The organism is Labrys sp. (in: a-proteobacteria) (assembly GCF_047605565.1).
Taxonomy (GTDB): Bacteria; Pseudomonadota; Alphaproteobacteria; order Rhizobiales; family Labraceae; genus Labrys; species Labrys neptuniae.
On the sequence record NZ_JASGFM010000020.1, the window covers coordinates 1 to 57,671 of the forward strand.

General features: G+C 64.3%; 49 protein-coding genes (1 of these 49 running past the window's edge). 21 read left to right on the plus strand and 28 right to left on the minus strand.

Annotated elements, in window-relative coordinates; translation table 11 throughout:
* Positions 1-1,825, plus strand: a 1,825-nt coding sequence (pepN, locus tag QM672_RS18125; RefSeq protein ID WP_415084238.1) for an aminopeptidase N, incomplete at its 5' end; no start/stop codon positions are given.
* A gap of 361 nt (positions 1,826-2,186) precedes the next feature.
* On the plus strand, positions 2,187-4,478 hold the full coding sequence (locus QM672_RS18130) for a PAS domain-containing sensor histidine kinase (RefSeq protein WP_415084240.1): 2,292 nt from the start codon (positions 2,187-2,189) through the stop codon (positions 4,476-4,478).
* Positions 4,479-4,523: 45 nt separating this feature from the next.
* Here the strand turns inward: QM672_RS18130 and QM672_RS18135 are convergent, their stop codons facing one another.
* The 6 genes from QM672_RS18135 to QM672_RS18160 form a co-directional block, all read right to left on the minus strand.
* Entirely contained in the window at positions 4,524-4,742 is a 219-nt protein-coding gene (locus QM672_RS18135) for a hypothetical protein (protein WP_394310087.1), read from the minus strand.
* Entirely contained in the window at positions 4,739-5,044 is a 306-nt protein-coding gene (gene clpS / locus QM672_RS18140; RefSeq protein WP_311933349.1) for an ATP-dependent Clp protease adapter ClpS, read from the minus strand. Before clpS ends, QM672_RS18135 begins: the two co-directional genes overlap by 4 nt.
* 130 nt (positions 5,045-5,174) lie before the next feature.
* On the minus strand, positions 5,175-8,072 hold the full coding sequence (locus QM672_RS18145) for a bifunctional [glutamine synthetase] adenylyltransferase/[glutamine synthetase]-adenylyl-L-tyrosine phosphorylase (protein ID WP_415084243.1): 2,898 nt from the start codon (positions 8,070-8,072) through the stop codon (positions 5,175-5,177).
* 137 nt (positions 8,073-8,209) lie between these two features.
* Positions 8,210-9,658: an ATP-binding protein gene (locus tag QM672_RS18150; protein WP_367624045.1), complete on the minus strand. Its 1,449-nt coding sequence runs from the start codon at positions 9,656-9,658 to the stop codon at positions 8,210-8,212.
* A 72-nt stretch (positions 9,659-9,730) separates the two neighbouring features.
* Positions 9,731-10,411 carry a response regulator transcription factor gene (locus QM672_RS18155; RefSeq protein WP_311933352.1) on the minus strand — a complete coding sequence of 227 codons (681 nt, stop codon included), beginning with the start codon at positions 10,409-10,411 and terminating at the stop codon, positions 9,731-9,733.
* 244 nt (positions 10,412-10,655) lie between these two features.
* Entirely contained in the window at positions 10,656-12,191 is a 1,536-nt protein-coding gene (locus QM672_RS18160) for a Do family serine endopeptidase (protein ID WP_367624046.1), read from the minus strand.
* A 370-nt stretch (positions 12,192-12,561) separates the two neighbouring features.
* On the opposite strand from QM672_RS18160, the gene QM672_RS18165 reads away from it, so the two are divergent.
* The 5 genes from QM672_RS18165 (at position 12,562) to QM672_RS18185 (ending at position 18,630) form a co-directional block, all read left to right on the plus strand.
* Entirely contained in the window at positions 12,562-13,092 is a 531-nt protein-coding gene (locus QM672_RS18165) for an RNA polymerase sigma factor (RefSeq protein ID WP_415084246.1), read from the plus strand.
* 36 nt (positions 13,093-13,128) lie between these two features.
* Positions 13,129-14,094 (plus strand): FecR family protein, encoded by a 966-nt coding sequence (locus QM672_RS18170; protein WP_415084248.1) that lies wholly within the window; start codon positions 13,129-13,131, stop codon positions 14,092-14,094.
* Between the two features lie 181 nt (positions 14,095-14,275).
* Positions 14,276-16,966: a TonB-dependent receptor domain-containing protein gene (locus QM672_RS18175; RefSeq protein WP_415084250.1), complete on the plus strand. Its 2,691-nt coding sequence runs from the start codon at positions 14,276-14,278 to the stop codon at positions 16,964-16,966.
* An 85-nt stretch (positions 16,967-17,051) separates the two neighbouring features.
* On the plus strand, positions 17,052-17,939 hold the full coding sequence (locus tag QM672_RS18180) for an energy transducer TonB (protein WP_311933357.1): 888 nt from the start codon (positions 17,052-17,054) through the stop codon (positions 17,937-17,939).
* A gap of 181 nt (positions 17,940-18,120) precedes the next feature.
* Positions 18,121-18,630 carry a Dps family protein gene (locus tag QM672_RS18185; RefSeq protein WP_068296793.1) on the plus strand — a complete coding sequence of 170 codons (510 nt, stop codon included), beginning with the start codon at positions 18,121-18,123 and terminating at the stop codon, positions 18,628-18,630.
* 110 nt (positions 18,631-18,740) lie between these two features.
* Here QM672_RS18185 and QM672_RS18190 read toward each other — a convergent pair whose 3' ends face one another.
* From QM672_RS18190 to QM672_RS18225, 8 genes are all read right to left on the minus strand, one after another.
* Positions 18,741-19,199, minus strand: a complete 459-nt coding sequence (locus tag QM672_RS18190; protein ID WP_311933358.1) for a cytochrome c-type biogenesis protein CcmH — start codon at positions 19,197-19,199, stop codon at positions 18,741-18,743.
* A 3-nt stretch (positions 19,200-19,202) separates the two neighbouring features.
* Entirely contained in the window at positions 19,203-21,188 is a 1,986-nt protein-coding gene (locus QM672_RS18195; protein WP_311933359.1) for a heme lyase CcmF/NrfE family subunit, read from the minus strand.
* Positions 21,185-21,640, minus strand: coding sequence for a cytochrome c maturation protein CcmE (gene ccmE, locus QM672_RS18200; RefSeq protein ID WP_311933360.1), 456 nt, complete (start codon positions 21,638-21,640; stop codon positions 21,185-21,187). The genes QM672_RS18195 and ccmE overlap by 4 nt, the downstream gene beginning before the upstream one ends.
* Positions 21,637-22,779 (minus strand): c-type cytochrome biogenesis protein CcmI, encoded by a 1,143-nt coding sequence (gene ccmI / locus QM672_RS18205; RefSeq protein WP_415084253.1) that lies wholly within the window; start codon positions 22,777-22,779, stop codon positions 21,637-21,639. Before ccmI ends, ccmE begins: the two co-directional genes overlap by 4 nt.
* 221 nt (positions 22,780-23,000) lie before the next feature.
* Positions 23,001-23,399, minus strand: coding sequence for a hypothetical protein (locus QM672_RS18210; RefSeq protein WP_311933362.1), 399 nt, complete (start codon positions 23,397-23,399; stop codon positions 23,001-23,003).
* Positions 23,400-23,634: 235 nt separating this feature from the next.
* Positions 23,635-25,059, minus strand: coding sequence for an ATP-binding protein (locus QM672_RS18215; protein WP_415084255.1), 1,425 nt, complete (start codon positions 25,057-25,059; stop codon positions 23,635-23,637).
* Positions 25,056-25,730: a response regulator transcription factor gene (locus tag QM672_RS18220; RefSeq protein WP_068296769.1), complete on the minus strand. Its 675-nt coding sequence runs from the start codon at positions 25,728-25,730 to the stop codon at positions 25,056-25,058. Before QM672_RS18220 ends, QM672_RS18215 begins: the two co-directional genes overlap by 4 nt.
* 10 nt (positions 25,731-25,740) lie before the next feature.
* Entirely contained in the window at positions 25,741-26,025 is a 285-nt protein-coding gene (locus tag QM672_RS18225) for a hypothetical protein (protein WP_311933365.1), read from the minus strand.
* 187 nt (positions 26,026-26,212) lie between these two features.
* Between QM672_RS18225 and QM672_RS18230 the strand changes: the two genes are divergently transcribed.
* Together QM672_RS18230 and QM672_RS18235 are read left to right on the plus strand one after the other, a co-directional pair.
* Positions 26,213-27,079, plus strand: coding sequence for a S1 family peptidase (locus QM672_RS18230; protein WP_415084258.1), 867 nt, complete (start codon positions 26,213-26,215; stop codon positions 27,077-27,079).
* A gap of 118 nt (positions 27,080-27,197) precedes the next feature.
* The gene (locus QM672_RS18235) at positions 27,198-27,986 is read left to right on the plus strand and encodes a S1 family peptidase (protein WP_415084260.1); all 789 of its coding nucleotides are present in this window, start codon (positions 27,198-27,200) and stop codon (positions 27,984-27,986) included.
* A gap of 792 nt (positions 27,987-28,778) precedes the next feature.
* Here QM672_RS18235 and QM672_RS18240 read toward each other — a convergent pair.
* The gene (locus QM672_RS18240) at positions 28,779-29,270 is read right to left on the minus strand and encodes a YcgN family cysteine cluster protein (RefSeq protein ID WP_367624056.1); all 492 of its coding nucleotides are present in this window, start codon (positions 29,268-29,270) and stop codon (positions 28,779-28,781) included.
* 60 nt (positions 29,271-29,330) lie between these two features.
* A complete protein-coding gene (locus QM672_RS18245) occupies positions 29,331-29,786 on the minus strand; it encodes a VOC family protein (protein WP_415084262.1) in 456 nt (151 codons plus the stop codon).
* 262 nt (positions 29,787-30,048) lie between these two features.
* On the opposite strand from QM672_RS18245, the gene QM672_RS18250 reads away from it, so the two are divergent.
* From QM672_RS18250 to QM672_RS18260, 3 genes are read left to right on the plus strand one after another with little or no spacing between them, the layout of a single operon-like run.
* A complete protein-coding gene (locus QM672_RS18250; RefSeq protein ID WP_367624058.1) occupies positions 30,049-32,178 on the plus strand; it encodes a transglycosylase domain-containing protein in 2,130 nt (709 codons plus the stop codon).
* The gene (locus tag QM672_RS18255) at positions 32,175-32,786 is read left to right on the plus strand and encodes a DUF1214 domain-containing protein (protein WP_311933371.1); all 612 of its coding nucleotides are present in this window, start codon (positions 32,175-32,177) and stop codon (positions 32,784-32,786) included. Before QM672_RS18250 ends, QM672_RS18255 begins: the two co-directional genes overlap by 4 nt.
* On the plus strand, positions 32,783-33,310 hold the full coding sequence (locus QM672_RS18260) for a DUF1254 domain-containing protein (protein ID WP_311933372.1): 528 nt from the start codon (positions 32,783-32,785) through the stop codon (positions 33,308-33,310). The genes QM672_RS18255 and QM672_RS18260 overlap by 4 nt, the downstream gene beginning before the upstream one ends.
* Positions 33,311-33,366: 56 nt before the next feature.
* On the opposite strand, the gene QM672_RS18265 is transcribed toward QM672_RS18260, so the two are convergent.
* The 5 genes from QM672_RS18265 to QM672_RS18285 form a co-directional block, all read right to left on the minus strand.
* Positions 33,367-34,272 carry an ADP-ribosylglycohydrolase family protein gene (locus tag QM672_RS18265; RefSeq protein WP_415084265.1) on the minus strand — a complete coding sequence of 302 codons (906 nt, stop codon included), beginning with the start codon at positions 34,270-34,272 and terminating at the stop codon, positions 33,367-33,369.
* On the minus strand, positions 34,269-34,460 hold the full coding sequence (locus QM672_RS18270) for a hypothetical protein (RefSeq protein WP_311933374.1): 192 nt from the start codon (positions 34,458-34,460) through the stop codon (positions 34,269-34,271). The genes QM672_RS18265 and QM672_RS18270 overlap by 4 nt, the downstream gene beginning before the upstream one ends.
* A gap of 343 nt (positions 34,461-34,803) precedes the next feature.
* Positions 34,804-35,154, minus strand: a complete 351-nt coding sequence (locus QM672_RS18275; RefSeq protein ID WP_311933375.1) for a DUF1491 family protein — start codon at positions 35,152-35,154, stop codon at positions 34,804-34,806.
* Positions 35,151-35,936, minus strand: coding sequence for a peptidoglycan-binding domain-containing protein (locus QM672_RS18280; protein WP_415084267.1), 786 nt, complete (start codon positions 35,934-35,936; stop codon positions 35,151-35,153). The genes QM672_RS18275 and QM672_RS18280 overlap by 4 nt, the downstream gene beginning before the upstream one ends.
* The gene (locus QM672_RS18285) at positions 35,929-37,677 is read right to left on the minus strand and encodes a PAS domain-containing sensor histidine kinase (protein WP_367624062.1); all 1,749 of its coding nucleotides are present in this window, start codon (positions 37,675-37,677) and stop codon (positions 35,929-35,931) included. Before QM672_RS18285 ends, QM672_RS18280 begins: the two co-directional genes overlap by 8 nt.
* A gap of 353 nt (positions 37,678-38,030) precedes the next feature.
* Between QM672_RS18285 and QM672_RS18290 the strand changes: the two genes are divergently transcribed.
* Complete coding sequence (locus QM672_RS18290) at positions 38,031-38,333, plus strand: hypothetical protein (protein ID WP_415084269.1); 303 nt, start codon at positions 38,031-38,033, stop codon at positions 38,331-38,333.
* Positions 38,334-38,374: 41 nt separating this feature from the next.
* The gene (locus QM672_RS18295) at positions 38,375-38,794 is read left to right on the plus strand and encodes a SufE family protein (protein WP_311933379.1); all 420 of its coding nucleotides are present in this window, start codon (positions 38,375-38,377) and stop codon (positions 38,792-38,794) included.
* A 126-nt stretch (positions 38,795-38,920) separates the two neighbouring features.
* Here the strand turns inward: QM672_RS18295 and QM672_RS18300 are convergent, their stop codons facing one another.
* Complete coding sequence (locus QM672_RS18300) at positions 38,921-39,340, minus strand: MucR family transcriptional regulator (protein ID WP_068288823.1); 420 nt, start codon at positions 39,338-39,340, stop codon at positions 38,921-38,923.
* Positions 39,341-39,996: 656 nt separating this feature from the next.
* On the opposite strand from QM672_RS18300, the gene msrB reads away from it, so the two are divergent.
* The 4 genes from msrB to murJ all read left to right on the plus strand — a co-directional run bounded on the left by msrB (position 39,997) and on the right by murJ (position 45,617).
* Positions 39,997-40,404, plus strand: coding sequence for a peptide-methionine (R)-S-oxide reductase MsrB (gene msrB, locus QM672_RS18305; protein ID WP_311933380.1), 408 nt, complete (start codon positions 39,997-39,999; stop codon positions 40,402-40,404).
* Between the two features lies 1 nt (position 40,405).
* Complete coding sequence (locus tag QM672_RS18310) at positions 40,406-42,526, plus strand: S9 family peptidase (protein ID WP_311933381.1); 2,121 nt, start codon at positions 40,406-40,408, stop codon at positions 42,524-42,526.
* 259 nt (positions 42,527-42,785) lie between these two features.
* Positions 42,786-43,385 carry a superoxide dismutase gene (locus QM672_RS18315; protein WP_311933382.1) on the plus strand — a complete coding sequence of 200 codons (600 nt, stop codon included), beginning with the start codon at positions 42,786-42,788 and terminating at the stop codon, positions 43,383-43,385.
* A 702-nt stretch (positions 43,386-44,087) separates the two neighbouring features.
* Positions 44,088-45,617, plus strand: coding sequence for a murein biosynthesis integral membrane protein MurJ (gene murJ / locus QM672_RS18320; RefSeq protein WP_311933383.1), 1,530 nt, complete (start codon positions 44,088-44,090; stop codon positions 45,615-45,617).
* On the opposite strand, the gene QM672_RS18325 is transcribed toward murJ, so the two are convergent.
* The 4 genes from QM672_RS18325 to QM672_RS18340 form a co-directional block, all read right to left on the minus strand.
* The gene (locus QM672_RS18325) at positions 45,595-46,635 is read right to left on the minus strand and encodes a zinc-dependent alcohol dehydrogenase family protein (protein WP_394310144.1); all 1,041 of its coding nucleotides are present in this window, start codon (positions 46,633-46,635) and stop codon (positions 45,595-45,597) included. The genes murJ and QM672_RS18325 overlap by 23 nt on opposite strands.
* A gap of 66 nt (positions 46,636-46,701) precedes the next feature.
* Complete coding sequence (locus tag QM672_RS18330) at positions 46,702-48,087, minus strand: M20/M25/M40 family metallo-hydrolase (RefSeq protein ID WP_367624065.1); 1,386 nt, start codon at positions 48,085-48,087, stop codon at positions 46,702-46,704.
* Positions 48,088-48,227: 140 nt separating this feature from the next.
* Entirely contained in the window at positions 48,228-48,686 is a 459-nt protein-coding gene (locus QM672_RS18335) for a two-component system response regulator (protein WP_156771527.1), read from the minus strand.
* A gap of 196 nt (positions 48,687-48,882) precedes the next feature.
* Positions 48,883-50,385, minus strand: coding sequence for a helicase HerA-like domain-containing protein (locus tag QM672_RS18340; protein WP_415084274.1), 1,503 nt, complete (start codon positions 50,383-50,385; stop codon positions 48,883-48,885).
* Between the two features lie 201 nt (positions 50,386-50,586).
* Here QM672_RS18340 and QM672_RS18345 point away from each other — a divergent pair, with 201 nt between their 5' ends.
* From QM672_RS18345 to scpA, 3 genes are read left to right on the plus strand one after another with little or no spacing between them, the layout of a single operon-like run.
* Complete coding sequence (locus tag QM672_RS18345) at positions 50,587-50,979, plus strand: DUF2780 domain-containing protein (RefSeq protein ID WP_068288794.1); 393 nt, start codon at positions 50,587-50,589, stop codon at positions 50,977-50,979.
* Positions 50,980-50,982: 3 nt separating this feature from the next.
* Positions 50,983-52,335: a methylmalonyl-CoA mutase family protein gene (locus QM672_RS18350; protein WP_415084277.1), complete on the plus strand. Its 1,353-nt coding sequence runs from the start codon at positions 50,983-50,985 to the stop codon at positions 52,333-52,335.
* Positions 52,332-54,491, plus strand: coding sequence for a methylmalonyl-CoA mutase (gene scpA, locus QM672_RS18355; protein WP_415084279.1), 2,160 nt, complete (start codon positions 52,332-52,334; stop codon positions 54,489-54,491). Before QM672_RS18350 ends, scpA begins: the two co-directional genes overlap by 4 nt.
* A 127-nt stretch (positions 54,492-54,618) precedes the next feature.
* Here the strand turns inward: scpA and QM672_RS18360 are convergent, their stop codons facing one another.
* Both QM672_RS18360 and QM672_RS18365 read right to left on the minus strand, forming a co-directional pair.
* The gene (locus tag QM672_RS18360; RefSeq protein ID WP_415084281.1) at positions 54,619-56,202 is read right to left on the minus strand and encodes a Na+/H+ antiporter; all 1,584 of its coding nucleotides are present in this window, start codon (positions 56,200-56,202) and stop codon (positions 54,619-54,621) included.
* Positions 56,203-56,556: 354 nt separating this feature from the next.
* Positions 56,557-57,671, minus strand: the 3' portion of a protein-coding gene (locus tag QM672_RS18365; protein ID WP_415084283.1) for an alpha-N-arabinofuranosidase. It continues 397 nt past the right edge of the window; 1,115 of the gene's 1,512 nt are visible here — the last part of the coding sequence; the start codon falls outside the window, past its right edge; the stop codon is at positions 56,557-56,559.

The window sequence follows — 57,671 nt, forward strand, 5'->3', positions numbered from 1 at the left end:
GGGCGCCATGGAGAACAAGGGCCTCAACATCTTCAACGACAAATATGTGCTGGCCCTGCCCCAAACAGCCACCGACAGCGACTTCGCCGCCGTCGAGGCGATCATCGCGCATGAATATTTCCACAACTGGACCGGCAACCGCATCACCTGCCGCGACTGGTTCCAGCTCTGCCTGAAGGAGGGCCTGACGGTCTTCCGCGACCAGGAATTCTCCTCCGATCAGCGCTCGCGCCCCGTCAAGCGCATCAATGACGTCAAGCTCCTGCGCAGCCAGCAATTCTCCGAGGACGGCGGACCGCTCGCCCATCCCGTCCGTCCTGAAATCTACAACGAGATCAACAACTTCTACACCGCCACGGTCTATGAGAAGGGCGCAGAGGTCGTGCGCATGCTCAAGACCCTGATCGGCGACGAGGCTTTCGCCGCCGGCATGGATCTCTATTTCCAGCGCCATGACGGGGAAGCGGTCACCATCGAGGATTTCCTGACCTGCTTCGCTGAGGCAAGCCGGCGCGACCTCGGCCAGTTCATGCTCTGGTACAGGCAGTCGGGCACGCCGGAGATCCGCGCCGAGGGGCAGTGGGACGAAGAGGCCGGCACCTACCACCTCAGCCTGAAGCAGATCCTGCCGCCGACGCCGGGCCAGCCCAACAAGCAGCCCATGCTGTTCCCGATCCGCCTCGGCCTGGTCGGCGAGGACGGCGATCTTCCCGTCACGCTCGACGGCAAGCCTTTCGATGGTCTGGTGGCCCTGGCCGAATCCGAGCGCAATTACGTGTTCGGCAATGTACGCCATGCGCCCGTCCCCTCGCTGCTGCGTGGCTTCTCGGCACCGGTCAAGCTCACGGTCGCGCTTGACGAGGAAGCCCTGCTCACCCTGCTCAAGGCCGACAGCGACCCCTTCAATCGCTGGCAGGCCTCCCAGAGCTACGCGCTCAAGCTGCTGCTGCGCCTGGTCAAGGACCCGACGACGCCGGTCGACCCGCGTTTCATCGCGGCTGTCCGTGGCCTCCTTGCCGGGGGAGCCGCCGATCCCGCCTTCACCGCGCTTTCCCTCGCCTTGCCCAGCGAGACTGACATCGCCCGCGAGATCGGCAATGACGTCGATCCCCAGGCCGTCTACCAGGCCCGCTCGATCCTGCGGCGGACCTTGGCCCGGGACCTGCAGGCGGACTTGCTGCGGACCATCGAGAACATGACGGTGGCGGGCCCGTACTCGCCCCAGGCCGCCGATGCCGGGCGACGTTCCCTGCGCAACGGCGCACTCGACCTGGTCTGCGCTGGCGGCACGCCCCAAGCGCTGGATGCTGCCGCCGCGCAGTTCGACAAGGCCGACAACATGACCGATGAAATGGCAGCGCTGGCCACGCTGGCCCTGTCCGCTACGCCGGCCGGCGAACGGGCCTTGCACAATTTCCGCGAACGTTACGACAATGATCCACTGGTCATCGACAAATGGATGGGCGTGCAGGCGATGCTGCCGCTCGAGGCGACGCTGGATCGTGTCAAGGAACTCATGCATGACCCCGCCTTCTCCCTGCACAATCCCAACCGCGTCAGAGCCTTGATCGGCACCTTCTGTTCCGCCAACCAGACGCAGTTCAACCGCGCCGACGGCGAGGGTTATCGCTTCGTCGCCGATATCATCCTGGCGATCGACCCGAAGAACCCGCAACTGGCGGCCCGGCTGCTGGTCGCGTTCAAGACCTGGCGCTCGCTCGAACAAGGCAGGCGCACCTTGGCGGCGGCAACATTGCGCGACATCGCCAGGCGTCCGGGACTATCGCGCGACGTTGCTGACATCGCGCAAAGATCGCTTGCATGAAGCAGCCTTTGCAACTATGCGGTCGGCTCGGCGCCGGCTGACCGTTGCAATCGAGAGTACTGGTGCCTCTAGGGAAGCATTCATAGGCTGCATTCCAAGGAAAGCAGCCCCATGCCACCAGATCTTGTGGTGGTGAGTTTTCAGCTCCATACATGTAGCCAAAGCATCAAGATTTTGTCTTGAATCGGGCACGAATTCTTCGCTTTTCAGCCGCAAACGGACACAAATAATTAAAAAAGTGTTCACGGCGACTCTAGACAAATCACGTGAAGGTTGATTCTTATAGCTTTATCGATTCGGGGGCGGTGATGACCACCTGCCCTGTCGCAAATTCTCAGATAAGGCTTGGAAGGGCTAAGCAATGGCGCGTGCAAACGCGACACATGCGTCTTTGCGCGCGCCGGGCATCCGGGGCCTTGCCAAGACACTGGTCTGCCCAACCTATCGGCGACTGATCGGGCTTGAACCGATCCTGCGCAAGGCCGTGCCCTTGCTGATCATCGCCTTCCTTGCCGTCATCGCCCTCGCCTCCTTCATCCAGGCCCGGGACAGCCGCCAGCAAGCCATGCAGGATGCCGGCCGCAACCTCGATCTCATCGTCTCGGCCGCCGCGGCGCAACTGAGTGCGATCGTCGCCCAGAGCGGCCGCGTGCCGACCCGTGCCGCGATCACGGCGCCCGAGCACACCCTGCTTGCGGTGATCACGCCGCATGGCCGCCTGCTCAACGACAATGGCGACGTCGCCGGCCTGATCGGCGCGATCGGGGACCGCGTCAGCGGCCAGTTGACCGTCACGGTCGGCGGCACCGCCATGCTCGCCTCCATCGGCACCAGCGAGAGCCTGCGCATCGTCGCCGCCAGGCCGATCGACGATATCCTGGAAGGCTGGTACGCCCTGAGCGGCCGGCTGCTCGTCTTCACCACCACCACCGGCGGCGTGCTGCTGATCCTGGGCTTTGCCTATTATTGGCAGGCCTCCCGGGCCCGCCGGGCCGACGACATCTACAACAATGTGCGCAACCGGCTGGAAACCGCGCTCAGCCGTGGACGCTCGGGCCTGTGGGACTGGGATCTCGAAGCGGGGCGGGTGTTCTGGTCGGATTCGATGTTCCATCTGCTCGGCTACGAGCCGCAGGACGACCTTCTGGTCCACAGCGACATCGACCGGCTCATTCATATCGACGATGGCGGCTTGCGCACCCTTTCCGCCGAACTGCTGGCCAAGGATCCGCCACTCGCGATCGACCGGCGCTTCCGCATGCGCTGCGCCAATGGCGAATGGATCTATGTGCGCGTACGCGGCGAGCTGGTCTATGGCCCGCAGGGCAACAAGCGCCTGATCGGCATCGTCGTCGACGAAACCGAGGAGCGGCGCTTCGCCGAGCACACCAAGCGGGCGGACCTGCGCCTGCGCGACGCCGTCGAAACCATCTCGGAAGCCTTCGTCCTGTGGGACGCCGGCAATCGCCTGGTAATCTGCAATTCCAAGTTCCAGGCACTGCACAACCTGCCGGACGGCCTGGTACGTCCCGGCACCCATTACAGTGCTATCGTCGAGGCCGGCTCCCAGCCCGTGGTGCGCACCAACATGTCCGCCAACGCGCCGATCGAGCGGGGCGCGCGCACCTTCGAGGCCCAGCTCCAGGACGGTCGCTGGCTCACCATCAACGAGCGGCGCACCAAGGATGGCGGCTATGTCTCCGTCGGTACCGACATCACCTCGCTGAAGGAACAGCAGACCCGGCTGATGGACAGCGAGCGCAGCCTGATCGGCATGATCGCCGACCTCAAGCGCTCCCGCCAGGTACTCGAGCGCCAGACCCAGGAATTGGCCGAGCTGGCTGAGAAATATGCCGAGGAAAAGATCAAGGCCGAGTCCGCCAACCGGGCCAAGTCGGAATTCCTCGCCAATATGAGCCATGAGCTTCGCACCCCGCTCAACGCCATCATCGGCTTTTCCGAATTGATGGAGAACGGCACCTTCGGCGCGCTCGGCCAGCCGCGCTATGTCGGCTATTGCAAGGACATCAACGACAGCGGACGCTATCTCCTGAACTTCGTGGACGACATCCTCGAAATGTCGAAGATCGAGGCGGGCGAGGTCACGCTGCAGCGCGAACTCGTGGCGGTCGACCGACTGCTCGGCGACCTGCTGCGCTCGCTCCGGCCGGAGACGGACGCCAAGAAGCTCAGCCTCCACCCCTCCTGGAGCAATGGCGTGAACCTGCAGGCCGATCGCCGCGCCCTGCGCCTGATCATGAACAACCTTCTCTCCAACGCCATCAAGTTCACGCCGGAGGGCGGCAGGATCGGCGTTCGCATCCGCCGGCACGGCAGCCGGGTCGCCCTCTATGTCGAGGATTCAGGCATCGGCATTCCGGCGGAAGCAATCGGCAAGCTCGGTCGCCCCTTCGAGCAGGTCCAGACCCAGTTCACCAAGACGCACAAGGGCTCGGGCCTCGGCCTTTCCATCGCCAAATCCCTGGCGGAGCTGCATGGCGGCTCGATCCGCATCCGCTCCGCCGTGGGCGTCGGCACCGTCGTCATGGTGGTGCTGCCGGTCGAAGCCACGCGTTCGTCGGCTCAACCGACCACGCCGCTCCTGATGCGGCCCACGCCAAGACGCGCGGCATCGGCAGCGCTGTTGCACTGACACCGCCGCGCGATGGAACCTGCCGGCGTCGGCTTGGCGAGGGGATCAGGTTCGGCTCTTGCCTCCTTCATCGGCGCCACGCGCCCCATCCATCTGCTGCTGCAGCGCCGCCAGCCGCGCCTCCTGGGCCGCGATGCGGTCGGCCAGAAGATCCTCATTCGCGGCCCCGGAAGATGCCGCCGCCTGCTCCATCAACTGACGGATGTTTTCGCGGATGATCGCGATCTCGGCATCGTAGGACTGTGTCGTGCGGGGCGTGCTCATTCTTCCGGCTCCGTCGTGAACAACAGGGGATAGCCCTGGCTGCGCGCCATATCCGTCGCCCGGGTCGCCTTCGTCTCGGCAATGTCGCGCGCGAACACGGCCACCACGCAGACGCCTCTTTGATGGGCGGTAAGCATAACGCGGTAGGCCTGTGACTCGTTCATCCGGAATTCGGCCTTGAGCACCACCACCACGAACTCCCGGGGTGTGTAGTCGTCATTGACCAGGATGACCTTGTGCAGCTGCGGCCGCTGGGTCCTGGTTCTGGCCTTGGTGCGAGGGCGAAGGTCGGTGTCGCTCATTGGCAGAAAACTCCCAATGAAGCCTCCCGTCGGGAAGCGGTGATCGCAATCATTCTTCCACGTCCGAGCGGCAAAATCGAGCCCGCTCGAAGGGAGACCAGGGATGAACGGGCCGCATCGCCGCGCGGGCTTATTTCCCGCCGACGACCTGCTTGAAAATGTCCCGCACCTGCGCCTGCATCACGCCGATGACGGCGTTGAGTTCGTCGAAATCACTGCATTCGGCCACGCGGCTGAGCAGGATCTTGCCCGTCTCGGATGTCTTGTCGGGATCGAGATTACCGCCGACACAAAAACGGATCACCTGGGAGAGAGCGGTGTAGAGCCGCCAGGCCTCGATGAGGCGCCGATGCGCCGTCTTGGCCAGCACGCTGGCGTCCAGGGCCTTGTCGAGGGCACGGCCGGTATTGGCATCGAGCATGGCCGGATGGGTGGCCGCATGCAGGAGCTGCAGGGTCTGGGCGATGAATTCGATATCGACCAGGCCGCCCCGGGCATTCTTGAGGTCCCACGGCCCGCGCCCGCCCTTCTCGCTTTCGAGCAGGGCCCGCATTTCCGCGACGTCCTTGAGGATCTTGCGCGGCTCGCGCTCGACGGCGAGGATCCCGGCGATGGTCTCCTCGATCAGGCGACCGAACTCGGCGTCACCCGCGACGATGCGCGCTCGCGTCATCGCCATATGCTCCCAGGTCCAGGCTTCCTTGAGCTGGTATTCCCTGAACCCGTCGATATGGATGGCGACCGGCCCCTTCTGCCCGGAGGGGCGCAGCCGCATGTCGACGGAAAAGGCCGTTCCCTCTCCCGTGGGGGCCGAGAGGGCGGCGATCAGCCTCTGCGTCAGCCGGGCGAACCAGACGGACGGGGCGATCGCGCGGGGTCCATCAGTTTCAATGGCATCGGGATCATGGTCGTAGAGCACGATCAGGTCGAGGTCGGAGGAAGAGGTCAATTCCCCCCCGCCGAACTTGCCCATGGCAAGGATGCCGACGCGGGCACCGGGCGGGCTGCCATGGGCCTGCTTCAGTTCGGCGATGACGAGATCGAGCAAGGCCCTGACCACGGCCTGCGCCAGGGCGGTGATCTGCTCGCCGACCAGCAGGGGATCGAGTTCTCCGGAAAGCAGGCGGGCGCCGAGCACAAAAATGCGCTCGCGCACGAAAATGCGCACCAGGTCGAGTTTGTCCTCATAGCTCTCGCCCGTCGCGAGCGCACCGGCGAGGCGCGAATCGATCCAGGCCTGAGCATCACCACCCTCGGCACCATGGTCGAGCAGGCCGTCCAGCGCATGCGGGCGCCGCACCAGCACTTCGGCCAGGCGTGGCGCCACGCCGAGCACGCGCGCGAGCACCGAAAACAGCTTGGCGTTGTTGCGCAGGATCGAAAAGAGCTGGTAACCCGAGGGCATGCGGGCAAGCAGCCCGTCGAACACGAACAAGGCCTTGTCGGGACGCCCCTCCTTAGCCAACGCCTGCAGCAGAGCGGGCGTGAGTTCGGTGAGATCCTCGCGTGCCTTGGCCGAGCGCATGGCGGGGTAACGTCCGTGATGCCAGCCGCGGATCATCTCCGCCACCTGCGAAGGCGAGGCATAGCCCAGGCGCTCCAAGGTCTTCAGTGTCTCCGGATCGTTCTCCTTGCCGGTGAAGACCAAGCTGCCGACATCGCTGGCGAGCGGCGCCGAGGCCTCGAAAAGGCGGGCATAATGCTGCTGCACGGTCTCCAGGCGAGCGATCAGCGCCTTGGACAGGGCTTCCACATCGGCGTAGCCGGCAAAGCGGGCAAATTCCAGGAGTACCTGCTTCTCCGCCGGCAGGCTGTGGGTCTGCTCGTCCGCCATCATCTGGAGGCGATGCTCCAACCCGCGCAGGAAGTCGTAGGCCTCGGTCAATTGGTCACGCGCCTCCGGCGTGATCCAGCCGGCTTCCTGCAGGGCGGCGAGCATGGCGATGGTGCCGCGCCCGCGCAGGTCGGGATTGCGGCCACCGGCAATCAGCTGCTGGGTCTGCACGAAGAACTCGATCTCGCGGATGCCGCCGCGCCCGAGCTTGAGATTGTGCCCGGCAACGGCAATGGCTTCATGGCCCTTGTGGGCATGGATCTGCCGCTTCATGGCATGGACGTCGGCGATGGCGGCATAGTCGAGGTGCCGCCGCCAGATGAAGGGCACCAGCCCGGCCAGGAAACGCTCGCCCAGCGCGATGTCACCGGCGCAGGGTCGCGCCTTGATCATCGCCGCCCGTTCCCAGTTCTGCCCGACGCTTTCATAATAGCCATAGGCGGCAGGAAGCGAGATCGCGATCGCGGTGGCTCCCGGATCGGGCCGCAGACGCAGGTCGACCCGGAAGACATAGCCATCGGCCGTGCGCTCGGACAACAATTTGACCAGCCCCTGTGTCAGCCGCACGAAGAAAGGCGCCGGCTCCAGCCCGTCGCGCAAGGGCGCCGTTTCCGGATCGTAGAGGACGATCAGGTCGATATCGGATGAATAATTCAGTTCGAACGCGCCCTGCTTGCCCATCGCCAATGCCACCAGGCCGCAATCCCGGTCCGGATTTTCAGGATCGGACGGCAGGAAACGACCTGCGGCGGCGGCCTCCCGCAGCAGGAAACGCAAGGCCAGCGTCGCGCTTTCGTCGGCCACGCGCGTCAGGGCCGCCGTGACCTCGGCAAGCCGCCAGACGCAGCCGAGATCGGCAATGCCGATCAGCAAGGCTGCCTCCTGCTTGAGCAGGCGCAGGGCCCTCATGGCCTCGGCGATATCGGCCGCGGCGCTGCATTGAGCCTTGGCACGTGCGATCGCCTCTTCGAGCACCGCCCCTGGCGCTCCTGCCAGGATGCGCTCCAGGCGGGCGGAATCGGCTAGGGCCAGCCCCCACAGGAAGGGTGAGGCGGTGGCAAGCCCGGCCAGCACGGCATGGCCCTGCCCGCCCTCCAGCGCCGTTGCGACGGTCGGTTGGGCGGCCGGATCCAATACGTCCGTCAGATCGGCGAAGCGGGATTTGACACGACGTTTGTCTTCAATGGGAATCATGCCGCCGCCTCACCCTGCTTTCACGCTCTTCTTGTCGTTCCTTGGCGATAGCATTGGTTCAAACAATTCGCATGCGCAAATGGCTGACTTCGAATGCCGTCGCTACGACGTAGCATGCTCTCGAGCAAGTGTCCGGTTCAGGAGCGAACGCGCAAGCCCGGGCGGCGCAGGGCGAGCTTGGACGGCACCGGCTCCTCGGCGGGCTTGTCGGGCAATTCCAGCACCACACGTAGACCCGGCTGGTTGTCTTCCAAGCGGATTGTGCCGCCATGCAGCTTCACCATGGCGGAGACGAGCGCCAGGCCAAGGCCGGAGCCCGGGCGCGTGCGGCTCGATTCCAGCCGGACGAAGCGTTCCAGCACCCTCTGCCGGTCGGCCTGCGGAATGCCGGCGCCATGATCGGCCACGCTGAGAATGACGCGCCCGTCGCGTTTCTCGGCTGCAATCGTCACGTCGCCAGCCGGTCCGCCCTCCTCCTTGGGGCTGTATTTGAGGGCGTTGTCGATGAGATTGGCCAAAGCCTGGCTGACCAGCTCGCGGTTGCCGTGCAGCGCCAAGGGCGATTGCGCCGCCACCACGATCCTGGCACCGCTCTCCTCGGCAACGGGTTCGTAGAGCTCCGCCACTGCATGCACGGCCTCGGCGACATCGAACTCGCTGAGCGCCCCGTCGATACGGCCGCCTTCCGCCCGCGCGATCATCAGGAGAGCGTTGAAGGTGCCGATCAACCCGTCCGACTCCTCGATGGTGCGATCGAGCGCAGCGCGATAGGCATCCTCGTCCTTCGCCGTTCGCAACGCCTCCTCGGCGTGATTGCGCAGGCGCGTCAACGGGGTCTTGAGATCATGGGCGATGTTGTCGGAAACCTCCTTGAGGCCCGCCATCAGCTCCTGGATGCGATCCAGCATGGCATTGGTCGTCGAGGCCAGCCTGTCGAATTCGTCATCCGTGCCGGCGACCTTGAGGCGGCGGGTGAGGTCCCCGTCGATGATGGAGCGGCTGGTGGCATTGATGTCGTCGAGGCGATGCAGCACGCGCCGCGCCACGAACCAGCCGCCGGCCACGCCGAGCAACATGATCAAGCCGACCGACCACAGCGCCGCATTGAACATGATCGCACGCACGCGGCTCTGCTCGTCGAGATCGACGCCGACGAGGAGCTTGTAGCCATCCTGCAGGGCAAAAACCCGTACCAGCGCCGTGCGCGGACCGGCCTTGCCGCCATCGTCGCGACGATAGGGAATATTGCTGAGGCCTGGCTTGTCGAGGACGCCGTCGGGCAGTTCGCTGACATTGCCGACGAGCGCCTCCCCCTGCGGCGTGGTGAGCAGATAGAGCAGCGATCCCGGCCGGCGGGTGCGGGCCTCGATGGTCGAGGCCAGCAGCATCACGCCGCCCTGGGCATATTCGTCACTGAGGCTGTTGATCTCGGCATTGATGGAATTGCTGATCTGCGAGCCGAGGAGGCGCTGGGCATTCCAGAAGAAATAGCCCAGCAGCGAAGCCGCGAACAGCGTGAACACCAGCAGATAGGCGGCCATCAGCTTGAAGGCCGTGGTTCGGATGAGTTTCCGCAGTCCGGTCACAGCCAGTCTTTCCGATTCCGCCCCCGACGCAGTGCTCCTCATCTTCACGCGGTGGAATCCTGCCGGGATGGCTTATTTCGCACTGTCGCGGATCATGTAGCCCGCCCCGCGAATGGTGTGCAGCAGCGGCTTCTCGAAGCCCTTGTCGAGCTTGGAGCGCAGGCGCGAGACATGGACGTCGATGACATTGGTGCCGGGATCGAAATGATAGTCCCAGACATGCTCGAGCAGCATGGTGCGCGTCACCACCTGGCCGGCATTCTTCATGAGATATTCGAGCAGCCGGAATTCGCGCGGCTGAAGGTCGATCTCTTCCCCGGCCCGCTTGACCACATGGGACAGGCGGTCGAGTTCGAGATCCCCGACCCGATAGACCGTTTCCTCGCCCTTGCCGGGACGCCGGCGCGACAGGACCTCGACCCGAGCCAGGAGCTCGGAGAAGGCATAGGGCTTGGGCAGATAGTCGTCGCCCCCGGCGCGCAGGCCCTTGACCCTGTCATCGACCTCGCCCAGTGCGGACAGGATCAGGGCTGGCGTCTGCGTGCCTTCGAGGCGCAGGCGGGAGATCATCGAAAGGCCATCGAGTTTGGGCAGCATGCGATCGACGATCAGCACGTCATAGGGACCGTCCTTGGCCATGGCATAGCCGCTCAAGCCATCGGCAGCATGGTCGGCAACATGTCCCGCTTCCGAGAAGGCCTTGACCAGGTAGGCGGCTGCGTCGCGGTCGTCCTCGACGATCAGAATACGCATTTTGGTTTCAGACTCATTCAGATTTCGAGTTGAAGGCGTCTGAGACGAGCTTTGCCACATTTCGAGGTCACCTCATAGGGGCGCAATGATCCGCGCCCGCAGCATTCACACGGTGTTTTCAAGAATGCACCCCCCATCCCGATCTGCTCCGACCAGAGCGAACGGGGTGGGGGGACATGGATTCGAGCCAAGGTGCCGTCACGGCCGCCCGTGACGGGCAGCCGCATCGGCGTCTCAGCTCGGATCAGGCCTTGCCGATCGGCAGGGCGACGAAGTGCAGGCCGTCATTGTTCTTCACGCGCAGCAGCACGGTGCGCTTGGAGTCGGCCTTGGCGCTCGAAAGGATCTCGCGAACCTCGCGCACATTGCTCACCGGCTTGCCGGCAATGTCGAGGATGACGTCGCCCGGGCGCAGCGATTCGGCGGCGGGGCTGCCCGGATCGACATCGGTCACGACCACACCGGCCTTGCCGGCACCGGCAACGGCAGCAGCCGGCGCCAGTTCGACGCCCAGGCTGGCGAGCGAGCTCTTGCCGCCGGTGTCGTCATCCTGCTGCGAGCGCGCATCGGCCAGCTGCTTGTCGCCCGGCAGTTTGCTGGTCTCGACCTTGACGCTCTGCTCCTTGCCGTCGCGCCAGACGGTCAGGTCGGCGGTCTCGCCGGGCTTCACATCGGCGATGGCACGGGCAAGCTCGCGGGAATCGCCGACTTCCTTGCCGTTGACGGCGGTGATGGCATCACCCGACTGCAGGCCGGCCTTGGCGGCAGGACCGTTCTTGGTGACGTCGGCGATCAGGGCACCCGAAGCCTTCTTCAGGCCGATGGAGTCGGCGATATCCTGGGTGACCGGCTGGATCTGCACGCCGATATAGCCACGCGTCACCTGGCCATCGGCCTTGAGCTGCGAGACCACGCGCGAAACCGTCTCGGCGGGAATGGCAAAGCCGATGCCGATCGAGCCACCGGACGGCGAGTAGATCGCCGTGTTCACGCCGATGACGCGGCCGGAGAGGTCGAAGGTCGGCCCGCCCGAATTGCCGCGATTGACCGGAGCGTCGATCTGCAGGAAGTCGTTATAGGTCGAGTTGTTGAGATCGCGGCCACGCGCCGACACGATGCCCGCCGTCACGGTACCGCCCAGGCCGTAGGGATTGCCGACAGCCAGGACCCAATCGCCCACGCGCGGTTCGTTCTGCAGTTCGAGTTCGACAAAGGGGAACTTGCCCGCATCGTCCTGGACCTTCAGCAAGGCGAGGTCGGTCTTCGGATCGACGCCGATCACCTTGGCCGTATAGGTCTTGCCGCCATCGGTGACGACATCGACTTCCTTGGCATGGTCGACGACATGGTTGTTGGTCACGACATAGCCGTCAGCCGAGATGAAGAAACCGGAGCCCAGCGCCATGCCGAACTGCTTGCGAGGCCGGCCGGGCTGCATGTTGCCGCCACCGGGCCCGTTGAAGAAGAACTCGAACGGATTGGCCGGCGCACCGTCATTGTCGTCGTCGGAAGCGCTGGCATTGGTTTCGGTCTTGACCTTGATGGAAACCACTGCCGGCCGCACCTTCTGCACGATATCGGCAAAGCCCGGCTGCGCGACGCCAGATTGAACGGCTTGGCTCTGGGTCTGCGCGAAAGCGGGCGTGACGGATGGCATGACCACGAAGTTGCCGGCAACCGCGCCGGCGACGCCAAGGCCGAACACGGCAGCCATCAGGCGCGTGCGGCGGCGGGCGAGGATACCGGCCTTCGGCTTCATGTCATGATCGGATGAATTCATCGTGATAGGCTCCATAATGACACGGCCTTCCGTAGGGATAGACCGGTCGCCTTTGCTTCAGCGCCCCCATTCAGCGCCGTTGCCGGTGACAATGCCCTGACCAACATTACGGCTCTTTTTCCGCCGGATTACTCTTTAGTAAGACGCAGTTTTTCCCGCTCGAGAGCATGTCCCACCGGCTGGATGCCGGCCCCTCTCGCACTATAACCGCACATCCCACCGGACGGCACCGGTTTTCCGCGCCCCTTAGAATCCATCTAAACTATTGATGTTGCAGGGAAATTATTGATGGGATATCAGGTCCTGCATTGAGTTGACGCGCATCGCCCTCCCGAAGCGCGACTTCGTTTCCATTTCCGATGCCACGCCGATGACGACGTTCACCACGACCGATGCCCGTGACGACCTGATGTCGCTCTATCTGCGCCAATGGAAGACGCTGCGCAGCCTGCTGCGCAAACGCAGTGGCTCGCACGATCTCGCGGAGGAGGCCGTCCAGGAAACCTGGCTTCGGCTGGCGGACATGAAGGGAACGCGAGGCCCCATTCAGGACCAGCAGGCTTTCCTGCTACGCATCGCCGGCAACATCGCCATCGATCTCGCCCGCAAGGATCGTCGGCATTCGGCCCGTTGCCTCAGCGACGAAGCCATTCTCCAGGCGGTCGCCGACAGCGCACCGTCACCAGAGACGATCACGATCGATTGCGACCAATTGCGTTTCCTGGCCATCGGCCTGGCCAAACTCGCAGCCAAGCCACGCACGGCCTTGTTGCTGAATCGCTGCGACGGCCTTTCCCATCGGGACATCGCAAAGCGACTCGGCGTTTCCGAAAGCATGGTGGCACGCTACCTCGCCCAGGCGCTACGACATTGCCGCGACCATTTCCGCGCCATCGCCTGACCTCTCGGCCGAGCGCGTATAGATTGCCGGGAGCGGATGGTGACGAGAACGCCGACCAGACAGACGGAACCAGGCCAAGAGAGGCAGCAGGCCGATCTCGCACTCAGCGACGCGGCCATCGACTGGCTGGTCAGGCTCCATTCCGGCCAGGCTGGCAAAGCCGACCATGAGGCTTTCGCGGCCTGGCGCAGGCAGAGCCGCGAACATGAACTGGCTGCCCGCGAGGCCGAGACGATCTGGCATGGCATCGGCCTTGCCGGAGACAAGGTCCAGCGCAATGCTCGCGCCAAATTGACGAGACGGGCCGTGCTTGGCGGGGTGGCGATCGGCGGATTGGCCGTCGCCGGCTCCAGCCTTCTGCGCCCGCATCTGTTCGCCGACCACAGCACCGGTGCGGGAGAGCGCGCGACGATAACCCTGCCGGACGGCTCCACCGCCCTTCTCAACGGCGACACCGCGCTGAACGTCTCCTTCGATGCCGCCCAGCGGCACCTGGAACTGCTCGCGGGCCAGGCGCTGTTTCAGGTCAGGCCGGACACCGGACGGCCCTTCGTGGTGGCGGCCGATGGCGGCCTTGCCCGGGCCGTGGGCACGGTGTTCGACGTCGACATCCGTTCGCAGGAAGTGGTCGTTACCGTGGTGGAGGGACAAGTGGACGTGACGGCTGGCGCCCAACCCGGCACAGGCGTGCTCGCGGCAGCCGATCAGCGAGTGCGCTATGGAACAGGCCGGCAGCCCTCCGCAGCCGAACCCGTCGATGCCGAATCCGAGACAGCCTGGCGCAGGGGCAAGCTCATCTTCAACCAGAGGCCGCTGAGCGATGTCGTGGTCGAAATCGAGCGTCAGCGCCGCGGCAGGATCGTGATCACCAGCGCCCGCCTGCAGTCGCTGGAAGTGACCGGGGTGTTCGAGCTTGCCGACCCGGAATCCGTGCTCTCCACCATTGAGGCGACGCTCCCCGTCAAGGTGACGCGGCTGCCCTTCGTCACCATCCTGCACTGAAGTCGCCGCCCGTCGAGCGCTTGCGACATGGTTCCGCGCCCCGCTTCCGGGAGCACTCCGAAATTTTTCTGCCGGCGCGGTGCAAGATCGCCGGGTTCGTTTCGTCCTGGAGATATGGGGGTCTGGCAGATGTTTTCAGGAAACGCCTGCCCTCCCCCCTTTGGTCAGCGGGGCGGGATTGATGGACGGCAGAAGATCGGGACATAACAAGGGGTGCGGCTTTGGCGGCCTCACCAGGATCGCACTTTTGGGGTCGGTATCGATCGGCATGGTGCTGGCGTCGGCATGGTGCGGCGGCACCGCCTATGCGCAAACGTCACAGCAGGGCAGTATTCGCCTCGACATCCGCCAGCAGGACCTGGGCCCGGCGCTCACTCGCTTTGCCGATCAAGCCGGGTTGCGGTTGCTGTTCGCCTCGTCCCTGGTCGCCAACCGGACCAGCCCTGCCCTATCAGGCAGTTACACCCGCGAACAGGCGCTTTCGCGCCTTCTCGCGGGCACAGGCCTCTCCTACAGCTTCACCAGCGCCAACACCGTGACCATCAGCGGGCGTGCTGCCGGCACGGCGGCCCCGCTTGCCGATGACGGCTCGCTGGTCCTCGACGTCATCACCGTGACGGCCGGCCAGGGCAGCAATCAGCAGGAGGCCCCTTATGAGACGCCGGCACCCACCGCCTACATTTCGGAAAAGGCCATCGAGCGCTTCCGGGGATCGAGCCCGGCCGACATCTTCCGGGGCACGCCGGGCGTGACATCGGGCGAAGCGCGCAACGGTGCCGGTGCCATCGACGTCAACATCCGCGGCATGCAGGGCATGGGCCGCGTCGCGGTGACGGTCGACGGAGCCGAGAATGCCGTGACCGTCTACCAGGGCTATCAGGGCACGTCCAACCGCACCTTCGTGGACCCGGACCTGCTCGGCGGCATCGACATCACCAAGGGATCGGACGTCACCTCCAACGGCATTGCCGGCACCGTCGCCATGCGCACGCTCGATGCCGCCGACATCGTGCAGGACGGCAAGAATTACGGCGTGCGGGTCCGTGGCGGTTTCGGCACCAATACCTCTTCGCCGAAAGCCGGCGCGGTGGCCGGCTACCAGTGGCCCTACGCCTCCTGGGCCTCCCCGGTGGCCACGCCCTCGCCGACCGGCATGGACCGGCCGGCCCTCCTGTCGCCGACGAGCGGCTCGGGCAGCGTCGTGGCTGCGGTGAAGGAGGAGAATTTCGACCTGATCGCCGGCTACGCCTATCGCAAGCAGGGCAATTATCATGCGGGAACGAACGGGCCTTCCGCCTATCCCATCCATCTGGGGCCACGCCGCGTCTGCTCCACGCCCACCTACTGCCAGAACTACACGGACTATATCGACAATGGCGGCATCGCCAATTATCGCGCCGGCGAGGAAGTGCTGAACACCCAGCTGGAGACGCAATCCTGGATCGCCAAGGGAACGGTGCGCTTCGGCGACGGCCACAGCGTGCAGCTCGGCTATAACGGCTTTCGCAGCGAGGCCGGCGACCTTCTCGCCTCCCGGCTCACCAATGACCGGGGCCAGGCGGTCCAGCAGGCACAGACCACAGGAACCTCGGTGGACAGCGTCACGCTGCGCTACCGCTGGAAACCTGAGGACAACGACCTCATCAACCTCAAGACCAATCTGTGGTGGAGCAAGCTGGAGATGCGCAATCCGCTGCGCGCCGGCTACAGGCCGCCCAAGCCGGGGGACTTCCGCTCCGGTTCCGACACGGACATGTGGGGTGCCGAGATCACCAACACCTCCAAATTCCAGCTGGCCTATGGTTCGGCCGACCTGACCTATGGCCTGTCCTATCGGGGCGAGGACACTCGCCCGAGCCGCGGCACCAAGGAGGCCGAAACCTGGCTGGACCTGCGCGACGGCATCCGCCATGAAGCCGCCGGTTTCGCCAAGGCCGCCTGGCGGCCCGTCGACTGGCTCACCCTCAACGGGGGGCTGCGCTACCAGTATTTCTGGTCCGAGGACCGCAATGCCCCCGAACTGGTGCGCCCCGACTACACCTACGACACCAGGCTGGCCAAGGGCGGCATCGGCCCCTCGATCGGCGTGACGGTCGAGCCTTTCGACGGCACCCAGTTCTACGTCAACTATTCCAATGCGATGCGGCTGCCCAGCATCATGGAATCGGTCTCGGCCTTCACCATGAACGTCAACTCGCATCTGAAGCCCGAGCGTTCCAGCAATTGGGAAATCGGCACCAATCTGCGCCGGGAGGGCCTGCTGTCGGCGAATGACAGGGGCATGCTGAAGCTGGGCTATTTCGACTGGACAGTCGACGACTACATCGCCCGCCAATGGTACACCTTCCCCAATGGCGTGTCGGGCATGCGCATCTTCAACATCGACCGCGCCCATTTTTCCGGCCTGGAACTGTCCGGACGCTATGAGCTCGGCGGCTTCACGGCGGACCTTGCGGCCAACTACTACACCAATGTCGAATTCTGCCGTACCGCCGGGACCTGCGAGAACAAGTCGCTCTATGCCGACTATTCGACCAACCATATTCCGCCCCGCTATTCGCTGGCGCTCACGCTGTCCCAGAAATTGATGGACGATGCGCTCACCGTGGGCGGGCGGATTTCCCATGTCGGCGCGCGCGCCATCGGCCATGGCGACGTGACGGCGCAGGGTGCGTCCCAGTTCATCGCCCTGGTCGACTGGAAACGGCACACGTTGGTGGACGTCTTCGCCGAATACAAGTTCAGCAAGAACCTCACGGGCAGCGTCCGCGTCGAGAACCTGACCGACCAATATTACGTCGACCCCCTGAGCCTGGTGCAGCAACCGGGCCCGGGGCGCACCTTCTACGCCTCGCTGACCGCCACATTCTGACGGCGCCGATGAACACGCTGCGCGAGGCCAGCTATCCCACGATAGCCCCGGTCGGGCTGGAGTGCGTACCGGAAGGCGCCCCATCGTGACCGATTGGCAAACCGTCTCAGGCTCCAGGAGCCGCCTCGCGGATCTGGCTCTCTGGGCCGGTTCGGGTCTTGTCGTGCTCAGCCTGCACCTTGGGGTTGCCATCTGGTGTCTGTGGCCGTCGCCGGCGGCGCCTTCCGCCGATGCTCCGCCGCCGGCGATCATGATCGAGCTCGCGCCGACCCCGGAGGCGATGCAGACCCAGACCAACGAGATTTCTCCCGACCTGCAGGCGGCGGAACCCCAGGCGGCCAGCGAAGCAGCCCCGGCGCCCGAGGAACCCGTGCCCGCCGACCCCATCGAGGAGGTCCAGGCTCCGGAGCCGGTAACGGAGGCGGCCAAGCCGCAACCAATAATGGAAACGCCGCAGACGCAGGTCACACAAGCCGAAGTACAGCTCCCCCAGCAGCGGCCCATCAAGGTGAAGGCGAGGCAGCAGACGGCTCTCCGGCCAGAGCCAAAAAAGCCGCCCAAGCAAAAGCCAGCCAAGCCACGCCCTCAGCACGCCCAGGAGGCTTCGAAGGCGGCCGTCGTGGCACAGGTCCAGGCCAGTCAGTCGAGCCGCAACGCGGCCCGGCAAACCAGCTCCGGCCAGCTGTCCGGCCAGGCGCCGGCGGAGTGGCGCTCGCAGTTGATGGCGCATCTCGAACGGCGCAAGCGTTATCCAGCCGGCGCCCGTTCGCGCGGTGAACGCGGTATTGCCTATGTCCGCTTCCGGATCGACGATGAGGGCAACGTGCTGGCAGCCTCGCTCGCCCGCTCCTCGGGTTCTGTCGAACTCGATCAGGAGGTACTGTCCCTGGTCCGGAGGGCATCGCCCGTTCCCGCGCCGCCGGCTGGCGTCAGCCGGACCATCACCGCGCCGGTTCGGTTTGATTCAAGATGAGATCGGTGCACGAGCAACCAGGCAAAGCAGACAGGGCCATGGCGGCCCGACGATTGTCCAAGCTCGATCCGCGATGAACCTTGCTGGCCGAGCGATGTTCTATGAAGGCTGCCTCTCTGTCATGGTTCCGCTTTGGCTGGAGAGGAGCGCCACCGACCTGATAGCAAAAGGAAACGACTTGATGGCCAAGGACAAGGCGAAGGCATTGAAGACGGCGGATCTGCGGGTCCCCACCGATCTGGGTTCCAATGCGACAAAGGATCTGTCAGGCGCACTCACGACGCTGCTTGCCGACGTGTTCACCCTTTATCTGAAGACCAAGAATTTCCACTGGCACGTCTCCGGCCCGCATTTTCGCGACTATCATCTGCTGCTGGACGAGCAGGCCGATCAGATCTTCGCCATGACCGACGCCATCGCGGAGAGGGTCCGCAAGATCGGCGGCACCACACTGCGCTCGGCTGGCCATATCGGGCGGCTGCAGCGCCTGTCGGACAATGATGCCGATTTCGTCACGCCCGGCGACATGCTCGCCGAGTTGCTCGACGACAACAAGCGCCTGGTCGGCTTCCTGCGCGAGACCCACGATCTGTGCGACGAACACCGCGATGTCGCGACCGCCAGCCTGATCGAAAACTGGATCGACGAAACCGAACGCCGGGCCTGGTTCCTGTTCGAGACCGGCCGATAGCAAAGCTCTTCAGCACCGCGAGCTCGGCAGCCGGGGCGATCCGATGCTGCAGGCTATTGTTGTCGCATCGCTTTTGCCGAAAATCAGCGTCCGCTTTTCGGCACGATGCTCTAGCCTTCCCGCTTGAGGATATCGTCGACCCTGGCCTGCTCATCCGAACTGAGCGGTGCAGGAGCGGCGGCGTGCCGCCGCCGCGTCGACAGGAAGATGGCGATGCCGCCCAGCAACAGCAATGCGGGCGGTCCCGACCACAAAGCGAGCGTTCGCCATTCCAGAGGCGGCTTCAAGAGGATGAAATCGCCATAGCGGGCAACCAGGAAGTCCTTGACTTCAGCGTCGCTGTCGCCGGCCTTCAAGCGTTCGCGCACGAGGATGCGCAGATCCTTGGCGAGCGAGGCATTCGAATCGTCGATCGACTCGTTTTGGCAGACCATGCAGCGCAGCTGCGCCGACAGCGCGCGGGCGCGTGCCTCGAGGGCCGGGTCGGGCAAGACCTCGTCCGGCTGCACGGCCAGGGCCGGCAGCACCATGAGGCCGAAAAGGCAGGCGAGGATGAAACGCTTCACCATCGCCTACTCGGCCGGTTGCATGGTCTGGGCAAGTCGGCGCGCCGGCTTGGGAGCGCCGACGCGCAGGCGACGGTCCGACAGGGACAACAGGCCGCCCAACGCCATGATCAGGCAGCCGAGCCAGATCAGGGTGATCAGCGGCTTGTCATAGAGCCGCGCCGCAATGGCACCATCCGGCAGATTGTCGCCGAGGCCGATATAGATCTGGTCGAAACCATGGGTGCTGATGCCCGTTTCCGTCACCGGCATCTGGCGCGCCGGGTAGAAACGCTTGGAGGACGTCATACGGCCGATCTCGACGCCATCGCGGCGGATGACGAACTGCGCCTCGGTGGCCGTATAGTTCGAGCCGCGCCTGGGTACTGCGCCGACATAGGTGGCCTGGAAGCGTCCGAAGCCGGCGGTATCGCCGGGCTTCATCGCCACGATGGTCTCCGATTGCCAGGCCGAGGCGGCAACGACGCCCATCAGCGTCACGCCGACGCCGAAATGGGCAAAGGCCGTGCCGAAGGCCGACCGCGGCAGGCCGGTTGCCCGGCGCAGGCTGGATCCCAGCGGCTCGCGGAACAGCTTGATGCGCCCGGCGATCTCGACCACCGCTCCCGCCATGATGAAGAAGGCGAGGCCCGCGCCGAGCGGCGCCAGCACCGGCCCGCCTTGCTTGAGCCATAGCGTCACCAGCGCGGCCAGGATAGCGAGGCCGATCGCAGCAGCGAGGCGCTGCATGGCACCGGCCAGGTCACCGCGCTTCCAGGCAAGGAAGGGGCCGAACGGCATCACCACCAGCACCGCCAGCATCAGCGGCCCGAAGGTCAGGTCGAAGAAGGGCGGACCGACCGACACCTTGCCGCCGGTCAGGGCCTCCAGCGCCAGGGGATAGAGCGTGCCGATGAACACGGCAAAGCAGCTCACCGTGAGCAGGAGATTGTTGAGGATCAGCGCGCCCTCGCGCGAGATCGGCGCGAAGATGCCGCCCTGCTTCAGGGCTGAAGCGCGCCAGGCGAACAGGCTGAGGCCACCGCCGATGAACAGCACCAGGATCGCCAGCATGAACACGCCGCGCCTGGGATCGGTGGCGAAGGCGTGCACGGAGGTGAGCACGCCCGAGCGCACCAGGAAGGTGCCGAGCAAGGAGAGCGAGAAGGTGAGGATCGCGAGCAGGATCGTCCACACCTTGAGGGCATTGCGCTTTTCCATCACCAAAGCGGAGTGGAGGAGCGCCGTACCGGCGAGCCACGGCATCAGCGAGGCATTCTCGACCGGGTCCCAGAACCACCAGCCGCCCCAGCCCAACTCGTAATAGGCCCAATAGGAGCCCATGGCGATGCCCAGGGTCAGGAAGATCCAGGCCAGCAGGATCCAGGGCCGGACCCAGCGCGCCCAGGCGGCATCGATGCGCCCCTCGATCAATGCGGCAGCCGCAAAGGCAAAGGCGATGGAGAAGCCGACATAGCCCAGATAGAGAAGCGGCGGATGGATGGCGAGGCCGACATCCTGCAGGATCGGGTTGAGATCCTGCCCCTGCATCGGTGCTGGCGTGAGGCGGGTGAAGGGATTGGAAGTGAGCAGGATGAACAAGAGGAAGGCAGCGCTGATCCAGGCCTGCACCGCCAGCACGGTCGCCTTCATCGTCGGCGGCAGGTTGCGGCCGAAGGCGGCCACCAGCCCGCCAAAAAACGCCAGGATGAGGACCCAGAGCAGCATCGAGCCCTCATGGTTTCCCCACACGCCTGTGATCTTGTAGAGCAGCGGCTTGGCCGAATGGGAATTCTCGAACACGTTGGTAAGCGAGAAATCCGAGCTGACATAGGCATAGGTCAGCACGCCGAACGCCATGGCAACGAAGAGAAGCTGGAACAGGGCGGAACTGGTGCCGATGCGCATCAGCCCGAGATCGCCCGCGCGAGCGCCCCACAGCGGCAGCACCGACTGGATCACGGCGAGCGTGAGGGCGAGAACGAGTGCGTAGTGGCCGGCTTCGACGATCATGGCTTTTTCCCGTAGGCGCCGCCCTCTTCCCAGTGGCCTTGCGCCTTCAGCGCATCCGCCACTTCCTTGGGCATGTATTTCTCGTCATGCTTGGCCAGCAGCGTATCGGCCTGGAAGACACCGGCGCTGTCGACCACGCCCTCGGCCACCACGCCCTGCCCCTCGCGGAAGAGATCGGGCACGATACCCGAATAGACGACCTTGATCGACTTGTTGGTATCGGTCACCGTGAAGGTGATCTCCGACGCGCTGCCGCGTTGCAGGGAGCCCTGCTCCACCAGACCGCCCAGCCGCCAGCGCTGGCCTGGCGTGGTCTGCTTGCCAACGATGTCGCTCGGACCGGCGAAATAGGACATGGTGCCGCCCAGGCTGAACAGCACCAGGCCCACCGCAGCCGCGAGGACCACACCGGCTGCGCCGATCATCGCCAGACGTCTGCCCTTGCGCGTCATAGACCCAATGCCTTCGAAAGCTCGTCCATCTGCCTGACGGCATCGGGCGAATTGGCCAGGGCCTTGCGGGCATCCGCGAGCGCAGTGCGGGCATTGTCCGCCTGCCCGAGCACGCTATAGGCCTTGATCAGCTTCATCCATTCCTCCGGGCTGCCCCCTTGCGATTTTAACCGCTCGGACAGCCCGGACACCATGCCCTGGATCATTTTGCCGCGCTCCTGCGGAGTCATCGCCTGGGCGGCCCTGACATCGTCCTGTGAAGGGCCACGTGCAGCCGTATCGGGAGCGGCGCCATCGGGAGCAGATCCGGGCTGCCCGCCGACCCTGGCGATTTCCTGCCGCAGGAAGTCGGCAGCATTGGGATTGTCGGCAATCAGGGCCTGCCAGGCCTCGATCGCCCCCTTCTTGTCGCCGTCCTGTTCCTTGGCGAGACCGAGGAAATAGGCGGAGCGGAATTCCTTGGGATCGAGCTTGAGGGCCCGCTGGAAGGCGGCCTTGGCGTCGGCCGTCACCATGCGGTCGGCGGCAGCGACGACGGCGACGCCGAAATTGGCCTCGCGTTCGGCGGTCGATCCCAGCAGCCGCAGGGCGTTGGCGTAGGCCTGCTTGGCATCCTCGAAGCGCTGCTGGCGCAGATAGATCTGCGCCATCAATTCCCAGCCGCGGCCATCTTCGGGATTCTCCGCCAGCTTGGCTTCGACCCGGGCCACCAGTTCATCGAGCGAGGCGTTTTCGATATTGCCGTCCAGCCGGGCCGCCAGGGGCTGGTCGGGACTCGACGGCGAGCCAAGATAGGCATAGAGCCCAAGGCTGAGCAGCGGGACCGCCACCAGGACGACGCACGCGGCAAACCTCCGCCGCCCGCTGGCCGCCTGCGCGGCCGGCTGCCGGTCCTTCTCGGCTTTCTCTCCCTCATCGGCCTCGATCAGCCGGCGGGAGACCTCGATGCGGGCGGCCTGCGCTTCGCTCCCGGCGATCAGCCCGCGCTCGAGATCGCGATCGATCTCGGCCAACTGGTCCTTGTAGATGGCGACATCGGATGCCTGCGGCGTCACGGCGCCGCCACGCTGCGCCAGCGGCCACAGCAATGCCAGAGCTGCGAGGCCGGTCATGGCGGCCAGGGCTATCCAAAGGAGCATTCGAGATCTCTTGCGCTGGCCATAAGGCCTAATTTGGGCGTTTCAAACGCGCAGAGACGCCTTATCACCCATCGGCTGCGGGCAGCGTGCGCGACCGCACCCCCGCCCGCCCAGATATCGCCGCAGCAAAGCGCGTTCATGACCGAACACCTCTTCGCTCCGGCTTGTCGTCCCGACGCGTCGCTGCGATTCCCGGCCCTTCCGCCCAATCGCAAAACGCCTCAGCTGTTGACCCAACCGCCATCCGGCTGCCGGCACGCCGTCGAACGGGCGACGCTCGGCACGCCGTCCTTGTAGACGGTCTGGGAATATTGCCGGCACGGAGCCGCACCCTGGTTCTGCAGTGGCCCGGCCACCACGCTGCCATGGGTGGTGGCGTTGCTGTCGCTCTTCCAGTCGATGCTGACCTTGGCCTTGCCATCCAGGGCCGTGCGCCGAGCCTGCTCGGCGCGGGCGCGATCGGCGGGATCGAGGCTGTCGAGGATCGGCGAATTGCTGGTGGCAGGCGTGGGCGGCGCGGCGGCGACGGTCGGCTGGGTGGTCGAGCTGGTAAGCCCGCATCCTGCCAGCGGCAGCGCCACCACAGCCAGGCCAAACAGCTTGACGATCGATTTTGTCATAGGACCCCTGACCTAAGCATAAGAGCATAAGCTGTCGGCAGCCTTACACGCAAAAACGCCCCGCGCCAACCGTCTCTCAGTGTCGCAAGGGGCAGGTGTTCCGCGTGATACGAGAAAGTGATCCTGATACCGGCCCAACCGGTTTTGCGACTTGGTGGAACCACCAGAAATCGCAAAGACGCGCCGGACTGGAGAAGTCGAACCAACAAGTGTTCGCATCTGAACGTGTTTGGTTCTAGACCGTCGCGCCTTCACCGCTTCGCGAGGATGGCCGGGCGCCGGCTGTTGGTACCGGCCCCTGCAGGGCGGGAATATCGAGGATGGCCCGCAGACCGCCGATCGGTGCTTCATCGAGATTGAAACGGCCGCCATAGAGCGAGACGAGATCCTGTACGATGGCGAGGCCGAGGCCGGTGCCGGGCTTGGTCTCGTCGAGCCGCTTGCCGCGCTGTCCCGCCTCGGCGCGCTTCTCGGGTGACAGGCCCGGTCCGTCATCGTCGATGATAATCCGGGCGAACATCGCGCCATCCAGGTGGAACGCCTCGGTCCGGATCATTACCTCGCTGATCGCCCATTTGCAGGCATTGTCGATGAGATTGCCGGTCATTTCCTCGATGTCCTGCTTCTCACCGCGGAAACGCAGCGCCGGATCGACCTGAACCGTGATCTTCAGGCGCTTGACGGCATGGATTTTCTCCATGGCCCGGACCAGCCCCTCGATCACCGGTGCGATCTCGGTCACCGTTCCCACCACGCTGACGGCGGCGGCGATGCGCGCGCGCTGGAGGTGGTGATCGATCTGCTTGCGCATCACGCCGACCTGTCGGCCCACCTGTTCGGCCAAGGGACTGGCCGGCGCCGTACCCGCCTCGTTGGCGATGACGGACAAGGGCGTCTTCAGGGCGTGGGCGAGATTGCCGACATGGGTGCGGGCCCGTTCGACCACTTCCCGGTTGGCGTCGACCAGCGCATCCAGTTCACGCGCAAGCGGCACGATCTCGTCGGGTAGGTCCGGCGGCAGCTTGGCCGCCTCGCCAGTGCGCATGCGCGCCAGCGCACCGCTGATGCGCGAAAGCGGCCTGAGGCCGAAGCGTACCTGCAGCAGAATCGCAGCGAGCAGCCCGACGCCAAGTGCGGTAAAGGTCAGCAGCAGCGAATATTGAAAGTCGGAAATGGCGCTGTCGATCTCATCGGCAGGGCCGGCCAGGGTTACCCGGTAGCGGCCGTCCTCCCCAAGATCGATCAGACGCTCGACGGCACGCAGCCGGCGATCGTCCGGGCCCTTGATATAGCCCTCGCGCACACCGCTGGGTTCGCCGGGCGTGTTCTGGTCGTCGAGGCTCGGCAAGGTCGCTTCGAACAGCGATTTGGATCCATTGGAAGCCGGCTTGTCGAGGCGGTTGATCTGCCAGTACCAGCCCGACAGCGGCAACTCGAAACGGGGCTCGCCCATGGCGCCTGGCGCCGTGCGGTCGCCCACATCCGCGCCGGCGATATCGGCGACCAGCGTCTTGAGATAGACATGCAGGCGCTCGTCGAAGGAGCGCTCGGTCGCATGCTGGTAGACGGAGGAGAGCACCACGCCCGCCACCACCAGCACCACCACCACCCAGGCCGCGGCGGCGACGAAGAGGCGGAAGGCCAGCGAGCGTGTGGTCATACGCGCATGGCGTCCGGCGGCGTGAGGATATAGCCCATGCCGCGCACGGTCTGGATCACATCCACACCCAGTTTCTTGCGCAGCCTGCCGACGAACACCTCGATCGTATTGGAATCACGGTCGAAATCCTGGTCGTATAGATGCTCGACCAATTCGGTGCGCGACACGACGCGCCCGGTATAGTGCATCAGATAGGCCAGCAGCCGATATTCATGCGAGGTGAGCTTGATCGGGTTGCCGTCGACCACCACGCGGCCGGCCCGGGCATCGAGGCGCACGGGGCCGCAGACGAGTTCATTGGTGGCATGGCCGGTGGTACGGCGGATGAGCGCGCGAAGACGTGCCAGGACCTCTTCCATGTGGAAGGGCTTGGCGACGTAATCGTCCGCCCCCGAATCGAATCCCATCACCTTGTCGGACCAGCGATCCCGGGCGGTCAGGATCAACACCGGCATCACCTTGCCGGCGCGGCGCCAGCGGTCGAGCACGGTAATGCCGTCGAGCTTCGGCAGCCCGACGTCGAGCACAACGGCATCATAAGGTTCGGTATCACCGAGGAAATGGCCTTCCTCGCCGTCGAAGGCCCGGTCGACGGCATAGCCGGCCTCTTCAAGCGCCTTGACCAGTTGGCGGTTGAGATCCTGATCATCCTCGACCACGAGAAGCCGCATCGGTATTCCTTTACTTCACACCTACGACTTCGCCGGTCTTGGCGTTGATCGTCGCTCTTATCACCCGACCATCGGTCCCCAGAAATGTGACGACATAGCGGTAATTGCCAGGGTCTCCACACAAATTGCCGTCGATCATCTCTCCCTTTACCGCACGTCGAGCAGCACCCAATGCCGAAAGAAGAGGCACGATCGTACCTGACTTCACGAGCGGGCGCGCCTCGCTGAGGCTGACGCAGGCAGCCATCGCCGGCTGCAACGCCACAAACCACCCCAGTCCCAGGGCAAGGGCCACGGCTAAGGAAGATATCCGCCCCATCCTCATCCTTCTGCTATAGCTCGCCTCGTGCAAAATCCAAAAACGCGCCGAAACAAGGAGTTAGAACAAGGCGGCATTTCCGCCCGACGCGCCTTGCTCTAGATTTCGCCGCAATTCCCCTCGATTCGAGCCATCATCATTGTGCAGAGCCACTGAACACGGCATGAACGTAATGCTCAATCCCGCCTTTCGCCAGAAGGAGCGCCCCGTTAATACGACAGGTGCCGGCTGGTGCTCGCCCAGGCCACGCCAGTCACGGATGCTGGCATCGATGTCGACCTGGGTCCTGCGCTCACCCATGATCGCTCTTCTGAGCCTGGTCATAGCTCTGGTCATGGCTCTTGTGTCGGCGTTGCCCGCCCATGCCATCGTCGGCGGCAGCCCGGCAGCCGCCGATATGGCCCGCCATGTCGTGATGATCGTCTCCGATCGCGGCAGTTTTTGCTCGGCCACCGTCATTGCTTCCGATCTTCTGCTGACGGCGGGTCATTGCGTGCGCAAGGGCGCCAATTACCGCCTGCTGACCTATCAGGCCGGCAAGCCGGTGCTGTCACAGCTCGGCAGCGTGGCGATCCATCCCCAATTCGATGCCAAGGCCTATGACAAACGGCATTTCACCATCGATCTTGCCCTGGTGAAGCTCGATACGCCCCTGGCGGGCTATGCGCCGCTTTCCCTGACGGCTGAAGCAGGCATCGCGGGTGCGGTTTACCGCGTCGCCGGATTCGGCCTGACTGCCCAGAATGCCGGCAAGAGCGGCGGCGTCCTGCGCGAGATCGCGCTGGAAGGAGCTCCGCCCATCTCCAGGGTGCAATTGCGCCTGCGCGAAAGCAGCGGGGTCGGCGGCGCTTGCCAGGGCGATTCGGGCGGTCCGGTGCTGCGCGAGGGCATGCTCGTGGGCGTGCTGGCCTCGGCCGTGGGCGCCAATAGCGGTCGGGGCTGCGGCGGCATGACGGGCGTGGCCCTGCTGGGTACCGCCCTACCCTGGATTCGCAGCAATGCAGCGCGAATGGGAGCGTCCCTGCCATGACCGCCCGGCGTTTGAGACCCGGCCGATTCTTCCAGGTCGAATCCGAGACTCGCTCAAGAAGAATCCGCCCGAACGCGCAATAATTTGGTTTTGGTTGGAAATGCTCTACAGCTTAGCCATGATGAAAACCCGCCTCGCCGCCGCTGTCATGTCCTTCGTGACCCTCACCATGCCAGCCCTGGCGATCAAAGGCGGTCGCGACGTCACCGATCCCACCGGCGTGCGCAGTCATGTGGTGCAGATCACCGGGCCGAGCGGCACCAAATGCAGTGGTACGGTAATTTCCCGCAAGCTTGTGCTCACGGCTGCTCATTGCTTCCTGAGCGGGCATGGCGATTATCGCATCCGCGCCCTCGACACCCAGTTCCGTTTCCGCTTTGCCGAAGCGACCCAGGTGGCGATCCATCCCCAGTTCGACGTCACGGCGCTCGGCACTTCGGCCGCGATCAACGATATCGCGCTGATCCGGGTCGACCACGATTTTCCCGACTGGCTGGTGCCGGTGCCGCTGGCCTCGCGTATCGCCGATGACGGCAGTTTCGTCGACGTCCAGGTCGCCGGCTTCGGCATGAGCCGCGATCGCGTGGTCAGCAGCGCCGGCAAGCTGCGTGAACGGCGCTTCGACATGCTGGACCAGATCGACAGCAAATCCCACCAGCTCTTCCTGATCGATCACAAGGCAACCCGCCGCACCATCAACAACAACGGCATCTGCCGGGGCGATTCGGGCGGCCCGGTGTTCCAGCGCCAGGGTGCGAGCTATGTACTGGTCGGCGTGATCTCGGCCGTGATGGGTGGCAAGGGGCGCGATTGCGGCACGATCACCGCCGTCACCGCCGTCTCGGCCTATCGCTCCTTCATCGAGACCATGGCCGACAGAGCCGGCTCCCCTGTGCGCTTTCAGTAAGCGAGACGCTCATCGCCAGCGATCGCAGGCCCTGCGATCGTTCCTGTGGCCCCTGCCCTCGCTATTTCAATCCTGAGCACTGCTTTCCGAGGTCACATGCAGCCCCATGGTCGCGCTCGAAACGGCCAATGCCGGCGGCCGAGCTTAGAAGAATGAAGCAAGGAACAAGACGGAGGCAGCGATCACGACAAAGGACAGAGTCGAGATCGCAAAACTGAGATGCCGTCCAGCCGCCGAGGGATTCACGCGGCCGAAGCCCGCCACCCGCTCAGGACGATCGAAAACCAGTTGCGCACGTGTCATCAATCTTCCCCCGAATCTGATGTTCAACACGCCCTATTTCGAACATTTGCGCGTATTCGCTCTGTGCGAAAACGCACAAACTCCTCTCCTTCGACAAAACATGTTTACCAAAGAGTAAACTTAGTATTTTCTAACCTCAGACCGGCATGGACAGGGCAACATGCAAGATCATGCCCGCCAAGATCATGAGCACGGCAGCAGAGCCGATATCGACAAGCGTTTCCATCCCGCAACTCCTTTTGAATGATGCAAAGATAAGCGTGCTGTGTTGCTGGAATGCTGCCCGAGTGGGGCAATTCCCAGAATGTCCGCACAGCGATGCTCGACGATGCGGTGCCATGCCGTTTCCCCGTCGCCGCGATTCCACCCGTCTTCGGCTCGCTCGAATGGCGTTTGCTGCCGTTGCGTCAGGAAAGCCCGCAGGCAACCGCCACGGCTCCCATCCTGACGTTTCAGGCAGAGCGGCGGAGCGTCGCCTTCACACAGGCTTCAGCGCCTGCGAGCCGCCTTGGGTACGCGCGCGGGCCAACGCACCACGTGCTCTTCCCACTCGCCCTCGCCCACCTGCTTGTCGTCGGCCTTGACCTTGCCGCGCACCGAGACATTGGCCTGGTGCACGGTATTGGGGTCCCCCGAAACCAGGGGATGCCACCAATAGAGATCCTCGCCGTCGGCGACCAACCGATAGGCACAGGTCGGCGGCAGCCAATCGATGGTGCGCACCAGCTCGGGCGTCAGCGTGACGCAGTCAGGAACATGACGCTTGCGATGCTCGTAGTCGGAGCATTGGCAACTGTGGCATTCGAGCATGAAACAGGCGACATCGGTGAAATAGGTGTCGCCGGTTTCCTCTTCCTCGAGCTTGACCAGGCAGCAGCGCCCGCAGCCGTCGCAAAGGCTCTCCCATTCCTCCGGCGAGAGGGCCTCCAGGGGCTTGGTCTTCCAGAAGGGCTTCGAAGGCTGTTCCATCGCCGTTGCCATAGCGGAACAGCCGGTCAGAGTCACCCTTCGTGAGAAGGCGGGCCGCCGGAAGGGAGCGCTTCAGCAGGCCATCTTGCGCATACCTTCCTGGATTTCCTCGACGGTGAGATCGCGCTGATGGGTGGCGATCGACCAATGATGCCCGAAGGGGTCCTTGATCACGCCATAACGGTCTCCCCAGAACATGTCCTGCACCGGCATCGCCACTTCGGCGCCCGCCTCGACAGCGCGGGCGACGAAAGCGTCGACGTCGGCGACGAAGAGATGGATGGTCACGGGGGTGCCGTTGAGCATCTTGGGCGATAGCAGGCCCCATTGCTTGTTCGCGTCGACCAGCATGACCGAACTGCCGCAGACCTTGATCGAGGCATGCATCAGCTTGCCGTCGGGTCCGGGCAGGCGGATCATCTCTTCGGCGCCAAAAGCCTTCTTGTAGAATTCGATGGCATCGGCTGCGCCATCGCAGACCAGATGGGGCGACAGCGTGTTCATGCCGTTCGGGGCGATTTCAGCCATGGTCTTCCTCCTCATGGGCAAAACTCTCGGACTTATCCCAAGGACGACGCGCCACATCCGGCGCCGACAGGCACGAATAAAAAATTTCGCAAGCCATGGCATTTGCCATGCCCGGCGGAAAATCAGCGTGGGTCTTTCAGGATCGGCGACCGGGGGTTAGACTGTCCATCCTGACGTCTTTCGCGTACCGGTTGGTTCCATCGTGCCTGAACGCAAGCCAGAGCCGTCCTTTCGAAAGCGCCTGAGCCGCGCCGCCCTTCGTTTGGACTCGTGGCTCGACAACGCCGTCTATGCGTCGTGGCAGAAAGTGCGGGCCGGGATCGAGCGCGGCTCCGACATCTCCAACAGGTTCCAGGTCTCGGGCTGGCGCCGGATGCTGGTTGAAGTCGGCTGCGAGGGGCTGACGCTGGGCACGGCCGGCATGATCTTCGGCCTGATGCTGATGCAGCCGGCAATCCGCCAGATCGGCGATGACTGGCTGCGCCGCGCCGACATCGCCGTCACTTTCGAGGATCGCTACGGCAACATCGTCGGCCAGCGCGGCATCCGCAGCAATGACAGCGTCGCCCTGGCCGACATGCCCGACTATGTCATCAAGGCCGTGCTCGCCACCGAGGACCGGCGTTTCTACGATCATTTCGGCATCGATGTCATCGGCACGCTGCGCGCGCTCACCGTCAACAGCCAGGCGAGCGGCGTGGTGCAGGGCGGCTCCTCGATCACCCAGCAGCTCGCCAAGAATCTCTTCCTGTCCAACCAGCGCACGCTGGAACGCAAGATCCGCGAGGCCTATCTGGCGCTCTGGCTCGAGGGGCATCTGAGCAAGGACGAAATCCTCAAGCTCTATCTCGACCGCGCCTATATGGGCGGGGGTGCCTTCGGCATCGAGGCGGCGGCGCAATATTACTTCGGCAAGTCGGTGCGCGACGTCTCCCTGGCGGAAGCGGCCATGCTGGCCGGCCTATTCAAGGCACCGACCAAATACGCACCGACCAACAACCTCGCGGCGGCGCGTGGGCGTGCAAACCAGGTGCTCAGCAATCTCGTCGACGCCGGCTTCATGACCGAAGGCCAGGTCTCCGGTGCCCGCCGCAATCCGGCCACGCCGGTCGATCGGGCGCGGGAAAAGGCACCCGACTATTATCTGGACTGGGCCTATGGCGAGATCGCCGACCTCGCCGATGACGGGGCATTGGGCAGCGAATCCGTGTTCGTGGTGCGCACAGCGCTGGATCCGATCATCCAGGCAACGGCGGAAAACGCCCTGGAATCGAATCTGCGCCAATATGGCAAGGACTACAACGTGCACCAGGGTGCCATCGTGGTCATGGAGCCCGACGGCGCTGTACGCGCCATGGTGGGCGGACGCGATTATAGCCAGAGCCAGTTCAACCGGGCCACGGACGCCCTGCGCCAGCCCGGCTCCTCCTTCAAGCCCTTCGTCTATGCCACCGCCTTGATGAACGGCTTCACGCCCAAATCCATCGTGGTGGATTCGCCCGTCTGCATCCGAAACTGGTGTCCCCAGAATTTCGGCCACAAATTCTCCGGTCCGATCACGCTGACACAGGCCATCACCCGCTCGATCAACGTCATCCCCGTCAAGATCTCCCTGGCCCTCAGCAAGAGCGCCGCCGACGGCCGGCGCATGATCATCGAGACGGCCAAAACCATGGGCATCGAGACGGAGCTCAAGGAGTCCTGGGCCCTGCCGATCGGGGTCGAGGCCGTCAATCTCCTGGAGATGACCGGCGCCTATGGCGTCTTCTCGTCCGGCGGACACAAGGCGCCCCCCCATGCCGCGCTGGAGATCCGCAATGCCAAGGGCGACCTTCTGCATAAGTTCGATCCCGCCCGCGAGGATCCGGTGGTGATCGACCCCAAGATCATCGCCGATATGAACGGCATGCTCAACAGCGTGGTCGAAAACGGCACGGCCAAGCGAGCCCAGCTGCCCGGCATCAAGGTGGCCGGCAAGACCGGCACCACCAATTCCTATCGCGACGCGTGGTTCATGGGCTTTACCGGTAACTTCATCGGTGGGGTCTGGTATGGCAATGACAATTTCCAGCCCACGGAGGAGATGACCGGCGGCTCCCTTCCGGCCATGACCTGGCAGCAGGTGATGACCGTCGCTCACCAAGGCGTGGAAATCCGGCCGATCCCCGGCGTTGCCCCCTTCCCGCCGGTGCAGCAGCCCAGCAAGGCCGAACCGTCGGCCCCCGATACGGCGGATGCGGCGCAGATGGCTCCTGCGCCGCCGCCTGTCCTCACCCGCAACGCGACACAGATCCTGCGGGACGTCGCCACCCTGATCGAGCAGGCCGATCATTCGCCTGCCAGGCAGGCAGCCCAGATGCGCCGCCCGGCGCCGGTTTCGGCCATCGAATGAAAGGTTTCTCCGCGATCCTGGGGCTGGTCTATGCCCTTGCCCTCGGCGGCGCGCTGGGGCTCGGTCTCACCTGGTGGGCTACCGGGGCCGATTTCCAGCTCGGCGCCCTGCGCTTCGGTCCCTGGACGGCATGGCCCCTGGCCGACCCGCTCGGGGCCGATCGCTATAGCCGCGCGCGCATCGCCCGCAGTGGAGACCTGCCTCTCGGGCCTGGTGAAGGCCTTGCCTTCACGGCGTGGGAGGATTCGGCGGGGCGAGCGCTCGATGGCACCTGCCGGTACCGCCTTTCGGCCATGCTGCCGCAGGCGCGCTGGTGGACCCTCAGCCTCTATGATCGATCCGACAGGCTGGCCCGCAATCCCAGCAACCGGGCCGGCTTCACCAGTGCTTCCGTTCTGAGGGGCGAGGAAGGCCGGGTGACCGTCACCGTGGCACCCGACAGCCAGCCCGGCAACTGGCTGCCGAGTTCCCCCGGACCGATGAGCCTGATCCTGCGCCTTTATGACAGTCCGATCTCGACAGGCCTCGCCACGGAATTCGGGGCCGGCCGGAGTATTGCCGTTCCCGCAATCGAACGGCTCGACTGCGTGGCTGGAGGCCCCCCGTGATCCGCTGGCTGTTATGGACGCTCGCGGGCCTGCTCATCGGCGTCGTGGTGCATTTGGCCACGATCGTCACCCTACCCCGCCTCAGCGGGCAGACCGGCTTTCAGCGCGCGAGCGCAATCGCCCCACTCGGACGTTTCGTCATCCTGACTGCCGACAAGACCCCATTGCCGCTACCGGACCCGGCCATCGTAACGGCTTTCTGCCGCTACGACCTCACCGGTGGCCCGGTCCATGTGCGCGTTCCGCTGAATGCCGGTTTTCTGTCGGTGTCGTTCTATACGCCGGCAGGCCTCAATTTCTACACGCTGACCGACCGTGCGGGCGCGAACGGCGCGCTCGAGATGACCTTGTTCACACTGGCGCAGCTTGCCGAGATCAGGGCCAAGCAAGGTCCGGATCTGCCGGTTGCCTTGCGACTTCAGGCCCCCGAGCCGACGGGCCTGATCGTGGTGCGTGCGCTCGTGCCCGAACCGACCCAGCAGGTCGATGTGGAGCGGGGACTGGAGCCCGCAAGCTGTCGCTAGAGCGTTGTTCAGAAACGTCGACAGATTTTTCGATAGAGAAAGCGCTCGGCACCCTCTCAACCCAGCGCGAGAGCGCGGGCCGTCGCGATGATCTCATCGCCCCACACGACCTTGTGCTGCCAGGCGATCGGAATGGCGCTTCGTCCCCACAAGGCACCGGCCAATTGGCCGGCCACAGCGCCGATCGTGTCGGCGTCTCCACCCAGATTCACCGCGTCTACCACCGCACCCTGGAAGCATCCGGCTCGGGATACGGCCCACAGCGCCGCCTCCAGCGTGTGCATGACATAGCCGCTGGAGGAAATGGCATCGCGTTCGACCCGCCGCCAATCCGTGCTTGCACAACGCCTCAGCCGCTCGGGAAGATTCTCCGGCAAGTGCTTCGGCCGCAGCACGCTCGCCGGATCCGCACCGTGCAGGGCCTCGAACAGCAGGGTTGCGAAATAGACGCAGGCCTCGACGGCTTCCTCGGCCCCATGAGTCAGGCGGGACTGGTCCGCCGCATCCCGCAGGGCACGTTGCCGATCTCCTCGAGCGGCGATGACGACCGGCACCAGTCTCATCAAGGAGCCGTTGCCGGCGGTATCGGCGGCTGTCGGGCCAGCGAACGGATTGCCCGAGGCCTCATAGCGCGCCAGGGCCTTGCTGGTTACCCCGCCAATGTCGAAACACTCGCCGGTCGCGCTCAAATAGCCGTGTCGCCACCAATTGACGAAACGGTTCATGCAATCCTGGGGATCGAATTGTTTGTGCTGCTGGAGGCTCGCCGCCAGGCAAAGCGCCATGGAGGTGTCGTCGGTCCAGGCCCCGGGTGGAAGGGCGAATGGCCCGCCGCCGACGATGTCGGTCAGGGGAGCATGGCTGTCGCGGGCTGAAAATTCGAGCGTGGTGCCGAGCGCATCACCGATGGCAAGCCCGAGGAGAGCTCCTTCGGCTCGGTCGAGATAGTCGCTGGAACTCACGCCTTGCGATGGCGCTTGCCACCACCGGCGCCACGACGCGGCTGGGGCGACTGACGATCGTCTTCCACGTGGCGCTCGATACGCACGCCGGTGAAGAACAGGATTTCGGCACTAGGCTCCCGGGCCTCCTGTTCACTCGGAGGGCGTGGGGCTTGAGGTTGTTTGGGAAATGGCAGGACGATGCTCATGGCGGGACCTATCAGCAGATTGCACCAGAAATCGAGACTCCGTTCGCTTTGGGGTCATTAGCAGGTAAGGAAAGTTAACAGTCTGTGTACATACGCACTAAACGCCGCCCGCCGTCGCTGCGGCGTGACTCCGGTGTGCGATTTTGCACATCGGGCCCCGATATTACGGCCAATTGGCCCTTTTTGGGCAAAACGCGCCCAACAAAATAGGCGTAGGCCTTTCGGGCATGGTGCGTCCGGCAAGGCATCACCGGCCGTCCGGGCCAGACTATGCACCCAAAGCCACCGGTTGCGGAATCACGTTTTGATACATTGCCGAATGGTAATTCGGGCAATGCCCGCCTCAGCTTTCCTCGGCGAGGTCGAGGAAATGCCGGCCTTGGCGGTCCTCCGCCTCGATGACCCAGAGGTCGGGGTCGAAGCGGAATTCGCGCTGCAATCGCGTCTCAGCATCCAAGGGCGTGGCGTCCGCCGGCGTGATCCGCACAAAGCGGCGCACGCCATCATCCTCGGTGATGAGCGATTGCGGCGCCGGGCCGTAAAGCGCAGCGGTGCCGTCGAGATGGTCGATCTTGACGAAGATGGCCCCGGCCTCCTCGGAACCGCGCTGGCGCAATGCGGCGAAGGCACCTTCCGCCATGGCGCGGCGAAGATAAGCCGCGACGAACAGGCTGGATTTGAGCCGGGCGCTCATTCCACCTTGGTACCGGAACGGGCCAATTCCTGCAGCAGCCGCGTCGAGATCTGGCCGGTTACCGGCAATCCACGATCCTTCTCGAAGCGGGAGATGGCGTTGCGCGTGTCGGCCGCCATGAAGCCATCGACCTTCAGGGGACCATAGCCCTGCTTGGCCAGTGCCTTTTCGACCCCAAGCACGCGTTTGTCGGGCTGTGGGCCGGCCGGGGCCGGCGGCTCGCCATTGATCAGCGCGGCGATCTGGTCGACGGGCGGAGCCGGGGGCGCCTCTGCGGCGGTCGGTTCGGTGGTGAGCAGGGGACTGGAACTGGCGATGATCTTGGTAAGCAGCGCCGCGCTGGGCTGACCGTCGACCGGCATGCCATTGTGCTGCTGGAAGGAGCGGATCGCCGTGGTGGTCTTGGGGCCGAGAACCCCGTCGGCCAGGCCGTCATAGAGCCCGCGCTCGGCCAAGGCGAGCTGGACATCCCGCAGCACGGCAACTGCGTCCTGGGAAGCGGCATCGTCAGCCCCACGCGCGCCCGCACCCGACGCCGAAACGGAAGGAGCCGACGAGGCCGAGCCGCGCTGGGCGATGAAGGGCGAGGTATGCGTGCCGTTCTGCAGAACCAGAGCATTGACCAGGATCGCAAGGCTGAGGCCCCCCATCACCGCCAGTCCCGCGACCTCGGCCGGACGCTGCAGGATCACCCGCATGATACCGACATAACGCGAGGGGGCCTCTTCGACCTTGTCCGACAGCAGAAAATCGCGATCGGAACGGGCTAACGCTTCACGCACGCTTCTTCCCCAATTCTTCTTCGATAAAATGATCTTGGACCGCCGGACGCACCGGCAGCGTTTCAATGGTGGCGCCGCTGGCAAAGGCCCGGCGCGAGGCTTCGCTTTCGCAATCGGACGGCAGCTGAACCGTAACGGTGGTACCGTGACCGATCAGGCTGTCGACCTCCATGCGCCCGCCATGCAACTGGGCAAGGCCCTTGACCACGGAAAGGCCGAGGCCGGTACCTTCATAGGTCCGTTCGTAGTCCTTGGACGGCTTGCCGGCCGTCGACTGGAAGAAGGCCTCGCCCAGCCGCGGCACGTCCTCGCGCGCCACGCCGACGCCGTCATCGGCGACGAAGAGGGCGACGCCGTATTTCTCCTGGCGCGCGCCGATGGTGACATGGCCGCCGCGCTTGGTGAATTTGAGCGCGTTGGACATCAGGTTGAGGTAGATCTGGCGGCAGGCGCGCTTGTCGGCGATGATCGGCGGCATGTCGGGCGCGATGGCGGTCTCCAGGGAGATGCCGAGTTCCTGCGCCTTCAGCAGCAGGATATTGCGGCAGTTCTCGATGAGGTCGCGGATCTGGAAGGATTCAGGCACCAGCTCGAAGCTGCCGCTCTCGATCTTCGACATGTCGAGGATGCCGTTGACCATCGACAGCAGATGGTGGCCGCTGTCATGGATCAGGCCGGCATATTCATGCCGCCGCTCTGCCGAGAGCTTCATCATCTCCTCGTTCAGCATCAGCTCCGAAAAGCCGATGATGGCATTGAGGGGCGTGCGCAGCTCATGGCTCATCGTGGCCAGGAAGCGGCTCTTGGCGGCATTGGCCTTCTCGGCCTCGATCTTGGCGTCGATGAGCTGGTGCTCATAGGCCTTGCGATCGGTGATGTCCTGCATGACCGCCACCGTCTGGCGGTCCTCATCCTCGCCCAGCGGCCGGCAGCGCATCTCCACCCACAGGAAGACGGGAGCCCCCTCCCCCTTGCGGCGCAGCCGGAACTCGACCGTCGAGCCCAGCCCATCCATCTCGGCGCTGGAAAGCGCAGACAGATAGGCGGGACGGTCAGCGATATGCACATAATCGAACAGGCCCTGGCCGAGCAGTTCGGACGGCTCGGCACCGAACAGCGCCTGGGACGCCGGCGAAGCATAGACGACCTGGCCGCGCTTGCCGTGCCGCGTCACGAGGTCGCTGATGTTCTCCGCCAGCAGGGTATAACGGGCTTCGCCGGACTTCACGAGCTGGCGGTCGTAGCGCCTCAGGCGCAATTCCATCAGCACGATGCCGCCGACGGCAGCAAGGGCAAGCACGACGCCCAGTCCGTCGAGGAAGCGCGTACCGAGACTGGGCGGCGGCGCCATCTTCGTTCCCGCCAGAGCGATCATCATGGCGGTGATGCCGGCCAGGACGATAGCGCGGATCACGATGTTGCGGGCGCCCGTCAGCAGCGCGAGGGCGGGAGCGACGGCCAGAAGCGCATAGGCGCTGGCGCTGTGCCCGCCGCTGTGGCGGGCGACGATGCCGGCAAAGCCGCAGACGGCGAGGACGGTGAGTAGAGCCGCAACATCGAGACGACCGGTGACGGACAAGCGCCAGACAATGGCGAGCAGGGCGGCAACCAGTACCATGATGCCGCCGACACCGAGGCTGGGACCACCGGAGAAAGCCAGGAAAGGCGGCACCAATGTCAGGCCGAACAGCGCCGCGCCGAGCAGCATGGCGACGAAGGCACCATGTCGGGCCGCTGTCAAGGGATCGTGTTTCGCCGATCCGTGGACCAAGCGGTCGACGGATGCCTTGGCGGATATGAACCAATCAAACTGACGCAACGCCCCGGCACGGCCCTGCGGCCGCGCTCCCTACATGACCCGTCGACCATGGCAGTGCGTCCTTTAAACGAACCCTAAGAGAATGGGCCTGCCAGGCCGTTCCTGCGTCTGGAAAGGCCTCTTGGCGGGTCAAGTGCCAAACATGGTGAACAATTCCTCACCAAGACGGGTTGGCGGGTTAACCATCCCTTCACTTTGCCGCCGTCCGTGCGATGAGTCACGCTCCTGTCGATGGTGCCCATGCTAGAATTGACCATCGATCGGGAGCCCATGACGTGTTCTTCATCCTGCGCATGATGTTCTGGCTTGCCGTGGTCGCCCTGCTCTTGCCGGCGCCGCCGGCCCAGCATGACAAGCAGGCCCTGGCGGGTCTGTCGGCAACGGCCCTCGCCGACAAGGCCGTCGGCGCCGCCTTGTCCTATTGCGCCGCCAGTCCCCAGCAATGCGCCGCTGGCTTCGCCGGCGCCAGGCAGCTTACCGGCCTCCTCGCCAGCCCGGGTGACGATGCCGCCGCCGCTCCCGCTCCAGCCGGTCAGCGCTTCACAGCCCTGCCTCCCCCACGCCCTTCCATTCCCTGAGAGGGCTTTGTCTTCCTCGGCATCTCACTTATATGAAGGGGATGAGCAGCCAAGACATCGCCGTCATCATCGAGAATTTCGAACTCCTGGACGATTGGGAGGATCGCTATCGTTACCTGATCGAGCTCGGCAAGACGCTGGAGCCGCTGCCCGACGAGGCGCGGACAGCGGCCAACAAGGTGCAGGGCTGCGTCAGCCAGGTCTGGCTCGTCACCCATTGGAAGGAAGGGCGGGCCGGTTTTCAGTGCGATAGCGACGCCTTTATCGTGCGCGGCCTCCTGGCGATCCTGGTGGCCGTCTATTCCGGCCGCACCGCGTCGGAGATTCTGGCCATAGACGCACTTGAGATCTTCCGCAAACTGCAGCTCGAGGAACATCTCACACCGCAGCGCTCCAACGGACTGAAATCGTTTGTCGAACGCATTCGCAGCGATGCGCGGCAGGTCCTGGTCACGACCTGATCGCTTCCTGCCTCGAACGTCTAGCGCCAAACCATAACTGGCGACACGCCCTATATACTTCAAACAACAACAGCCGGATGCATGGCATCCGGCTGTTGTTGTCGTTCCGGCAGGGCCGTGGCGAAATTACCGTCCCTTGCGACGGCGCTGCTGGCCGAGGCCCATCTGCTTGGCCAGGTTGGAGCGGGCCTGAGCATAGTTGGGGGCAACCATCGGGTAATCGGCCGGCAGAGCCCACTTCTCGCGGTATTCTTCCGGCGAGATATTGTATTGCGTGCGCAGGTGACGCTTCAGGGACTTGAACTTCTTACCGTCCTCGAGGCAGATGATGTAGTCAGCCGTCACCGACTTCTTGATCGGAACCGCCGGCTTGGGAGCCTCGGCCGGCACTTCCTGCACGCCGCTGGTGATACGCTGAAGAGCACCATGGACCTCATTGATCAAGCCGGGCAGGTCCGATGCAGCAACCGAATTATTGCTGACATAGGCCGAGACGATGTCCGCCGCGAGCTCGATGAAGTTGGTGTTGTTGGATCCGTCGCTCATGGTAAATCGACTTTCTTTTTTTGGTCTGATTTAACTAAATGTTCACCACCGGCTACGCTGCCGCGCCATTCATTAACAGCAGTGCAGGCCATACATCCGCTTCGCAACTTTGGAATCGCGAATTTCGAATTGCGCACTGATGTAAACTCTCAAATCTTATCAATCAAGATCTTTTGCAAGACAAGCATGAATTTTGCACTACGCCGCATCTGATTACTGCCGTGAAAACATGCAACCGCCTACGTAAGACGCTCCCCTATCACAAATGGGTACTGCAACACCCGATCGGACTATCTGATCTGCACTGATGACCGGATAGGTCACGCCAGGCACGACAGCAGACTGCAATTGTAGAAAGGCGCACCTAACCAGCGCATTACGCAGCATCGCTACGCCTGCCGCCGATCCCGCGCCGATGAGAAAGGTCTAGAATTCGACCGGCTTCCCTTGCGACAATTGCCACCCTCGGCAAACAGCAAATGCAAATTTGCAAGCCCGCCGCGGAATTCAACAAGACACTGAATTGCGAACTGTCGCCCCACCCCCTATTTACGACGAACTGAATAGTCTTCAAACGCTCGGCCTGTCGAATCAGTCGCAAAGTATGTCCACCGTTTCGATAGCATCCCTTTGCGGCAAAATATTGGGAGACAATTGTGCCAAACAAGAAAGTTAACAAAACAGATGCGGAATGGCGGACGCTTCTCTCTCCAGAACAATACCACATTACCCGCGAACGCGGCACGGAGCGCGCTTTTACCGGACCTTTCTGGAACGCCAAAGAAAAAGGCACCTATTCCTGCGTCTGTTGCGGTGAGGAATTGTTCCGGTCGGACACTAAGTTCGATTCAGGCTGCGGCTGGCCGAGCTATTTCGAACCCGTGCGCGCGGATGCCGTAGTCGAGTTGGAGGACAGATCCTACGGCATGCGCCGTATCGAGATCCGCTGCGCCGCTTGCGATGCCCATCTCGGCCATGTCTTCCCGGATGGCCCGCCGCCTACGGGCCTGCGCTATTGCATCAACGGCCATGCCATGAACTTCACCCCCGACCAGAAGGCATGAGATGGTGACTTCCTCCCCCATTCTGCCGCCGATTGCCGAAAAGCGGCCAAGCAAACGCGTCGTTCACGGTATTGCGTTACAGGACGACTATGCTTGGCTGCGGGCGGACAATTGGCAGGACGTGCTGCGTGACGGCTCGACGCTGCCCGCCGACATCAAGACCCATCTCGAGCAGGAAAATCGCTATGCCGACGCCCAGCTTGCGGAGGGCGAGCACCTGCGGGCCGTCCTGTTCGAAGAGCTCAAGGGGAGAATCAAGGCCGACGACTCCTCGGTGCCCTCTCCGGACGGGCCCTTCGACTACTATTCGCGCTTCCGGCAGGGCGGACAGCATCGCCTGTTCTGCCGGCGCCCGCGTGGCGGCGGTGAGGAAACGCTGCTTCTGGACGGCGACGCCCTCGCAAAGGGCAAGAGCTTCTTTGCCTTCGGCGGTTTTGCCCCCTCGCCCGATCATCGGCTGATCGCCTGGAGTTGCGATGAGAACGGTTCGGAATTCCATACGATACGCCTGCTCGATACCTCGAAAGGCGTAATGCTCACCGACAATGTCCCCGATACGGAAGGCGAGGCCGTCTGGCTCGCGGATGGATCGGGCTTCTACTATGTGAGGCTCGACGAGAACCATCGCGCCTCCAGCGTGTGGCTGCATCTCTTGGCTACCCCAGCCGGTACCGACCGCCTCATCTATGAGGAGGCCGACGCCGGCATGTTCGTCGGTCTGTCGCAGACCCAGTCGCGCCGTCTGGCGGTCATCGACATCCACGATCATGAAACCTCGGAAGTCCGGGTGATCCGCCTCGAAGATGGCGACAGCCGCGTGCATCTGATCGCCGCGCGCCAGGAAGGCGTGCAATATGAGATCGAACACCGCCCCTTGCCGGACGGGAAGGATCAGTTGCTGATCCTGACCAACTTCGACGATGCCGAGGATTTCCGCATCATGACCGCGCCTCTGGCGACGCCCGCACAGGCGTCCTCAACTCAGGCATCCTGGAGCGACCTCATCCCGCATAAGCCGGGCCGCTATATCCTCGACATCGTGCTGCTGGCCGATTGGCTGGTCCGGCTCGAGCGCGAGGACGGCCTGCCGCGCATCGTGATCCGCTCCTTGTCCAGCGGCGAGGAACACGCCATCGACTTTGCCGAGGAAGCCTACTCCCTCGCGCTCGATGGCGGCATGGAGTTTGCGACAGACCGGATCCGGTTCGTCTATTCCTCGATGACCACGCCGGCCGAGACCTATGACTACGACATGCGCTCGCGCGAGCGTGTCCTGCGTAAGCGCCAGGAGGTTCCATCCGGACACGATCCTGCGCTCTACGTCACCCGCCGGGTCTTCGCCCCCACGGCCGATGGCGAAAGCGTGCCTATCAGCCTGCTCTACCGCAAGGAAACCGCCCTGGACGGCTCGGCACCGCTGCTGCTCTACGGCTATGGCGCCTATGGCCTGTCGATGCCGGCGCAGTTTTCCACCAACGCGCTGTCATTGGTCGACCGTGGCTTCGTCTATGCCATCGCCCATATTCGCGGCGGCACGGAAAAAGGCTGGCGCTGGTATCGCGAAGGCAAGCTCGCCAAGAAACCCAACACCTTCCAGGACTTCATCGCGGCCGGCAGCTATCTGGCGGAACGCGGTTTCACGGCCCGCAAGCGGATCGTCGCCCACGGCGGCTCGGCCGGCGGCATGCTGATGGGCGCCGTCGCCAATCTCGCTCCCGACCTGTTCGGTGCCATCGTGGCAGAGGTTCCCTTCGTCGACGTGCTCACCACCATGCTCGACGACAGCCTGCCCCTCACCCCGCCGGAGTGGCCCGAATGGGGCAATCCGATCGAGGACGAAGCGGCTTTCCGGACCATTCTTTCCTACAGCCCGGTCGACAACGTGGCCGCCCGTCCCTACCCGCCCATCCTGGCCCTCGCCGGCCTGACCGATCCCCGCGTGACCTATTGGGAACCGGCCAAGTGGGTGGCGCGGCTGCGCGAGAAGAACCCGCAGGGCAATCCGGTGATCTTCAAGGTCAATATGGATTCGGGCCATGGCGGGGCTTCCGGGCGCTTCGAACGGCTGAAGGAAGTGGCGCTGGTCCAGGCCTTCGCCCTGCAGAGGATGGGAGCGGCGTGACTTAAAAATCATGCCGGTCACCCTGCCAAATCAGTTCCCTTCCAGCGCCATCGCGCTTAAGTTTGCCCGCCGACGGTGCATCGGCCTTGCAGCCCGCTCCAGCGGGCATCGGGGCCGCTAGCCGCCACCCCTTCACTCGGCTCCCGCCCGGATGGCTGCAAGATCTTCGATCTCGCGGCAACCGTTCGGGAACACTGGACGGGCGGGCTGCGTTTTGTAGCCATGCCCATCGCCATCATGTCACTTCATGAGGAACACCATGTCCTTCACGCTCCCCGAACTGACCTACTCCTATGACGCCCTCGCGCCCTACATGTCGCGCGAAACGCTGGAGTTCCACCACGACAAGCATCACCTTGCCTATGTGAACAACGGCAACAACCTGCTCAAGGGCACGGAGTGGGAAGGCAAGAGCCTCGAGGACATCGTCAAGGGCTCCTATGGCAAGAATGCCGGCCTGTTCAACAATGCCGGCCAGCACTACAACCATCTGCATTTCTGGAAGTGGCTGAAGCCGAATGGCGGCGGCGCCATCCCCGGCAACCTCGAAAAAGCCATCGTCGACGGCCTCGGCTCGGTGGACAAGGCCAAGGAAGAATTCATCCAGGCCGGCGTCACCCAGTTCGGTTCGGGCTGGGCCTGGCTTGCCGTCAAGGACGGCAAGGTCATCGTCGCCAAGACCCCGAACGGCGAGAGCCCGCTGGTGCACGGCGCTACGCCGATCCTCGGCGTCGACGTCTGGGAGCATTCCTATTACATCGACTATCGCAATCGTCGCCCCGACTATCTCAAGGCTTTCGTCGACAACCTGGTGAACTGGGAATATGTCGCCGAGCTCTATGAAGCGGCAGTGAAGTAAGCAGCTCCGGAGCGCCATTCGGCCCGTGGGCTCGAATGGCGCTTACTTTCAAAGAGGTCGCCCCGCGCCTTCGTCGCACCCTGTCTGACTGCAGGGCGTTTTCGGATATTCTGTCGAGAAGCTGAAAGGGCGGAGCGTTCTCCGCCCTTTTCATTTTAGGAGACTTGATAGTCGATCCGTCCCGCGCAGTGCATGGCTTGCCCCATTTTGGGCACAAGGCGTAAATGCAAAATCTTGGATATGAAACACAACTTATTGATACATCTATTCTTTATAGAGGAACGGTAGCGGAGCACCTGCAATCGCTACGCATGGCTCGCCTAGCAGCCATGCAAACTCAGCAATTGTTTATTGTGCGGCGCACACTAAACTAATCCTCATCAAACGGCGCGGAATTTTTCCCCGTTTGATAGCCCTCCTTGGGCGTTTCCTCCCTAGACTTGGGCCGCAGCGCAAGCTGCGGCCTCTTTCTTTTCTGAAACCCGTTACACGCTGGCGCGTGTCCCCGGAATCACAAGGCGGGCGTAAACGACGTGGAAACAAATCGGGCTCACGCCTGAACGCAGCTGGCCCGAACGACAGCTTCTCCACCGAAAATCCCTGCCGCCATCATCCGTTGGCAACCTTTTCAAGGCGATAGTGCCTGTTCCCGCCGATCAAAGCCGCGTATAGGCGGAGCTGACATCACGATAGGCCCTCTCCTTGCTGAAGAACATTCTTTCCATCGGCGCCTGGACCATGGTGTCGCGCGTGACCGGTTTTGTCCGGGACGCCTTGATGGCCGCCCTGATGGGAAGCGGCCCGGCCGCCGAGGCCTTCATCGTCGCCTTCCGCCTGCCGAACAATTTCCGTGCCATCTTCGGCGAAGGCGCCTTCAACGCCTCCTTCGTGCCGGCCTACACCAGGGTCCACCAGCAGGATGGCGACGACGCCGCACGGCTGTTCCAGGGGCGGATCGTGTCGATATTGCTGATCTCGCAGGTCATCCTGCTGGGATTGGTGCTGATCTTCACGCCACAATTCGTCGGCTTGAATGCGCCGGGCTTCGAGGGTGAGCGCTTCGATCTTGCCGTAACGCTCACCCGCATCACTTTTCCCTATCTCATCCTGATCACCCTGGCCACGCTCTATGGCGGCGTGCTCAACGCCGTCGGACGCTTCACGGCGGCTGCCGCGGCACCGATCCTGCTCAATGTGGCGATGATCGCCACCTTGCTTGCGCATCATTGGTTCCCGACCACCGCCCATGCCGCGGCCTGGGGCCTCACCATCTCCGGTGTCCTGCAGCTCGGCTTCATGCTGTGGGCGGCGCGCCGGGCCCGTGTGCTCGCCAAGCCCGAGCCGATCAAGCTGGACGCGCCGGTGAAAGCCTTCTTCAAGGCGCTGGGGCCGGCCACTATCGGCTCGATGGGCACCCAGATCGCCATCTTTGCCGATACCATCATCGCCTCGCTGCTATCGGCCGGTGCGGTGGCAGCCCTCTATTATGCCGACCGCATCAATCAATTGCCGCTCGGCATTATCGGCATCGCGGCCGGCACCGTGATCCTGCCGCAGATGAGCCGCCTGCTGGCGGCCGGACAGGTCGACGAGGCGCATGCCGCCCAGCGGCGCACCATCTTCCTGACCTGGCTACTGGCCGCGCCTTTTCTCGCCGGCTTCCTTGCCGTCCCCGATCTCATCATGCGCGCGCTCTTCATGCGCGGCGCCTTTACGGCTGGTGACGCGGAGGCCGCCTCCAGCGCCCTTCTCGCTTATGGCGCAGGCTTGCCGGCCGTGGTGCTGATCCGCTCGGCCGTCGCCAGCTTCTACGCCCGCGGCGATACGGCGACGCCACTCTGGGCCTCCCTCACCGGCATCGCCGTCAATATCGGGCTGAAGGTCGTCCTGATGGGGCCGCTCCAGCAGGCGGGCCTTGCCCTGGCGACCTCGCTCGGTGCCTGGGTCAATCTCGGCCTCCTCACGGTACTGGCGAGCCGCCGCGGCTTCATGCATCTCGACAGGCGCCTCTATGCCATGCTGGCTTGCGTCGCCCTGGCAACCGTCACCGCCGGCCTGGCCATGTACGCGGCCGCCACCGCCCTGGTGCCACTCCTGGCCGGGCTCTCCCATATCGGCGACATCATCGGCCTCGCCCTCGTCGGCATCGTTGGCGCCGCGTTCTACGGCGCCACCGTGTATTGCGCGTTCGGCACGGCCGGCATGGACCTCAAAAGCGCGTTACGACGCTGATGCCGACGCCGTCGAAGCGGTCCATCCGCATCAGGGCTTCCGGCGCCTCGTCGAGGCCGATGCGGCTGCCGATCAGCTTCTGAGGCGCCAGCTTGCCGGCAGCGATCATGTCGAACATCGCCTGGTAGCGGAAAGCCTGCATGCCGTGGCTGCCGAGGATCTCGAGCTCATAGGCGATCACCCGGTCCATCGGTATCGGCGGCCGGGCATGGTCGCCCAGCATCAGGCCGACCTGGATGTGGCGGCCGCGCCGACGTAGATTGCCGATGGAATTGACGCTGGTGACGGGATGGCCAAGCGCGTCCAGCGATACCTGGGCGCCACCGCCGGTGAGGTCTCGGACCGCGGCGACGACATCCTTGGTCTGGGCCGCATTGATGGTTGCCACCGCGCCGAACTGGCGGGCGAAATCCAGCTTTTCGTCGGTCAGGTCGATGGCCACGACATTGGCGCCGACGGCGCTGGCAATCATGATCGCCGACAGCCCGACGCCGCCGCAGCCATGCACGGCGACCCAATCGCCTGCCCGAACCCGTCCCTGGTCGACCACCGCCCTGAAAGAGGTGGCGAAGCGGCAACCCAGGCTCGCCGCTGTCGCCGAATCGAGGGCCTCGGGCAATTCCACCAGATTGGCATCGGCGAAATCGAGCGCCACGAATTCCGCGAAAGACCCCCATCCCGTAAAGCCCGGCTGGAACTGCTGTTCGCAGACCTGCTGATTGCCGCCGGCACATTCCCGGCAATGGCCACAGCCCGCGACGAAAGGCACCGTGACGCGCTGCCCCGCGCGCCAACGCCGGACCTGGCTGCCGACCGCCACGATGGTGCCGGCCAATTCGTGCCCAGGCACATGGGGCAGCACGATATCGGGGTCATGCCCCATCCAGCCATGCCAGTCGCTGCGGCACAGGCCCGTGGCCTCGACCTTGACGACCACGCCTTCCGGCGAGGGCGCCGGATCGGGCACGCTCTGCAGTCTCGGCGGCTGCCCGAATTGTTCGAAAACCACAGCTTTCATGGTGGACCCGTATCGCAGCCAATGGACGAGGGCCGGCGCTGGCGCCGGCCCTGCTCGAGGCCTGCCCTATTTGGCGAGCGCATCGAGAATGCGCACCCAGGAGCGGATGCCCCGATGGAAGCTGCGCACATCGTATTTCTCGTTGGGCGAATGGATCTGATCGTCTTCCAGGGCAAAGCCGATCAGGAGCGAATCGATGCCGAGGATGCGCTGCATGTCGCCGACCACCGGGATCGAACCGCCCGACCCGATCACCGGCGCGGTGCGGCCCCATTCCTCCGCCAGCGCCGCTCGCGCCTTGGCAAGCGGCTCGCTATCCGCAGGTACGGCGATCGCCGGTCCCATGCCATGCGACTGGAATTCGGCCTTGCAGTCTGCAGGCAGGCGATCGGTCACGAATTTGCGAAAGGCAGCCTGCACCTTTTCGGGCTCTTGGCCTGCCACGAGGCGGAACGACACCTTGGCGAAAGCCTGCGCGGCGATCACCGTCTTGGCGCCCTCTCCCTCATAGCCGCCACTGATGCCGTTGACGTCACAGGTCGGGCGCACGGTGATCTGCTCGAGCACCGTGCGGTCCTTCTCGCCGGCCGGCACCTTCAGGCCGACTTCGGCGAGATAGGCCTCGCCGTCGAAGTCGAGGGCAGCCCACTCGGCCTTCACTGCCTCGGGCAATTCCTGCACGCCGTCGTAGAAGCCCGGCAGGGTGACGCTGCCATTGTCGTCATGCAGGGCGGCCAGGATCTTCGACAGCACCCGAATCGGGTTCTGGGCAGCGCCGCCATACATGCCCGAATGCAGGTCGCGGCTGGCGGCCTTGATGGTGACTTCCTCATAGACCATGCCGCGCAGCATGGTGGTGATGGCCGGCGTTTCGCGATCCCACATATCGGTATCGCAAACCAGGCAGAAATCGGCCTTCAGCTCGTCCTTGTTCTCTTTGAGGAAGGGAATGAGGCTGCGCGAGGACGATTCTTCTTCGCCCTCGAGGAACACCGTCACATCAACGGGCAATTCCCCCTGGGTCTCGATCAGGGCACGGCAGGCCTCGATGAAGGTCATCACCTGGCCCTTGTCGTCGGAAGCGCCTCTGGCCACGATGATGTCGCCATGGGGACCGGGCTTGCGCACCGGCTCGAACGGCTTGGTGTGCCACAGATTGAGCGGATCCGGCGGCTGCACGTCATAGTGGCCGTAAAACAGGACATGCGGCACGCCCGGCTTGCCGGTGCGGCGATGTCCCACCACCATGGGATGGCCGATGGTCTTGCGAGGGGAGGCATCGAAGCCGATGTCCCTCAAGACCGCAGCGGCCCATTCGGCCGCCTTCTGGCAATCGCCAGCATAGGCGCTGTCGGCGGAGATCGAGGGAATGCGGAGAAATTCGAACAGCCGGTCGAGGCTGGCATCGAGTGCCGTGTCGGCAGCATCGAGCGCTTTATTGATGTCAGACATGTGCCTTAACGATGCGGGTGAGAAAGCGCCAAGCTAACGCGCCTTGCCCGATCTGGGTAGGGCCGACTTGCCTTCCGATGGCATTTTCGCGGCCCATGGCTGCGCCCTCCCCCGAGCGGGAAGGGCAAGAATAGCGCTGGTCAGCTCGCAAGGCTCCGCATCCGGGCGGTGAGTCGCGTGCGCTGGATCATCGATCCCACCCGCCGATAGATCTGCCGCGGCGAGACCGGCTCGGTCAGCACGGCATCGAAACCAGCCTGGGTGGCGGTGAGAAGCGCAGCACGGTTCGGCTGGTTTGCAACCAGCAGAATCGGCACCTCGCGCAGTTCGCCTCCTTCGTCCTGGCTCAGTGCGCCCAACAACGCAAAGGCGTCCGCAAGCACCGGCAGTGCGATCACAACACCCAGCGGCGGGTCCCGCCGCGCCATCTCCAGAGCATCCACGATACCCGAAGCAAGTCTGACTTTGGTCATGCCGAAATCCAGCAGGTTCTCACGCCAAAACTCGGCAACCTCTCGGTTTGGATTCACTAGTAAAATATCAGCAGATTGTATTACTTTTCTATTCGACCGGTCGTTCAGTATAGTTGCGCCATCCATCGCCCAAGAGCCTCCAGCAATCGCGCTTCAAAAGCTCATACGCCAAGGGTACCCAAACGTATATGCTGATCCCAATACCTCACCAGGAGGGCTAGGAATGCAATACGGGAAATTTGACGTAGGCGGCCCGAATAACGGCGAACTGGTAGTACTTGTATACTGACTCTTCAGCTATGGCATTGCGAGAGAGCATGCCTCAGCGTCGTGAACGGCCGCCGAGCACACCTCTCAGGATCGCCTGGGTAATTTCCCGGCCGGCGGTCGTGGCGATCGTGCGCGTCATCGAGCGAATCACGGCCTGCGAGGTCGTCATGCGGCCGGAAGCACGCCCACCGCCGCTGCCCGAACCGAACACGCTCCCCAGGACGCTGCCGAGCAAACCGCCGCCCTCCTCCGCCTGCTCGGCGGGCGCCGCCTCGTCGGTGACGCGGCGCTGCAGCATTTCGAAGGCCGATTCGCGATCGACCACGGTTTCATATTTGCCGCGCAGCGGGGAAGCCTGCAGGATCGCCTGGCGTTCGGCCGGCGTGATGGCGCCCACGCGTGCCGCCGGCGGCAGGATCAGCGCCCGCTGCACGATGGAAGGCACGCCATTGCCTTCGAGGAAGGAAACCAGGGCCTCGCCCTTGCCGAGCTCCGAGATGACCTTGGCGGTGTCGAGATCGGGATTGGGGCGGAAGGTCTCGGCAGCGGCCTTGACCGCCTTCTGATCGCGCGGGGTGAAGGCGCGCAGCGCATGCTGCACGCGATTGCCGAGCTGGCCGAGCACGGTGTCGGGCACGTCGAGCGGGTTCTGGGTGACGAAATAGACGCCGATGCCCTTGGAGCGGATCAGGCGCACCACCTGCTCGATCTTCTGCAGCAACGCAGGCGGGGCATCGTTGAACAACAGATGCGCTTCGTCGAAAAAGAACACCAGCTTGGGCTTGTCGAGGTCGCCGACCTCGGGCAGTTGCTCGAAGAGCTCGGACAGCAGCCAGAGCAGGAAGGTGGCGTAGAGCTGGGGCGCCATCATCAGCTTGTCGGCGGCCAGGATGTTGATGGTACCGCGCCCCTTGGCATCGAGCAGGCCGATATCGGCAAGCGACAGGGCCGGCTCGCCGAAGAATTTGTCGCCACCCTGCTGCTCCAGCGCCAGGAGCTGGCGCTGGATCGCCCCCACCGTCGTCTTGGAGACATTGCCATAGGTCTTGATCAGTTCGGCGGCCTTGTCGGCCATGTCGGCCAGCAGGGCCTGGAGATCCTTGAGATCGAGCAGCAGCAGGCCCTGGTCGTCGGCGAGCTTGAAGGCGGCGTTGAGCACACCCTCCTGGACATCGTTGAGCTGCAGCATCCGAGCCAGAAGCAGCGGTCCGACATCGGAGACCGTCGCGCGGATCGGCATGCCCTGTTCGCCGAAGACGTCCCAGAACTGCACCGGGAACTGGTCGGGCTGATAGGTGATGCCGACCTCGGCGGCCCTCTTGACGATGAAGTCCTTGGCTTCGCCGCGCTGGGAAACACCGGAGAGGTCGCCCTTGATGTCGGCGGCGAAGACCGGCACGCCTCGGGCGGAGAACCCCTCCGCCAGCACCTGCAGGGTCACCGTCTTGCCGGTTCCCGTCGCGCCGGTGACCAACCCATGGCGATTGCCGAAAGCCAGCGCGAGATATTGAGGCTCGGCGCTCTTGGCGACGAAAATCCGGCTCTGATCGGTCATCTCTTCCTGTCCTGAACGGTCAAATCGCAACGCAAACCATAACCGGCCGCGCCCCCAATCGCTACGGCCAATGGCTTGATGAAGTGTTACAAGTATTTAAAGCCACGGCCTTGATCTCCATGGCAAAATGGGAAACAGAGAAGAGCGGTTTGCCTACCGTGTGTCTCTGGTAGCAGCCGCGTCACGTCAGGGAGAAGAAAGATGGAAGAGCTGGTCGCCCAACTGGGTGCGAAGATTGGCGTGAGCCCCGAAGTTGCGACGCAGGCTATCGGTGCCGTGCTTGCCTTCCTGGAGCGGGAAGGACCCGCCGACGCGGTATCGAAGCTCGTCGATTCGATCAGTGGCGCGCGTGAAGTCACCAATGAGGCCATGAATGCCCAGAGCGGCGGTTTCATGGGCATGCTGGCCGGCATGGTCGGCCATGTCGGCGGCGGCATTGCAGGCCTCGGCGGCCAGCTGATGGCGCTCGGCCTCGACCTCAACCAGATCCAGGCGATCGGCAAGGAGCTCTTCGCCTATGCCGAGAAGGAAGCCGGGCCGGAAGTCGTCGGCAAGATCGTTGCCGAGATCCCTGAACTCGGCCAGTTCGTCTGAGCCATGGCGGAGGCGGATGCGGATGAGGCCCGTTGGCGCGACGCCGTCGCCGGCGTGCTCAAGGGAGCCTCCTTCGAGGACAGGCTGACCAGCCTGTTGCCGGACGGCGCGCGCCTCCAGCCCATCCATGCCCGCATGGCCGGCGCCCTGCCCATTCCCGGGCGGCCGCCGGCTGCACCCTGGACCATCGTCCAGCGTGCCGACCATCCCGATGTCGTACCGGCGAACAGCCTGCTCCTCGAGGATCTCGAGGGCGGTGCCGGTGGCATGACGCTGGTGACGACGCAAAGCCCGTTCGCCCGCGGCTTCGGCGTCGTGATCACCTCGGCCGGCAGCCTGGACGGCCTGCTGGCCGGAGTCGTGCGCAATGCGATCGAGATCCGGCTCGAAGCGGGGCCGCAGACCCTCGAAGTCGCGCGCTGGCTCAGCGAGATCGAAGGCGGCACTGTTCATTACGGTTATGACCCGATCGGCCAGCTCGCCACCACGGGCATCTTGCCAACCGGCTGGCCCTCGACAGCTTCGGTTCTCGCCAATCATCGGCAAGGCGGCACGGTGCTGACCGCCGATAGCCGCCCCTTTCATGAGGCCGGCGCGACCCCGGGGCTCGAGCTCGCCAGCACGCTGAGCTCGGCCCTGTCCTATCTGCGCGTGCTGGAAGCGACCGGCCTGCGCCTCGAAGAAGCGCGCCACTGCATCGGCTTTACCGTCGCCGCTGATCAGGACGTGTTCACCACCATCGCCCAGCTCCGGGCCCTGCGCCTGCTCTGGCTCGAGATCGAGAACGCCTGCGACCTTGCCTCCTCCCCGATCCACATCCACGCAGAAACCGCCTGGCGCATGCTGAGCCGGCGCGACCCCGCCACCAACATGCTGCGCAATGGGCTGGCCACCGCTGCGGCAGGCCTGGGCGGGGCCGACAGTGTCGCCATCCTGCCCCATACCGCCGCCAACGGGCTCGCCGACACCCATGCCCGGCGCGTTGCCCGCAATTGCCAGCATGTCCTGATCAGCGAGGCCAATCTGCACCGCATCGCCGATCCGGCCGCCGGCTCCGGCGGGCTGGAGGCGATGACGCAGGCTCTGTGCGAGGCCGGCTGGACCCAGTTCCAGGCCATCGAACGCCAGGGCGGCATCATCAATGTGATCCAGTCGGGCTGGCTGCAGGAAGAGATCCAGAGGCTGCGCCGGCCCGTCGGTACCATCATCGGCGCCAACAAATACACCCTGGCGGAGGAACCGGCGGTTTCGGTGCTGCGGCCGGCCCCGGACGAGGAGGCCCCGCCCCCCTCGCCGGCCCTGAGCCGCAAGCGCGACGCGCTCGCCTTCGAAAGCCTGTCGGGAGGCCCCCCATGAGCCGCATCCCCGATTTTTCCGCGCGTCCCCGCCGCCGACCCGCCCCTGGACCGCTCTTGACCGGCGAGGTCTGGCGCACGCCCGAGGGCATCGACATCAAGGCCGTGCATGGCGAGAGCGACCTGATCGGCCTCCAGGCCGTCGACTCCTGGCCGGGCCTGCCGCCTTTCCTGCGCGGCCCCTACCCGACCATGTATGTCCAGCAGCCCTGGACCATTCGCCAATATGCCGGCTTTTCGACTGCCGAGGAATCCAACGCCTTTTATCGGCGCAACCTTGCGGCAGGCCAGAAGGGCCTGTCGATCGCTTTCGATCTCGCCACCCATCGCGGCTATGATTCCGACCATCCGCGCGTGACCGGCGATGTCGGCATGGCCGGCGTCGCCATCGATTCCATCATCGACATGCGCACCTTGTTCCAGGGCATCCCGCTCGACGAGATGTCGGTGTCGATGACCATGAACGGCGCGGTGCTGCCGATCCTGGCGCTCTATATTGTCGCGGCCGAGGAACAGGGCGTTTCGCCCGACAAGCTGGCGGGAACCATTCAGAACGACATTCTGAAGGAGTTCATGGTCCGCAACACCTATATCTATCCGCCGGGCCCCTCCATGCGCATCGTCGGCGACATCATCGCCTACACCGCGCGGAACATGCCGAAATTCAACGCGATCTCGATCTCCGGCTACCATATGCAGGAAGCCGGCGCGACGCAGGACCTGGAGCTCGGCTACACGCTGGCCGACGGGGTCGAATACATCAAGGCCGGGCTGAAGGCCGGGCTCGACATCGACCATTTCGCGCCGCGCCTGTCCTTCTTCTTCGCCATCGGCATGAATTTCACCATGGAGGTGGCCAAGCTGCGGGCCGCCCGGCTGCTGTGGACGCGCCTGGTGCAGCAGTTCAATCCGAAATCGGCCAAGTCGCTGGCCTTGCGCACGCATTGCCAGACGTCCGGCTGGTCGCTGACGGCGCAGGACGTCTACAACAACGTCACGCGCACCTTGATCGAGGCGATGGCAGCCACGCAAGGCGGCACCCAGTCCCTGCACACCAACGCCCTCGACGAGGCCCTGGCACTGCCGACGGATTTTTCGGCGCGCATCGCCCGCAACACCCAGCTCGTGCTGCAGCAGGAGAGCGGCACCACCGGGCTGATCGATCCCTGGGGCGGGGCCCACGCCATCGAAAGCCTCACCGCCGACCTTGCCGCCAAGGCCTGGCAGCATATCGAGGAAGTCGAGGCGCTGGGCGGCATGGCCAAGGCGATCGAGGCCGGCTTGCCCAAACTGCGCATCGAGGAAGCCGCCAGCCGGACCCAGGCCCGCATCGATGCCGGCGAGCAGGCGGTGATCGGCGTCAACATCTACAAGCCGCAATCGGAGCCACCGCTCGACCTGCTCAAGGTCGACAATTCGGCCGTGCGCGCGGCCCAGATCGCCAAGCTCGAGCAGCTGAAGGCCGAGCGCGATCCGACGGCGCTCGAAAAGGCGCTGGACGCCCTGAGCAAGGGCGCCGAAGGCGATGCCAATCTCCTTGCCCTCGCCGTCGACGCGGCGCGGGCCAAGGCGACCGTCGGCGAGATTTCGTCAGCCCTCGAAAAGGTGTTCAGCCGCCACAAGGCGCAGATCCGCGCCACCTCCGGCGTCTACAAGGCCGCGATGAGTGGCGACGGCATCGCCAAGGTCCAGCAGAAGACGCAGACCTTCCGTGAGGAAGAGGGACGTCCACCCAAGATCCTGGTGGCCAAGATGGGCCAGGACGGCCATGATCGCGGCCAGAAGGTGATCGCCTCGGCTTTCGGCGATCTCGGCTTCGAGGTCGAAATCGGCCCCCTGTTCGCCACGCCCGACGAAGTCGCCAGGCAGGCAGCCGACAGCGACGTCCATATCGTCGGTGTCTCCTCCCTCACCGCCGGGCACCTGACATTGGTTCCCGCCTTGCGCAAGGCCCTGGTGGCCGAGGGCCGGCCCGATATCATGATTGTGGTGGGCGGCGTGGTGCCCGAACAGGATTTCGAAGCGCTCTACCAGGCCGGCGCCCAGGCGATCTTCCCGCCGGGCACGGTGATCACCGAGGCCGCCGGCGGCCTGCTCGACGAATTGCTGAACCAGTTGCGCCACCGGCATCACAACAGGCCACGGGACGCTCAGTGACGGCCGGCGTTTTATGGGATCGCAGGCATCCCTGCCTGCTCTTCCTTGAGACGCCGCGGTTCCAAGGGCAGGCAAGGATGCCTGCGATCCCAATGTACTCCGCCAAGATCGTCACGGCCCGCCCTCATCACGATTTGGCGGAGATCGCGCTCAATTCTTCCAGGTCGAGGTCCCGCTCCAGTTCGTGCAGCGTCTCGTTGTCGATCTTTCCGAGCCGGTGGAGGCGAATGAGTTCGTCGCGCCCGGTAGCGATTGCCGCCAAAACGACGTCGAAATGGGCGTGCAGCCCTGGCTGATACGCTTCGGTCCGCTCGGCATAGTCGACGATCATCGTGGCCCGGCGCTGGTAGCGCTCCAGCAATCGGGGATGGATGAGCGTCCCCTCGCTGTCATAGGCGAGTTGCTGGATGGTGAGCAATTGCTTCTGCGCCATGGCAGATTCGGCCTGGGCCATGGTGAGGCGCGCCCGCTCCGATTCCGGCTCGACCGGCTTCACCCAGCCGATCACCCGCCCCAGGGTGGTGCCCTGGACGAGCACCGTTCCCAGGATGACGGCGAACGACGTCACCAGGATGAAGTCGCGGCCGGGAAAGCCTTCCGGTATGCTCAGCGCTAGGGCCAGGGTGACGACGCCGCGTACGCCGGCCCAACTCAGGATGGTGGCGTTGGCAAGGCCGAGCGGCGTGTAGCGATCGAGCCCCGCAGCCCTGCAAAGCCGGATCACCAGATCGGACCCGAACACCCAGGCAAAGCGTGCAAGGGTGAGTGCCGCGAGGATCACCAGAATGGGCACGGCCATGGTATCGGCCACCACGCCGAATCCGCCACCGCGCTCCACCACGCCACGCAGGGTGAAGCCGATCAGGATGAAGACCGCCGCTTCCATCAGGAAGATCATCACGGTCCAAAACGCCGTGCCGCGCATGCGTACCGAAGCCGAAAACACGGTGTGCTGGTACCAGCCGGCGATCAAGCCCGTGGTGACCGTGGCGATGACGCCGGAGACGTGGAGCATCTCGCCCAGCAGATAGGACGACCAGGACAACAGGCAGGTGGCAGCGATGATCAGATATTCGTCACCGAGGCGGCGGGCGAGCAGCACCCATGTCGCGCCCGCTGCGACACCAACGAGGACACCGCCCAGTGCCAGCAGGAAGAACTCGCCGACCGCATCCACCGCACTGAAGGTGCCGGTGACGCCCGCAGCGATGGCAAAGCGGAACAGCACCAGGCCGCTGGCATCGTTGAACAGGCTCTCGCCCTCGAGCAGGATCTGCAGGCGCCGGGGCAGCTTCACCCGTTGCAGCACGGCGCGGGCGGAGACGGCATCGGGCGGCGAGACGATCGCCCCGAGCGCCGCACAGGCGGCCCAGGGCAAGGACGGGAAGACGAGATGGGTCGCCACCGCGACGACGAGAGAGGTGAAGACCACAGCACCGACCGCCAGCGAGGCGATGCCGATCATGTGGCGCCGCAACCGGCCGAGTGCGATGAACCACGCCCCGTCCATCAGGAGCGGTGGCAAGAAGATGACGAGCACCAGGTTGGGATCGAGCGCAATGGCGGGCAGGCCCGGCAGAAAGGCGAGCGATGCGCCGCCGACCAGCAGCGCCACTGAAGGCGGCAGCCCCAGCTTGTGGGCGGCAAAGTGCAGCACGATGATCGCCAGGAACATCGCGATCACCAGTTCGAACAGGTGAATAGGGTCCATCAGCCTTTGCCCCGATTTGGCTTTTGCAGACCCTATAACGTCAGATCAGAAATGAAAGCCGGCGTTTCGGCGGAAATGCCGGGCCGATGAGACTGCTCCTATCGAGTCTCTCATTTCGAAGAGCATGGCCCAGACGAGCGAGACGCGCCAATCCTTCCCCGATTGCGGGGAAGGTGGCGATGCGAAGCATCGACGGAAGGGGGAGAGCGGCTCAAATCGTGCAATAACAAGCACTATGGCGCCACTCTCCCCCACCCGGCCCTTCGGGCCACCCTCCCCGCAGACGGGGAGGGATTGGCGCGCTCAATTCTGAAATCGTACCTTGTTCAGCCCGATTGACGATATCTCCCCCGCTCAGCGCGGAGCGGTAACGATGACGTTCCAGGATCCCGGCATGAGTCTCGCCTGCAGCCGGTCGCCTTCAAGGCTCACAGTTTCGATCGGTGCCGGCGCGACGGTGTCCTGGGCGTCCTTGGTGTTGACCGCCTTCATGTTGGGATGATGGATCTGCAGCGCCTCCGTCACCTGGCGGTTGCCGCCGAAGCCCCGCAGCAGGACTTCGAGGTCCATCGGCTCGCCGAGATGGCGGTTCAGGGCGAAAATGGTGACCTGGCCGGTGGTCTCGTCCTCGGTGACGCAGGCATGGAGATAGGGAATTTCCGGCGCCGTCTTGCCGGCATAGGAGGGCGAGGAGATCAGCGAGCGCAGCACGCGGCCATGGGCATGGCGTGCCGTGAGCGCGAAGGGATGGAAGATGGTCTGGCGCCAGGCTGCTCCGCCCGGCTCGGTCATGATCGGGCCAATGATGTTCACGAGCTGGGCGATGCAGGCGCATTTCACGCGGTCGGCATTGTTGAGCAGCGTGATCAGCGCACCGCCCACCAGGAGCGCATCCTCGGTGTTGTAGACTTCCTCGATCAGCGGCGGATGCTCGGGCCAGCCGGGCTTGCGCAGATGCTCGTGGGTGCGGGCCTTGTACCAGACGTTCCACTCGTCGAGGGACAGCATGATCCGCTTGGGCGAGCGGCGCGTGGCGGCCACCGCGTCGGCAATGGCAACCACTTCGCGGATGAAGGCCTCCAGCAGCTCGATATTGCCGAGGAATTCCTCGGTACTGTCATGTGGGTTCTGGAAATAGGTGTGCAGGGAGATGAAGTCGACATAGTCGAAGCAATGGTCGAGGACTTCGTATTCCCAGCGGGCATAGGTGGCCATGTCGCGGTTGGACGAACCGCAGGCAGCCAGTTCGATGGAGGGATCGACCCAGCGCATCACCTTGGCGGTCTCGTGGGCGATGCGGCCATATTCGCCCGCCGTCTTGGCGCCGATCTGCCAGGGGCCGTCCATTTCGTTGCCGAGGCACCAGAACTTGATGTCGTGCGGCTTCTCATAGCCGTGGCTCTTGCGCAGCTCCGACAGCTCGGTGCCACCCGGATGGTTGCAATATTCGATGAAGCGCCGCGCTTCGT

What these genes read in the sequence shown, in the direction of transcription:
- QM672_RS18130 (WP_415084240.1), top strand. Translation starts at nt 2,187, where the DNA reads ATGGCGCGTGCAAACGCGACACATGCGTCTTTGCGCGCGCCGGGCATC.
- QM672_RS18135 (WP_394310087.1), bottom strand. Translation starts at nt 4,742, where the DNA reads ATGAGCACGCCCCGCACGACACAGTCCTACGATGCCGAGATCGCGATC.
- clpS (WP_311933349.1), bottom strand. Translation starts at nt 5,044, where the DNA reads ATGAGCGACACCGACCTTCGCCCTCGCACCAAGGCCAGAACCAGGACC.
- QM672_RS18145 (WP_415084243.1), bottom strand. Translation starts at nt 8,072, where the DNA reads ATGATTCCCATTGAAGACAAACGTCGTGTCAAATCCCGCTTCGCCGAT.
- QM672_RS18155 (WP_311933352.1), bottom strand. Translation starts at nt 10,411, where the DNA reads ATGCGTATTCTGATCGTCGAGGACGACCGCGACGCAGCCGCCTACCTG.
- QM672_RS18160 (WP_367624046.1), bottom strand. Translation starts at nt 12,191, where the DNA reads ATGAATTCATCCGATCATGACATGAAGCCGAAGGCCGGTATCCTCGCC.
- QM672_RS18165 (WP_415084246.1), top strand. Translation starts at nt 12,562, where the DNA reads ATGACGACGTTCACCACGACCGATGCCCGTGACGACCTGATGTCGCTC.
- QM672_RS18170 (WP_415084248.1), top strand. Translation starts at nt 13,129, where the DNA reads ATGGTGACGAGAACGCCGACCAGACAGACGGAACCAGGCCAAGAGAGG.
- QM672_RS18175 (WP_415084250.1), top strand. Translation starts at nt 14,276, where the DNA reads ATGGACGGCAGAAGATCGGGACATAACAAGGGGTGCGGCTTTGGCGGC.
- QM672_RS18185 (WP_068296793.1), top strand. Translation starts at nt 18,121, where the DNA reads ATGGCCAAGGACAAGGCGAAGGCATTGAAGACGGCGGATCTGCGGGTC.
- QM672_RS18190 (WP_311933358.1), bottom strand. Translation starts at nt 19,199, where the DNA reads ATGGTGAAGCGTTTCATCCTCGCCTGCCTTTTCGGCCTCATGGTGCTG.
- QM672_RS18195 (WP_311933359.1), bottom strand. Translation starts at nt 21,188, where the DNA reads ATGATCGTCGAAGCCGGCCACTACGCACTCGTTCTCGCCCTCACGCTC.
- ccmE (WP_311933360.1), bottom strand. Translation starts at nt 21,640, where the DNA reads ATGACGCGCAAGGGCAGACGTCTGGCGATGATCGGCGCAGCCGGTGTG.
- ccmI (WP_415084253.1), bottom strand. Translation starts at nt 22,779, where the DNA reads ATGCTCCTTTGGATAGCCCTGGCCGCCATGACCGGCCTCGCAGCTCTG.
- QM672_RS18210 (WP_311933362.1), bottom strand. Translation starts at nt 23,399, where the DNA reads ATGACAAAATCGATCGTCAAGCTGTTTGGCCTGGCTGTGGTGGCGCTG.
- QM672_RS18215 (WP_415084255.1), bottom strand. Translation starts at nt 25,059, where the DNA reads ATGACCACACGCTCGCTGGCCTTCCGCCTCTTCGTCGCCGCCGCGGCC.
- QM672_RS18220 (WP_068296769.1), bottom strand. Translation starts at nt 25,730, where the DNA reads ATGCGGCTTCTCGTGGTCGAGGATGATCAGGATCTCAACCGCCAACTG.
- QM672_RS18230 (WP_415084258.1), top strand. Translation starts at nt 26,213, where the DNA reads ATGAACGTAATGCTCAATCCCGCCTTTCGCCAGAAGGAGCGCCCCGTT.
- QM672_RS18235 (WP_415084260.1), top strand. Translation starts at nt 27,198, where the DNA reads ATGATGAAAACCCGCCTCGCCGCCGCTGTCATGTCCTTCGTGACCCTC.
- QM672_RS18240 (WP_367624056.1), bottom strand. Translation starts at nt 29,270, where the DNA reads ATGGCAACGGCGATGGAACAGCCTTCGAAGCCCTTCTGGAAGACCAAG.
- QM672_RS18245 (WP_415084262.1), bottom strand. Translation starts at nt 29,786, where the DNA reads ATGGCTGAAATCGCCCCGAACGGCATGAACACGCTGTCGCCCCATCTG.
- QM672_RS18255 (WP_311933371.1), top strand. Translation starts at nt 32,175, where the DNA reads ATGAAAGGTTTCTCCGCGATCCTGGGGCTGGTCTATGCCCTTGCCCTC.
- QM672_RS18270 (WP_311933374.1), bottom strand. Translation starts at nt 34,460, where the DNA reads ATGAGCATCGTCCTGCCATTTCCCAAACAACCTCAAGCCCCACGCCCT.
- QM672_RS18275 (WP_311933375.1), bottom strand. Translation starts at nt 35,154, where the DNA reads ATGAGCGCCCGGCTCAAATCCAGCCTGTTCGTCGCGGCTTATCTTCGC.
- QM672_RS18295 (WP_311933379.1), top strand. Translation starts at nt 38,375, where the DNA reads ATGAGCAGCCAAGACATCGCCGTCATCATCGAGAATTTCGAACTCCTG.
- QM672_RS18300 (WP_068288823.1), bottom strand. Translation starts at nt 39,340, where the DNA reads ATGAGCGACGGATCCAACAACACCAACTTCATCGAGCTCGCGGCGGAC.
- QM672_RS18310 (WP_311933381.1), top strand. Translation starts at nt 40,406, where the DNA reads ATGGTGACTTCCTCCCCCATTCTGCCGCCGATTGCCGAAAAGCGGCCA.
- QM672_RS18315 (WP_311933382.1), top strand. Translation starts at nt 42,786, where the DNA reads ATGTCCTTCACGCTCCCCGAACTGACCTACTCCTATGACGCCCTCGCG.
- QM672_RS18325 (WP_394310144.1), bottom strand. Translation starts at nt 46,635, where the DNA reads ATGAAAGCTGTGGTTTTCGAACAATTCGGGCAGCCGCCGAGACTGCAG.
- QM672_RS18330 (WP_367624065.1), bottom strand. Translation starts at nt 48,087, where the DNA reads ATGTCTGACATCAATAAAGCGCTCGATGCTGCCGACACGGCACTCGAT.
- QM672_RS18335 (WP_156771527.1), bottom strand. Translation starts at nt 48,686, where the DNA reads ATGGATGGCGCAACTATACTGAACGACCGGTCGAATAGAAAAGTAATA.
- QM672_RS18340 (WP_415084274.1), bottom strand. Translation starts at nt 50,385, where the DNA reads ATGACCGATCAGAGCCGGATTTTCGTCGCCAAGAGCGCCGAGCCTCAA.
- QM672_RS18345 (WP_068288794.1), top strand. Translation starts at nt 50,587, where the DNA reads ATGGAAGAGCTGGTCGCCCAACTGGGTGCGAAGATTGGCGTGAGCCCC.
- QM672_RS18350 (WP_415084277.1), top strand. Translation starts at nt 50,983, where the DNA reads ATGGCGGAGGCGGATGCGGATGAGGCCCGTTGGCGCGACGCCGTCGCC.
- scpA (WP_415084279.1), top strand. Translation starts at nt 52,332, where the DNA reads ATGAGCCGCATCCCCGATTTTTCCGCGCGTCCCCGCCGCCGACCCGCC.
- QM672_RS18360 (WP_415084281.1), bottom strand. Translation starts at nt 56,202, where the DNA reads ATGGACCCTATTCACCTGTTCGAACTGGTGATCGCGATGTTCCTGGCG.